At 68.4% G+C, this 57,145-nt stretch carries 51 protein-coding genes and 2 tRNA genes (1 of these 53 cut by a window edge); 13 read left to right on the forward strand and 40 right to left on the reverse strand.

What is annotated here, in order from left to right:
- Nucleotides 1-498: 498 nt before the first annotated feature.
- The 5 genes from C5B99_RS00165 to C5B99_RS00185 form a co-directional block, all read right to left on the reverse strand.
- The gene (locus C5B99_RS00165; protein ID WP_104239758.1) at nt 499-1,365 is read right to left on the reverse strand and encodes a Cof-type HAD-IIB family hydrolase; all 867 of its coding nucleotides are present in this window, start codon (nt 1,363-1,365) and stop codon (nt 499-501) included.
- Between the two features lie 237 nt (nt 1,366-1,602).
- A tRNA-Met gene (locus C5B99_RS00170) sits at nt 1,603-1,676 on the reverse strand.
- A gap of 35 nt (nt 1,677-1,711) precedes the next feature.
- Nucleotides 1,712-1,783: transfer RNA gene (locus C5B99_RS00175), tRNA-Thr, on the reverse strand.
- A gap of 96 nt (nt 1,784-1,879) precedes the next feature.
- Complete coding sequence (locus tag C5B99_RS00180) at nt 1,880-3,139, reverse strand: M23 family metallopeptidase (RefSeq protein WP_146080600.1); 1,260 nt, start codon at nt 3,137-3,139, stop codon at nt 1,880-1,882.
- A 270-nt stretch (nt 3,140-3,409) separates the two neighbouring features.
- Nucleotides 3,410-4,273: an inositol monophosphatase family protein gene (locus tag C5B99_RS00185; RefSeq protein WP_258062978.1), complete on the reverse strand. Its 864-nt coding sequence runs from the start codon at nt 4,271-4,273 to the stop codon at nt 3,410-3,412.
- 127 nt (nt 4,274-4,400) lie between these two features.
- On the opposite strand from C5B99_RS00185, the gene C5B99_RS00190 reads away from it, so the two are divergent.
- The 3 genes from C5B99_RS00190 to C5B99_RS00200 are packed head-to-tail and all read left to right on the forward strand — an operon-like array spanning nt 4,401 to nt 8,193.
- Complete coding sequence (locus tag C5B99_RS00190; protein ID WP_104239761.1) at nt 4,401-5,186, forward strand: DeoR/GlpR family DNA-binding transcription regulator; 786 nt, start codon at nt 4,401-4,403, stop codon at nt 5,184-5,186.
- On the forward strand, nt 5,183-6,160 hold the full coding sequence (locus C5B99_RS00195; RefSeq protein ID WP_104239762.1) for a 1-phosphofructokinase family hexose kinase: 978 nt from the start codon (nt 5,183-5,185) through the stop codon (nt 6,158-6,160). The genes C5B99_RS00190 and C5B99_RS00195 overlap by 4 nt, the downstream gene beginning before the upstream one ends.
- On the forward strand, nt 6,157-8,193 hold the full coding sequence (locus C5B99_RS00200; RefSeq protein ID WP_104239763.1) for a fructose-specific PTS transporter subunit EIIC: 2,037 nt from the start codon (nt 6,157-6,159) through the stop codon (nt 8,191-8,193). The genes C5B99_RS00195 and C5B99_RS00200 overlap by 4 nt, the downstream gene beginning before the upstream one ends.
- 200 nt (nt 8,194-8,393) lie before the next feature.
- On the opposite strand, the gene nhaA is transcribed toward C5B99_RS00200, so the two are convergent.
- From nhaA to C5B99_RS00245, 9 genes are all read right to left on the reverse strand, one after another.
- The gene (nhaA, locus tag C5B99_RS00205; protein ID WP_104239764.1) at nt 8,394-9,719 is read right to left on the reverse strand and encodes a Na+/H+ antiporter NhaA; all 1,326 of its coding nucleotides are present in this window, start codon (nt 9,717-9,719) and stop codon (nt 8,394-8,396) included.
- Nucleotides 9,720-9,937: 218 nt separating this feature from the next.
- Nucleotides 9,938-12,973, reverse strand: coding sequence for an aminotransferase (locus tag C5B99_RS00210; protein WP_104239765.1), 3,036 nt, complete (start codon nt 12,971-12,973; stop codon nt 9,938-9,940).
- 93 nt (nt 12,974-13,066) lie between these two features.
- Entirely contained in the window at nt 13,067-13,684 is a 618-nt protein-coding gene (locus C5B99_RS00215; protein WP_104299900.1) for a TetR/AcrR family transcriptional regulator, read from the reverse strand.
- Between the two features lie 214 nt (nt 13,685-13,898).
- The gene (locus C5B99_RS00220; RefSeq protein WP_104239767.1) at nt 13,899-14,153 is read right to left on the reverse strand and encodes a holin; all 255 of its coding nucleotides are present in this window, start codon (nt 14,151-14,153) and stop codon (nt 13,899-13,901) included.
- A 54-nt stretch (nt 14,154-14,207) separates the two neighbouring features.
- The gene (locus C5B99_RS00225; protein WP_104239768.1) at nt 14,208-14,525 is read right to left on the reverse strand and encodes a hypothetical protein; all 318 of its coding nucleotides are present in this window, start codon (nt 14,523-14,525) and stop codon (nt 14,208-14,210) included.
- On the reverse strand, nt 14,522-15,322 hold the full coding sequence (locus C5B99_RS00230; protein WP_104239769.1) for an N-acetylmuramoyl-L-alanine amidase: 801 nt from the start codon (nt 15,320-15,322) through the stop codon (nt 14,522-14,524). The genes C5B99_RS00225 and C5B99_RS00230 overlap by 4 nt, the downstream gene beginning before the upstream one ends.
- A gap of 99 nt (nt 15,323-15,421) precedes the next feature.
- Entirely contained in the window at nt 15,422-16,216 is a 795-nt protein-coding gene (locus C5B99_RS00235) for an N-acetylmuramoyl-L-alanine amidase (RefSeq protein WP_104239770.1), read from the reverse strand.
- Between the two features lie 52 nt (nt 16,217-16,268).
- Nucleotides 16,269-16,970 (reverse strand): hypothetical protein, encoded by a 702-nt coding sequence (locus C5B99_RS00240; protein ID WP_104239771.1) that lies wholly within the window; start codon nt 16,968-16,970, stop codon nt 16,269-16,271.
- A gap of 221 nt (nt 16,971-17,191) precedes the next feature.
- A complete protein-coding gene (locus C5B99_RS00245; RefSeq protein WP_146081902.1) occupies nt 17,192-17,467 on the reverse strand; it encodes a helix-turn-helix domain-containing protein in 276 nt (91 codons plus the stop codon).
- A 95-nt stretch (nt 17,468-17,562) separates the two neighbouring features.
- Here C5B99_RS00245 and C5B99_RS00250 point away from each other — a divergent pair, with 95 nt between their 5' ends.
- The gene (locus C5B99_RS00250; RefSeq protein ID WP_104239773.1) at nt 17,563-17,958 is read left to right on the forward strand and encodes a helix-turn-helix domain-containing protein; all 396 of its coding nucleotides are present in this window, start codon (nt 17,563-17,565) and stop codon (nt 17,956-17,958) included.
- 29 nt (nt 17,959-17,987) lie between these two features.
- Nucleotides 17,988-18,404, forward strand: coding sequence for an ImmA/IrrE family metallo-endopeptidase (locus C5B99_RS00255; RefSeq protein WP_104239774.1), 417 nt, complete (start codon nt 17,988-17,990; stop codon nt 18,402-18,404).
- A gap of 126 nt (nt 18,405-18,530) precedes the next feature.
- On the opposite strand, the gene C5B99_RS00260 is transcribed toward C5B99_RS00255, so the two are convergent.
- The 4 genes from C5B99_RS00260 to C5B99_RS00275 all read right to left on the reverse strand — a co-directional run bounded on the left by C5B99_RS00260 (nt 18,531) and on the right by C5B99_RS00275 (nt 23,689).
- Nucleotides 18,531-20,111, reverse strand: a complete 1,581-nt coding sequence (locus C5B99_RS00260; protein WP_104239775.1) for a GMC oxidoreductase — start codon at nt 20,109-20,111, stop codon at nt 18,531-18,533.
- Between the two features lie 49 nt (nt 20,112-20,160).
- Nucleotides 20,161-21,663, reverse strand: coding sequence for an MFS transporter (locus C5B99_RS00265; RefSeq protein ID WP_104239776.1), 1,503 nt, complete (start codon nt 21,661-21,663; stop codon nt 20,161-20,163).
- A 161-nt stretch (nt 21,664-21,824) separates the two neighbouring features.
- Nucleotides 21,825-22,655: a hypothetical protein gene (locus tag C5B99_RS00270; RefSeq protein WP_146081903.1), complete on the reverse strand. Its 831-nt coding sequence runs from the start codon at nt 22,653-22,655 to the stop codon at nt 21,825-21,827.
- A complete protein-coding gene (locus tag C5B99_RS00275; RefSeq protein ID WP_104239778.1) occupies nt 22,652-23,689 on the reverse strand; it encodes a Gfo/Idh/MocA family protein in 1,038 nt (345 codons plus the stop codon). Before C5B99_RS00275 ends, C5B99_RS00270 begins: the two co-directional genes overlap by 4 nt.
- A 111-nt stretch (nt 23,690-23,800) precedes the next feature.
- Here C5B99_RS00275 and C5B99_RS00280 point away from each other — a divergent pair, with 111 nt between their 5' ends.
- From C5B99_RS00280 to C5B99_RS00290, 3 genes are all read left to right on the forward strand, one after another.
- On the forward strand, nt 23,801-25,078 hold the full coding sequence (locus tag C5B99_RS00280) for an ROK family protein (RefSeq protein ID WP_104239779.1): 1,278 nt from the start codon (nt 23,801-23,803) through the stop codon (nt 25,076-25,078).
- A 159-nt stretch (nt 25,079-25,237) separates the two neighbouring features.
- Complete coding sequence (locus C5B99_RS00285) at nt 25,238-25,639, forward strand: hypothetical protein (RefSeq protein ID WP_104239780.1); 402 nt, start codon at nt 25,238-25,240, stop codon at nt 25,637-25,639.
- On the forward strand, nt 25,636-26,652 hold the full coding sequence (locus tag C5B99_RS00290; RefSeq protein WP_104239781.1) for a TIM barrel protein: 1,017 nt from the start codon (nt 25,636-25,638) through the stop codon (nt 26,650-26,652). Before C5B99_RS00285 ends, C5B99_RS00290 begins: the two co-directional genes overlap by 4 nt.
- 93 nt (nt 26,653-26,745) lie before the next feature.
- Here C5B99_RS00290 and C5B99_RS00295 read toward each other — a convergent pair whose 3' ends face one another.
- From C5B99_RS00295 to C5B99_RS00355, 13 genes are all read right to left on the reverse strand, one after another.
- Nucleotides 26,746-27,756 (reverse strand): sugar phosphate isomerase/epimerase, encoded by a 1,011-nt coding sequence (locus tag C5B99_RS00295; RefSeq protein ID WP_104239782.1) that lies wholly within the window; start codon nt 27,754-27,756, stop codon nt 26,746-26,748.
- Between the two features lie 66 nt (nt 27,757-27,822).
- A complete protein-coding gene (locus tag C5B99_RS00300; RefSeq protein WP_104239783.1) occupies nt 27,823-28,977 on the reverse strand; it encodes a Gfo/Idh/MocA family protein in 1,155 nt (384 codons plus the stop codon).
- Nucleotides 28,974-29,372 carry a DUF6379 domain-containing protein gene (locus C5B99_RS00305; RefSeq protein ID WP_104239784.1) on the reverse strand — a complete coding sequence of 133 codons (399 nt, stop codon included), beginning with the start codon at nt 29,370-29,372 and terminating at the stop codon, nt 28,974-28,976. Before C5B99_RS00305 ends, C5B99_RS00300 begins: the two co-directional genes overlap by 4 nt.
- Nucleotides 29,373-29,389: 17 nt before the next feature.
- Nucleotides 29,390-30,433: a sugar phosphate isomerase/epimerase gene (locus C5B99_RS00310; RefSeq protein ID WP_104239785.1), complete on the reverse strand. Its 1,044-nt coding sequence runs from the start codon at nt 30,431-30,433 to the stop codon at nt 29,390-29,392.
- 25 nt (nt 30,434-30,458) lie between these two features.
- Nucleotides 30,459-31,562 carry a sugar phosphate isomerase/epimerase gene (locus C5B99_RS00315; protein WP_104239786.1) on the reverse strand — a complete coding sequence of 368 codons (1,104 nt, stop codon included), beginning with the start codon at nt 31,560-31,562 and terminating at the stop codon, nt 30,459-30,461.
- A complete protein-coding gene (locus C5B99_RS00320) occupies nt 31,559-31,954 on the reverse strand; it encodes a DUF6379 domain-containing protein (RefSeq protein ID WP_104239787.1) in 396 nt (131 codons plus the stop codon). The genes C5B99_RS00315 and C5B99_RS00320 overlap by 4 nt, the downstream gene beginning before the upstream one ends.
- Before the next feature lie 30 nt (nt 31,955-31,984).
- Nucleotides 31,985-33,571: a GMC oxidoreductase gene (locus C5B99_RS00325; protein WP_104239788.1), complete on the reverse strand. Its 1,587-nt coding sequence runs from the start codon at nt 33,569-33,571 to the stop codon at nt 31,985-31,987.
- Nucleotides 33,568-34,362 (reverse strand): TIM barrel protein, encoded by a 795-nt coding sequence (locus tag C5B99_RS00330; RefSeq protein ID WP_104239789.1) that lies wholly within the window; start codon nt 34,360-34,362, stop codon nt 33,568-33,570. Before C5B99_RS00330 ends, C5B99_RS00325 begins: the two co-directional genes overlap by 4 nt.
- Nucleotides 34,363-34,434: 72 nt before the next feature.
- A complete protein-coding gene (locus C5B99_RS00335; RefSeq protein WP_104239790.1) occupies nt 34,435-35,736 on the reverse strand; it encodes a DUF6379 domain-containing protein in 1,302 nt (433 codons plus the stop codon).
- Nucleotides 35,737-36,952: 1,216 nt separating this feature from the next.
- Nucleotides 36,953-38,455 carry a DUF6379 domain-containing protein gene (locus C5B99_RS00340; protein ID WP_104239791.1) on the reverse strand — a complete coding sequence of 501 codons (1,503 nt, stop codon included), beginning with the start codon at nt 38,453-38,455 and terminating at the stop codon, nt 36,953-36,955.
- 15 nt (nt 38,456-38,470) lie between these two features.
- Nucleotides 38,471-39,307: a carbohydrate ABC transporter permease gene (locus C5B99_RS00345; RefSeq protein WP_104239792.1), complete on the reverse strand. Its 837-nt coding sequence runs from the start codon at nt 39,305-39,307 to the stop codon at nt 38,471-38,473.
- A gap of 1 nt (nt 39,308) precedes the next feature.
- The gene (locus C5B99_RS00350) at nt 39,309-40,283 is read right to left on the reverse strand and encodes a carbohydrate ABC transporter permease (RefSeq protein WP_104239793.1); all 975 of its coding nucleotides are present in this window, start codon (nt 40,281-40,283) and stop codon (nt 39,309-39,311) included.
- 51 nt (nt 40,284-40,334) lie between these two features.
- Nucleotides 40,335-41,627 (reverse strand): ABC transporter substrate-binding protein, encoded by a 1,293-nt coding sequence (locus tag C5B99_RS00355; RefSeq protein WP_104239794.1) that lies wholly within the window; start codon nt 41,625-41,627, stop codon nt 40,335-40,337.
- Nucleotides 41,628-41,819: 192 nt separating this feature from the next.
- Between C5B99_RS00355 and C5B99_RS00360 the strand changes: the two genes are divergently transcribed.
- Nucleotides 41,820-42,758, forward strand: a complete 939-nt coding sequence (locus tag C5B99_RS00360; protein WP_104239795.1) for a LysR family transcriptional regulator — start codon at nt 41,820-41,822, stop codon at nt 42,756-42,758.
- 777 nt (nt 42,759-43,535) lie between these two features.
- Here C5B99_RS00360 and C5B99_RS00365 read toward each other — a convergent pair.
- The 9 genes from C5B99_RS00365 to C5B99_RS00405 all read right to left on the reverse strand — a co-directional run bounded on the left by C5B99_RS00365 (nt 43,536) and on the right by C5B99_RS00405 (nt 52,745).
- Complete coding sequence (locus C5B99_RS00365; protein WP_104239951.1) at nt 43,536-44,732, reverse strand: acetyl-CoA C-acetyltransferase; 1,197 nt, start codon at nt 44,730-44,732, stop codon at nt 43,536-43,538.
- Between the two features lie 113 nt (nt 44,733-44,845).
- The gene (locus C5B99_RS00370; RefSeq protein WP_258062979.1) at nt 44,846-45,868 is read right to left on the reverse strand and encodes a fumarylacetoacetate hydrolase family protein; all 1,023 of its coding nucleotides are present in this window, start codon (nt 45,866-45,868) and stop codon (nt 44,846-44,848) included.
- Nucleotides 45,865-46,926, reverse strand: coding sequence for an amidohydrolase family protein (locus tag C5B99_RS00375; RefSeq protein ID WP_104239797.1), 1,062 nt, complete (start codon nt 46,924-46,926; stop codon nt 45,865-45,867). Before C5B99_RS00375 ends, C5B99_RS00370 begins: the two co-directional genes overlap by 4 nt.
- Entirely contained in the window at nt 46,923-48,056 is a 1,134-nt protein-coding gene (locus tag C5B99_RS00380; RefSeq protein ID WP_104239798.1) for an FAD-dependent oxidoreductase, read from the reverse strand. The genes C5B99_RS00375 and C5B99_RS00380 overlap by 4 nt, the downstream gene beginning before the upstream one ends.
- Before the next feature lie 88 nt (nt 48,057-48,144).
- Complete coding sequence (locus C5B99_RS00385) at nt 48,145-49,221, reverse strand: cyclase family protein (RefSeq protein WP_104239799.1); 1,077 nt, start codon at nt 49,219-49,221, stop codon at nt 48,145-48,147.
- Nucleotides 49,218-50,207 (reverse strand): fumarylacetoacetate hydrolase family protein, encoded by a 990-nt coding sequence (locus C5B99_RS00390; protein WP_258062980.1) that lies wholly within the window; start codon nt 50,205-50,207, stop codon nt 49,218-49,220. The genes C5B99_RS00385 and C5B99_RS00390 overlap by 4 nt, the downstream gene beginning before the upstream one ends.
- Before the next feature lie 64 nt (nt 50,208-50,271).
- Nucleotides 50,272-51,051, reverse strand: coding sequence for a hypothetical protein (locus C5B99_RS00395; protein ID WP_104239801.1), 780 nt, complete (start codon nt 51,049-51,051; stop codon nt 50,272-50,274).
- An 89-nt stretch (nt 51,052-51,140) separates the two neighbouring features.
- Nucleotides 51,141-51,491: a hypothetical protein gene (locus C5B99_RS00400; RefSeq protein ID WP_104239802.1), complete on the reverse strand. Its 351-nt coding sequence runs from the start codon at nt 51,489-51,491 to the stop codon at nt 51,141-51,143.
- A 567-nt stretch (nt 51,492-52,058) separates the two neighbouring features.
- Complete coding sequence (locus C5B99_RS00405; protein ID WP_104239952.1) at nt 52,059-52,745, reverse strand: GntR family transcriptional regulator; 687 nt, start codon at nt 52,743-52,745, stop codon at nt 52,059-52,061.
- Between the two features lie 256 nt (nt 52,746-53,001).
- Between C5B99_RS00405 and C5B99_RS00410 the strand changes: the two genes are divergently transcribed.
- The 4 genes from C5B99_RS00410 to C5B99_RS18925 form a co-directional block, all read left to right on the forward strand.
- Nucleotides 53,002-54,387 carry an APC family permease gene (locus tag C5B99_RS00410; RefSeq protein WP_104239803.1) on the forward strand — a complete coding sequence of 462 codons (1,386 nt, stop codon included), beginning with the start codon at nt 53,002-53,004 and terminating at the stop codon, nt 54,385-54,387.
- A gap of 62 nt (nt 54,388-54,449) precedes the next feature.
- A complete protein-coding gene (locus tag C5B99_RS00415; RefSeq protein WP_104239804.1) occupies nt 54,450-55,520 on the forward strand; it encodes an amidohydrolase family protein in 1,071 nt (356 codons plus the stop codon).
- Nucleotides 55,517-56,803, forward strand: a complete 1,287-nt coding sequence (locus tag C5B99_RS19750) for an MFS transporter (protein ID WP_308471569.1) — start codon at nt 55,517-55,519, stop codon at nt 56,801-56,803. The genes C5B99_RS00415 and C5B99_RS19750 overlap by 4 nt, the downstream gene beginning before the upstream one ends.
- 306 nt (nt 56,804-57,109) lie before the next feature.
- Nucleotides 57,110-57,145 carry the beginning of a hypothetical protein gene (locus C5B99_RS18925; protein WP_146081904.1) on the forward strand. The gene runs 1,029 nt beyond the window's last position, so only the first 36 of its 1,065 coding nucleotides appear in the window; it begins with the start codon at nt 57,110-57,112; the stop codon falls past the right edge of the window.

Below are 57,145 nucleotides of genomic sequence, written 5' to 3' on the forward strand. Positions count from 1 at the left end.
ACAAGTTTGAAACTGACAAAAAACAAAACAACACCAAACCCGAAAGTTCAGTACTGACTTGTATTGTCCAAATATGTTTCCAAAAGGAATCCTTACCCCTCCAAAGGAAGAGGCACGGGATCAAATTGGCATTTGACATAGTGCACGCTGTTGAGTTCTCAAGAATCGGACGCTTCTCGTTTCCGGCCTATTCGACCATCTCCCGAGAGCAACCTCTCTAACCTACATCAGGTTTGGAACCTTGTCAACTTGGGCTGTGCGAGATTCGCAATTGCCACTGGACATTCCAGTTCCTGATGTTCAGTTTCGTTGTGCTCCTTCAAGCCGATTTCCCGGCCGCTCGGAAGCAACCTGTGTAACTTACCCTCGCGCCGATCCTGGAGTCAAACCAGGCCACACCCCGGGCGTGTCGCGCACCACACGAGTCACGGGCTCGGCCGTTGAGTGCCGAGCAGGAACGCCGAGCCAGCAGACGATGCCCGCATGACGGAGAGCGAGTCAGCCCCGAGAAGACGCATCCGCCCTCACGAGACCGTGGCGCGCAAATGCGTCGAAGATGCCGTTCTCCAGCACCGTTGACGTGACTTCATCCGCGAGCTCCTGCAGCTCAGGAGCAGCGTTGCCCATCGCGACTCCGACGCCGCACACCTCGAACATCTCGACGTCGTTCCAGCTGTCGCCGATGCCGATGGCATCAGCACGGTCGAGTCCGAGGTGCTCGAGCACCTTCTCGATTGCGGCGCCCTTCGTCGTTCCGCGCAACCCGATCTCGCCATCCGAACCACCAGGCAGGGGCATGCTCCCACGCACGATGTGGAACCGCTCGCCGAACTCCTGCCGCGCGCGCTCCACAGCACCGGCTTCCTCGGTGAAGAAGACGGCCTTCGCGATCTCGTCGAGCGGGGCATCCTCGATCGGCTCTGCAGAAAAGCCGGCCTGCGGCGACGTCTGCGGCTCCGGCTTGTCGGCACGGGCAGCCGCGAGGTGCTCCTGGATTGCACCTCGAGTACGGGCCGAGGCGTACACCCGCCGGTTGGTCTGCAGGAGGTAGTGGAGCTCGTGCTCCTCGAAGTGGGCGAGCAGCGCGTCGAGCTCTTCCCTCGGCATGGTCTCTCCGTGTACGAGCACGTCACCCACCATGGCGAACGCACCCCCGTTCGTCACGGCACCGTCGAAGCCGATCTCGAGAACCGACTCAGGGATGTGGCCCGCTGCTCGCCCCGTGCACAGGTAGACGAGATGGCCGGCGGCGCGAGCCTCCCGAATCGCTCGAACGGTGGAAGGCGCGATCCGGCGACCGTGGTCGAGGATCGTGCCGTCGACATCGAGGAAGGCGATCTTGGGAGTGGACGAGCGTTCTGGCATGTGACCTCACGATGATTCAGCGGAGCGGGGACTCGGCCACACAAGCCTATGCCGCCCGGAACGCAGAGGTTCCGGACGGAATGCCGAGGAGCGTGCCGGAACGCGGCGCACCATGTCGGAATGCGGAAGTGCGGTCTGAATGCAGGAAGGCAACGAGTGCAGAAAGGCACCGGGAATGCAGAAGACCCGGGAATGCAGAAGACCCGGCGGCCAGAAGGGCAACCGGGTCTTGATCTGTAGCTGGAGAGAGATTCGAACTCTCGACCTCACGATTATGAGTCGTGCGCTCTCACCAACTGAGCTACCCAGCCATGGGTGTCGAGGATGCTTTCGCACCCACGATCAGAGCCCCGAGTCGGGTTTGAACCGACGACCCCTTCCTTACCATGGAAGTGCTCTACCACTGAGCTATCGGGGCAAGATGCCAATCGAGCTTGTGGCTCGGAATGGCACCAGATGAGGATAGCACCTCACGGAACCCCGTGAGAACACCACCCCCGTGGTGTGCCGCGTGTTACGCGCCCGCGCTTTCGCCGGGCATCGTGACGACGGTGGAAACGTTGTTGAACTGCGTGAGGAACGCGATCGGGTCGATCTTGTTGCCGTCCGCCGTGTGCACCTCGAGGTGCAGGTGAGGGCCAGTCGATGCGCCCGTGTTCCCGACCTTGCCGAGCTCGTCGCCGACCTTGACGACGTCGCCGACCTTGACCCCGATGGAGCCGGTCAGCATGTGACCGTAGACGCTCTCGTAGCTCTGTCCGTTGATGACGTGCTGCACGATGACGTGCACGCCGAGGCCGCCGTTGTCGGTCGGGGTGACGCTCGTGACCGTGCCGCCGGCGATCGCGCCGATCGGCGTGCCCTGCGCAGGTGCGAAGTCGATGCCCATGTGGTTCGTGCTGCCGATGCCGCCGGGCGAGACGCGAGGACCGAAGTCGTCGGTGATGGCGACGCCGACCGGGAAGGGCCACTGGACCGTCGCGGACAGGTCGTTCTTGTAGGTGCCGCGGTCGACGAGGCTCATGAGGTTGGCCGCCGTGGCCGACCCCATGGTCGTGACGGCGTAGGCGTCTTCGCGCTCGACCGTGGTGGCTTCGCCGCCGGCGACCGTGAGGGTCTGGCCGGGGACCGAGGAGACGGCGTCGGCGAGCGCTGCTGAGCTGTCGCCTGCGACCTGGTCTTCCTGCGTGGAGGTGGCGTTCGCGGGCATCGTCGAGACGACGGCGATGGTTGCGGCGAAGCCGAGCGCCGTGACGCCAGCTGCACCGCGGAGGAGCGCGCCGCGCTTCTTGTGCGACTTCTCCGAGTTCTTGACGCGGACGAGTCCGCGACGGCCTGTCTTGCTGTCGACCTCGGGGCGGAGCGCCTCTTCGTTGCGAGCGAAGCTCAGCGGAACCTCGAGCACCGCGACCGAAGCCCGCTCGATGCGTGCCGTCGACTCGGTGTCATCCGAACGGATCTGGGCAACCTCGGCGATGCTCGGCGTGGAGATGGATGCCGGGGCCGGAGCGGGTGCGGAGACGACCGGAGCAGTCTCGGCCTGGCCGGCCGAGACGATCTTCGGCGCGAGCGCTGCCGTGATGACTGGGGCCGACGCGACGGGAGCCGTCGTGCGCTCCGCCTCACGCCGAGCGCGGCGCGAGCTGAAGGCCTCTGGAGTTGCCGCCGGTGCGATGGTCGCGAGCGATGCGAGACGCTCTGCTTCGCGGAGTTCTCGACGGGTCATGGGCGCCGGCAGAGCCTGCTCCTGGCCCGATGTGAGAAGGGAAGTCAACGATTCATATCCTTACCGCGGTTTATAACGAACTGGTAAATAGTAACGCGCAGGTCACGGAAACTTCAAGGTCTCCAGGGAATCCTACGCGGTCATGACCGACCGAGGCGACTGCACCCCGGGCCGCCTCGCCCGGAATCACGCGGGAGAGGGGCAGGACGGGACTCACCGGATCTCGTCCGAATTCACCCCGTACCCGGGCGAGCCGAGTTCCGTTTGGGCCGTTACCAACCACGCCGAGCCGTCAGGAGCCACGTGGGAGAGGGAGAGTTACTCGTCCGCCAGGACCGAGACGTAGCGCATGAGCTCCTGCTCCAGCCCCGGCCTCGCGGCGATGATCAGCCGACGCCCTTCGCGCCCAAGCCCCTCACCCACGACGACCGCTCCAGCCTCACGGGCGACCAGAGCAGCTCCGGCGTGATCCCAGGGGTTCAGCCCCGACTCGTAGTACGCATCCAGCCGGTTGATCGCGATGTTGCACAGATCGAGGGAGGCGGCCCCCACGCGGCGCAGATCGCGCACGCGCCCAGCCAGCGTCATCCACTGCTCCGCCTGCTGCACCCGGCGCTTGGCGGAGTAGCTGAACCCCGTGCCGACAAGCGCGAGCTCGAGAGGAGGGGCAGCATCCACATGCAGCCGCTCGCCGTTGCACCACGCACCCTGACCTCGCACGGCGGTGAAGGCTTCGCGCCCCTCAGGATTCACGACGGCCGCGGCGAGGGTCGTGAAGCTCGAGGGCTCCGACCCCGGGTCGCCGACGACCACGGCGACGCTCACCGCGTAGTTGGGGTAGCCGTATAAGTAGTTGACGGTGCCATCGATGGGGTCGACCACCCAGGTGAGCCCCGTCGTGCTCGCAGACGCGTCCGACTCCTCGCCGAAGAACCCGTCGCCGGGGCGCAGCCCCTCGAGACGACGACGGATGTGCGCCTCGGACTCCCTGTCGGAAGCGGTGACGATGTCGACCGACGACGACTTCGTGTCGGCGACGGCCACTCCCTCCCGACGGCGAGCAGCGACGAGCTCGGCGGCCTCCGTTGCCACCGTCACCGCGATGTCGAGGAGCCCTCGGAGCTCTTCGGGAGTGAACTGGTCGGCGTCGTGAACGGTCTGAGCATCGTCGAGTTCTGGCACGCCCTGGAGCGTAGCAATGCCTGCCTCCCGTCCCATTTCTGTGTTTACCTTTGCTTCTCTTGTTTTACGTCCGTTTGCCGCGTACGCTCTCCACCAGAACCAACACCCGGATCGCACAGGAGCATCCATGTACGCAACGGAGCGGCACGCGCTCATCCTCGAACGCATCACGCAGCACGGGAAAGTCGCCGTGCGAGAACTCGCGAGCGACCTCGACGTCACTCCCGAGACCATCCGCCGAGACCTCGACCAGCTCGAGCTCGAGAGCCTCGTCAGGCGAGTCCACGGCGGCGCCGTCGGCAACTCCCTCGGCAGCCTCGCCGAGACCGCAGTCGCCGAACGCCAGCCCCTCAACCACGACGCCAAGGTCCGCATCGGCGAAGCCGCAGAGCGGCTCATCCCCCGCGGATTCAACGGATCCATCCTCATCGATGCCGGAACGACGACCGCCGAGATCGCCGCCGCCCTCGTCCGACGCCCCGCCGACGAACTCGCCAAGCTGCAGGTCATCAGCAACTCGCTCCCCATCCTCGCGCTCCTCGCAGCACGCAGCGAACTCACCACGATCGCCATCGGCGGCCGCGTGCGAGGCCTCACCAGCGCTGCTGTCGGCCCCAGTGCCCTCACGCAACTCGCCGCGCTCCGCCCGGACCTCGCCTTCATCGGCACCAACGGCATCAGCGCCGAATTCGGGCTCAGCACCCCGGACCCCGACGAAGCAGCCGTGAAATCCGCCATGTGCCGGGGCGCCAGACGCGTCGTCGTCGCCGTCGACGCCTCCAAGTTCGACCAAGACGCCCTCACCCACATCGCAGCGCTCTCCAGCGTCGATGCACTGGTCACTGACCAGCCCCCGCGAACGGCACTCGCCGCCGCGCTCACCGAGAACGACGTGGAAGCAGTGCTCGCATGATCGTCACCGTCACCGCCAACCCGGCAATCGACAGAACCCTCGCCCTCCCCCACGAGCTCGCTCGTGGGGACGTCCAGCGCCTCACCGGAAGCGAATCGCAGGCAGGCGGCAAGGGCATCAACGTGTCCCGCGCGCTCCGCGCCTCCAAGCTCGACAACCTCGCCGTCTTCCCGGCCTCCGCCGACGACGACTTCACGAACCTCGTCGAAGCCGAAGGCCTGCGGATGCTGCCCGTGCCCATCGAAGGCAGAGTGCGCACCAACTTCGCCATCACCGAGAGCGACGGAACCACCACCAAGCTCAACGAGCCAGGGCCCCACCTCAGCGCAGACGAAGCAGACGCCCTCGTCGCAGCTGTCATCGCAGCATCCCGCGACGCCGAATGGCTTGTCCTCGCAGGCTCGCTGCCACGTGGCCTCGACTCCTCCTTCTACGCAGCCCTCATCGAGGCCGTCCGCGCAGAGCTCGGCGAGGCCGCACCAAGCGTCGCCGTCGACAGCTCCGACGCACCGCTCAAGGCGCTCCTCGCATCCGGCACCCGCGTGCAGCTCATCAAGCCGAACGCCTTCGAGCTCGCCGAGCTGAGCGGCATCGCCGACGGAGACGCCCTCGAAGCCGACCCGCAGCTCGCCGCCGACGCGGCAGGCTGGGCCCTCGAGAACGGAGCCGACGCCGTCCTCGCCACCCTCGGCGGGGCAGGCGCCATCTACCGCGACGCCACGACCAGCCTCTTCGCCGCCCCGCCACCCACTCGCGTGCGCAGCACCGTCGGAGCGGGCGACTCGTCGCTCGCCGGCTACCTGCTCGCGAGCGTCACCGGGGCACCCCCCGAACGCGCCCTCGCCCAAGCCGTCGCCCACGGAAGCGCCGCCGCTTCCCTGCCGGGCAGCGGAGTCCCCTCCCCAGAACAGACACGACCGGACCTCGTCCGCATCACCCACCTCACAAGCAGCACCAAGGAGAACGCATCATGACCACCTACATCACGCCAGGGCTCGTCGCCCTCGACGTCGACCTGGGTGCGGACAAGACCGATGTCATCCGCAACCTGGCCGAACGCGTCGTCTCGCAAGGCCGCGCGACCGACGCAGCAGCGCTCGCCGCCGACGCCCTCGCCCGCGAGGAGCAGGGCGCCACGGGCGTCCCCGGCGGTATCGCCATCCCCCACTGCCGCTCCGGCGCCGTCACCGAGGCCACCCTCGCCATGTCGCGCCTCACGCCAGGCGTCGACTTCGGCGCTCACGACGGCCCGAGCGACCTCGTCTTCTTCATCGCTGCCCCGGACGGCGCCCACGACGAGCACCTCCAGATGCTGTCCAAGCTCGCCCGCTCCCTCATGGTCCCCGAGTTCAACGACTCGCTGCGCGCCGCGACCACCCCGGAAGAGATCGTCGCGATCGTCGAGAAGGCTCTCGAGCCGGAGGAAGAGAAGCCAGCAGCGGCAGCCGCACAGGCAGCCCCCGCCGCGGGCGGCGCATCCACCGGCCCCGTCATCGTCGCCGTCACCTCCTGCGCCACCGGCATCGCCCACACCTTCATGTCCGCGGATGCGCTCACGGCGAAGGCCAAGGAGATGGGCATCGAGTTCTACGTCGAGCCGCAGGGTTCCTCGAAGGTCACGCCGCTCGACCCCGCCATCATCAAGCGCGCCGACGCCGTCATCTTCGCCAACGACGTCGACGTGCGCGACCGCGGCCGATTCGCCGGCAAGCCCGTCGTGCAGTCGCCCGTGAAGCGCGGCATCGACCACCCGGACGAGCTGCTCAACGAGGCCGTCGCCGCCGCCAACGACCCGAACGCGAAGCGCGTCCCCGCAGCGGATTCCAGCGAAGCCTCCCAGAACACCGCAAACGAGAGCGTCGGCGCCCGCATCAAGCGTTGGCTGCTGACCGGCGTCAGCTACATGATCCCGTTCGTCGCAGGTGGTGGCCTCCTCATCGCCCTCGGATTCCTCCTCGGCGGCTACGACATCGTCAGCGATGGCCGCAACACGGACATCATCCTGCAGAACTCCCTCTTCAACCTGCCCCCGGACGAGGCAACCCGCTCGGGCCTCCTCGTCTACCTCGGCGCCGTCGCATCCGCCATCGGGCAGGCCTCGATGGGCTTCCTCGTGCCAGCCCTCGCCGGCTACATCGCCTACGCCATCGCGGACCGGCCAGGTATCGCACCCGGATTCGTCGCCGGTGCCGTCGCAGGCATCATGGGCGCCGGCTTCATCGGCGGCATCGTCGGTGGCCTCATCGCAGGTGGCGCGGCCTACTGGATCGGCTCGTGGAACGTACCGCGATGGATGCGCGGCCTCATGCCCGTCGTCATCATCCCGCTCATCGCCTCCATCATCGCCTCCGGACTCATGGTCATCCTCCTCGGCGGCCCCATCGCAGCCCTCACCAACGGCCTCAACAGCTGGCTCACGGGCCTCACCGGCGCAAGCGCGGTCCTCCTCGGCATCATCCTCGGCACCATGATGTGCTTCGACCTCGGAGGCCCCGTCAACAAGGTCGCCTACGCATTCGCCGTCGCAGGCCTCGGTGCGGGTTCGTTCGACAACCAGGCACCGTGGATGATCATGGCAACCGTCATGGCAGCCGGTATGGTCCCGCCGCTCGCCATGGCACTCGCAACGTCCATCGCGCCCCGCCTCTTCTCCCCCGTGGAGAAGGAGAACGGTCGCGCGGCCTGGCTGCTCGGTGCCGCCTTCATCTCCGAAGGCGCCATCCCGTTCGCCGCAGCCGACCCGCTGCGCGTGATCCCTGCCAGCATGCTCGGCGGCGCGGCAACCGGCGCCATCACCATGGCCATGGGCGTCACCTCGCAGGCACCCCACGGCGGAATCTTCGTGTTCTTCGCCATCGGCAACCTGCTCTGGTTCGTCCTCGCCATCATCATCGGCATGGTCATCTCGGCACTCACCGTCGTCGCCCTCAAGAAGTGGGTGCGCAAGGCGCCGGTCGACGCCGACGTGCCGGCCGCCGCATCGCTCCAGGGCGAGATGGCGCACTAGTCCACGACCGCCGGGTGCGGAGGCCAACGCCTCCGCGCCCGGCCCGCACGACTTCTCGGGATGGGTTTCTCGCTTCGGGATGGGTAGCTTCCCATCCCGAAGCGCGAAACCCATCCCGAGAGTCGTTGGTCACGAGGCCGGGCCCGCATCCACTGTCACGTGGATGAGGGCCCGGCCTGTCTCTGCTCGGAGCTCGGCGGTCAGCTCTCCCTGGTGTGCGGTTGCGCGTCACGCCCGTCGACCTGCGCGTCGATGGCGGACTCGTCGGCTTCGCTTCCAATCGGCGTCCGGTCGATGTCGGGGATTCCGTCCTCGTTCATGTCGTCGTTGCGAGCGCGCTTCGCGTCGTGGCGGAGGGTGATCGCGGCCAGCACCGCCGCGAGGAGGCTGCCGCCGAGCACCGCGAGCTTCGCAGCCGCCGTGTGCTCCGAGTCGGGGAACGACAGCTCGGCGATGAGCAGGGAGACCGTGAAGCCGATGCCGGTGAGGAAGCCCACTGGGAGAAGATCCCGCACGCCGATCGCGTCGGGGAGGCGGAGCGGTGTGAGCTTCACGACGAGTGCGGTCATGCCGAGCACGCCGATGAGCTTTCCGAGCACGAGCGCCGCTGCGATCGCCACGAACACGGGCTGGGAGAGCACCGCCCCGAGCCCATCTCCATCCACGATGTTCACTCCGGCGGCGAAGAAGGCGAAGACGGGCAGTGCGAAGCCCGAGGAGAACGGGCCGATCTTGTCGCCGAACCGGTGCGTGCGCGAATCGGCTTCACCGTGGATCTTCTTGGACGGTACGCAGAAGCCGAGGAGCACTCCCGCGATGGTCGCGTGCACGCCTGCCTCGTGCATGAGCACCCAGGCGACGAGGGCGATCGGCAGCAGCAGCCACCAGGAAGGCCGCTTGGAGCGGACGACCAGCAGGAAGACGGCGACGGCGACGAGCGATCCGAGCAGCGCGAGCAGGTTGATGCCCGTCGTGTAGAAGATGGCGATGATGACGATCGCAAGCAGGTCGTCGACGACGGCGAGCGTCAACAGGAAGGTGCGCACTCCGCGTGGAAGCCCTCGCCCGAAGATGGCGAGGACTCCGAGCGCGAAGGCGATGTCCGTCGCCGTCGGGATCGCCCAGCCGTGGAGCGCCGAGGTGTCACCGAGGACGGACACCGCGATCACGTAGAAGATGGCCGGCATCGCCATTCCCGCGACAGCGCCGAGAACGGGGACAGCTGCTTCCTTCGGCTTGCGGAGACTGCCCGAGACGAACTCGTGCTTCAGCTCCACGCCCACGGTGAAGAAGAAGACCGCGAGCAGGCCGTCGGCCGCCCAGGTGGCGAGCGACAGGTCGAGGTGGATGGCGGCGGGCCCGATCGTGATCGCGCTGAGCGCCTCGTAGCCGCCGCGCCACGGCGAGTTGGCCCAGATGAGGGCGATTGCAGCGGCGAAGAGGAGAAGCGCTCCCCCAGTGGTCTCGCGCATGATCCACGCGTTCAGTCGCGCGAAGCCTGTCGGTCGTGTGGCAGGTGCAGTCATGGTTCTCCTGACGTCTGAGACCGGCCGGCGAATCCCGACTCGGCCGCCGACCAGACTTCCCGGCACACCGAGAGTAGATCCTACCGCCAAGCGCTGCCCGCCGAAGCGCCGCTCCGGAACACCTCGCCGGAATCGCTGCCAGCCGAAGTGCCGCTCCGAAGGCGGCGTGGAGGGCACTTCGGCGGGCAGTGATCGCCCTGGCGGGGCAGTCGCCGCGGCTAGAGGCCGCGCGTGAGGACCTCGTCGAGCGTCGCCACGAACCTGTCCGCGCTCTCCTTCGTGAAGCAGAGCGGGGGCTTCACCTTGAGCACGTTCCCGCGGTCGCCCGTTGGCTGCACGATGACGCCGAGCGCGAGCATCCGGTCGCAGAGCGCCTGCGTCTCGGACGTGGCGGGCTCGAGGGTCTCACGGTCGCGCACGAGCTCGATGCCCTGGTAGAGCCCCCGCCCGTGCAGCGCGCCGATGAGCGGCTGCCGTTCGGCGAGCGCCACCAGCTGCTCCCGGAGGTAGCCGCCGACCTCGTGCGCGTTCTCCTGCAGGCGGTCGTCGCGCATGATGTCGAGCACGGTCACGCCGAGCTTCGCGCTCAGCGTCGAACCGCCGGCCGACGAGAAGAAGGTGCCCTGGTCGGCGAGGGCCTGCGCGATCTCGGAGCGCGTGATGACGGCACCGAGCGGATGCCCGTTGCCCATGGCCTTCGCGACGGTCACGACGTCGGGAACGATCGGATCGCCGCCCGGCCCCGCGTGCTGCTCGAAGCCCCAGAACACGTCGCCCTGGCGTCCGTAGCCGACCTGGACCTCGTCGGCGATGACGGCGCCCCCGCCGGCGCGCACGGCGTCGTAGACCGCGGCGAGGTAGCCGGCGGGCACCTCGATGGCGCCGGCGTTGCCGTTGCGGGGCTCGGCGATGAACGTGCCGATGGGGGTGCCGGCCGCGGCGAGGCGCTCGATCTCGGCGATCGCGTCGGCCGCATAGCGCTCGCCGGCGTCCGCTCCGCGGTGGGTGCCGCGGTACGCGTTCGGGGCGTCGAAGGCGTGCACCCAGGGGGCGCGGAGCTCGGCGGCGAGGGGGTTGTCGGAGGTGGAAGTCGAGACCGCATCCGAAGCGTAGGACCAGCCGTGGTACGACTCCTCGACGCAGGCCACGTCGTCGCGGCCCGTGTAGGCCTTCGTCAGCCGCAGCGCGAGGTCGACGGCCTCGGTGCCGCTGTTGACGAGCAGCACGGTGTCGAAGCTGTCCGGGAGCGTCTCGAGGAGGCGCTCGCTGAACTCGGCGACCGACGCGTAGTTGAACCGCGAGTTGGTGTTGAGCATGCGCCACTGCTGTGCCACCGTGTCGGCGAGCACGGGGTGCCCGTGACCGAGCGCCGTCACGTTGTTGACCATGTCGAGGTAGTGGCGACCGTCGGTGTCGATGAGCATCTCGCGCCAGCCGCGCTCGATCTGCGGCGGATGCGCGTAGTAGTGGCCCTGCAGCGGCGCGTAGGCGTCGAGTCGCGCGCGGAGCGTCTCCCCGGCCCCGGCCCCGGCCCCGGCTGCGCCGACGCTGCTCGGAGCGAGCCCGATGAGCTCGCTCGGGTCGCCGAGGACGGCGAGCCAGGCCGGGAACTCTTCGGCCGTCACGAAGCGTGGCAGGGGCGCGGCGGCGGCATCCAGTGCGGAGACCTCGCCGACCTGGAGCGTGACCTGCGCCCAGCCCGCGATCTCGGCGAACGGCTCGCCGGGCTCGACTCGAGTGGGCGCGGCGGCGCTCTCGCCGTCCAGCGTTCGCGCTTCCGTGAGACCTCGGGCCCCCACGATGACGATGGTGCGCGCGCCGTCGGAGATGGTGACGTGGCCCTCGGCCGCGGAGACGATCCCGCTGAAGGGCGCCGTGAGCGCGAGGTCGCTCGCGCTGTACAGCTCCACCCCGGCCGCGACGTTGACGGGCGCATCGTGGGAGACGCCGAGCGAGCGCGTGAGGCGGGCTTCCCCGAAGCGGGTCGCTGCGACTCCGCCGCTGCGGGCGGCGAGCAGGAGCAGCTGCGCTTCCGCCTCGGCCCCTTCTTCACCGAGCCAGGAGCCGTCGCGCAGCGCCGTGCTCGTGTGGTCGAGGGTGATGACGCGCGCGCGGCGGGCGAGGTCCGCGTCGAGGAGCGCGGCGCCGCCGTCAGGCGAGGAGATGGGGCCGGCTGCGGCCTCGCGGCCGAGGGCGCGGCGGATGGCGGCCGTCGCGACCCGCGCATCCAGGGCCGCAGGGACGGCGAAGATCGTCCATTCCCGTTCGAGGGCCGCCTCGGCGTAGTCGTTGCCCTCGTCGATGGAGACCTGCTGCAGCCCGCTGACGACGAGCGTCGCTCCGCGGAGCACGATGAGCGGCCAGAGCGCGTCGATCTCGGCGTCGGTGAGGGGCACGACCGCGTCGAACGCGCGGATGAGCGGCAGCACAGCGAGTGGTCGCGCGGGGTCGTGGTGGAACACGGCCGTGCAGGCCACGGCCAGCTCGGCGACGCGCCATCCGGTGCCGACATCGCCGAAGTCGATGATGCCGGAGAGCTCGGGGCGGCCGAGCGCGCCGGAGGTCGCGACGAGGTTGTCGTCGGTGAGGTCTCCGTGGATGGCCTGCACTGGCAGGTGGCCCTTCAGCGGAGCCAGCGCCGCGGCGGTCGCCTCGAGCGCGGCGAGGACAAGCGCCTGCCGCTCAGGGTCGGTCACGTGGCCGATGAGCTCGTCGACCAGCCGCTCGCCGACGCGAAGGTCCCACTGGAGCTCGCGCTCGAGGCCGGGATGCTCGAAACCGTCGAGCGCCTGGACGACCTGGCCGACGAGCGTGCCCATGGCTCGGATGGTCGCCGCCGAGAAGTGCTCGAAATCGATGAGCGGCGTGCCGTCGACGAAGGTCAGCAGGCGGATGCTGTGGGGCGCGCCGTCGACGTCGGCCGTCTCGATGTCGAGGCCGGCGAGGCTGGCGACGGGGGCTGGCGACGGGTGGCCCGCGGCGTGCATGCGCCGCATAGCCTCGTTCTGCGCCTCGATCTCGTCGCGGCGCACCGCCCGGTTGCTGACCTTGAAGAGCGCCCGACGGCCGGCGGGCTGCGCGGGCGAGGCTGGCTCGGTGAAGAGGAAGTTGCGGTCCTGCTGACTGCCGAGCTCGCGCACCTCACCGGAGACCCCGTAGAGCTCAGCTGCGAGGCGCCGAACCTCGTCGATGGCGATGTTCGGGCGCGGCAGGCCCTCAGAGAACGATGAAGGACCTACGTGGGATTCGAGCATGGCTACTCCTCTTCGAGTCGGCGACCGGCGAGCGGTCAGATCAGTGCAGTGCGAGTGGATGGATGCGGGCGCCGCCGCGCGTGACGGAGGTCTTCACCGCGCCAGGCCGCGCACGAGTGCGGCGAGCCCGAGCTCGAAGGCCGGGCCGGCGACGGGGTCGTCGAGCCCCTCCTTGGTCACGCGCGCGACGGCGGAGGCGAAGGCGGGCACCTCGGTCTCCTGACCGCTCGGGTCGAAGAGCACGCTCGGGCCAGACATGTCGAGCACCGAGCCGAGGATGAACGACTCGTAGGCCGTGAGCATCCGCACGATCTCCTCCTCGGGCCAGCCCGCGGCGAGCGCGCCCTTCGTGAAGCTCTCGTGCACGCGGAGTATCGCGGGAGAGCGCACCTGCGACGACATGAGAAGGGGAATGCTGCGCGGATGCGCGGCGAACGCGTCGCGGTAGGAGTGCGCCCAGACGAGGACGGCGTCCTCCCACGGCAGCCGGTCGAACGCCTCGCCGTCGATGCGGCCGCAGATGCGCGTGCGCACCTCCTCGATGAGCTCGAGGCGCGAGCCGATGTGGTTGTAGAGCGACGAGGGGGCGACGCCGAAGTGCGACGCGATGCGGCGCATGCTCACTGCCTCGGAGCCTTCCCGGTCGATGAGGCGCACGGCAGCGTCGACGATGCCGTCTCTCGTCAGGATGCTCGTTGTGGGTCGCCCCATGTCTCCGCCTTTCGCTGCGTCGAGGCTCAGCGGCCTGTTCCGGGGCCCGCTGCTGCCGCTCACGCCGAGAGCTCGCAGAACGGATTCGTTCCGCAGCCCGGATCCTGCGTTTTCCCACTCTAGCGCCATAAAACGAACGGTGTACGTTTATCTCCTGCCGGTTCCACGAGCGGACCACCCTCGCCGGCGGCGCGCGGAGCCCAGCATCCGTGAATCACGCAGCGCGGTCGTGACTCGCCGGGCCAACGCTCGTGTCGTCCGGGTTGTCCGAACCATCGCCCCGATAGAACAGGACGCTGGTCAGGACAGAGGCGACGAACATTCCTGCACTTATGGACGCGACCGCTGCCCAGTCAAGGCCGAGGAACGATTCCCCGAGGACCCCAGCGGCGAACAACGCTTGGATGATCGTCTTCAGCGCGCGTTCTCCGGCGTAGTCCAGGAAATTGATGGACCAGTATTTCAACATGATGTTCCCTTTAGATCTTTGAGATGTTGCGGCCCCGGCAGAGGTGGCCTCGGCTCACTTCGGCAGGTGAGACGGCCACACCGGAGGGGGCGGCTCCTTGCCGTCCCAAATGTGGGCGCGCAGCTCATGGGCGTGCGTGCGGTACCCGTCCACGTAGGTATCGAGCCTGTTGAGGCGCTCGACATCGGATGCACGGATGGCGGCCTGCTGCTCGCGGTAGCTGGCGAGCTCTTCCTGAAGTTGGTCGACGAGGTCCTGGGCGTCCGCCCTGCGCGCTGACCGCCCGGCCGTCGCATGTCCGAAGATGGCACCGACCGCAGTGAAGCCCGCCGCTATGGCGATAGCAGCCTCTGGCCCAACCCAGCCGATCATCTGATGCCTCGGATCTGCGCCGCGAGCTCGAGCAGTTCGCGCTCGCCGCTCAGCGCACTGTCGTCGGCATTGCCTGCGTTGATCTCCTGCCACATCGCGAAGAACTCAGCGAATCCCAACCTCACGATCGGGCGGCCGGTCAGCTTGACGATGCCGGATACGGCCTCGGGGCTCCCCGTCCACCTCACGAAGTTCGCGGTGACGATGTACTGGCGCCCGAGTTCGGGCACTTCTGCTATCCACATTTCCTTGTCCTGTTCTGCGTTGCCTCTGCCCCCTTCGCTCTCACTTGCTCCGCCCGCGGCGTAGATCTTCGCGAGCTCCACAACTCGATCGAGGTCGATACCTCCGGGGCAGACAGTCGCGTAGGAGCCGCCGTGCCTCTGGAAGACTTCTCGATGGCCGAGCACAGCGACACGATCGATGGGGAAGCCGAAACGCTGCGCGCAGTCCGCGACCAGCGATGCCAACGACGTGTAGCTCGCCTCAGAGATCGGCCAGCCACTCGCGTCCCCCGTGCGTTCGTTGCACACCTCCACGGTGATTGCCCTGGCATCCCACTCAGGGCTCGCCAGCGACCACGCGCGGAATTCTTCGGGCACGACGCCAACGATCTGCTGATCTTTGATCACGTAGTTCGAGCTCACTTCGCGCGATCTGGTCCCCATCATGCTGAGCACAGCGGAAAGTGACTCGGTTGCAGCGTGGTGCACGACGAACCGGTCGACCTGCACGCGTCTGGGGCCGAGCTGATCGGCGTGCGGTGAGCTATTCGTGGTGAGTTCTGAGAAGGTCATTGAACGCTCTCGATCGTTGGGCTCTGCCCAGTGACGCGGGCGAAGGCCCGTGGGGGCCGGGGCGATTGCGGCGCCCCGGCCCCCACGAGTTCCGTCGAACTACTCAGCGGTGCCGAGCTCGCGGTAGACGGAGAACATCCACGCGAGGTTGTCCTTGTGGACGGTCTCGATCGCGTCCTGCCCTGGGATGATCCCGAGGATGTTGAGCGAGTTGAGAGCTGCGGGGCTCGGAACGTGCCAGTAACCTCCCGCGATCGGGTTGACCGCGTAGATAGCACCGGTCTGCTCGTTCTTCAGGAGCCGGAACCCCGTGATCTTCTTGATCGCGGCCACATCGGCCTTGAGCTTGTTCTGTTCTGCGTCGGTCAGTGCCATGAGGAATCCTCCGTTGTTGTTCTGCTGGATGCCGATCGCCAGGTTGACGAGTCGGTCGAGGTTGATGCCACCGGGGCACGCGGTGGCGTACGAGGCGCCGTGGCGCGTGTACACCTCCTTGTGCCCGATGACGGTGTTGCGGTTGATGGGGAACCCGTACCTGGTCGCGCAGTCGGCGATCAGTCGTGCGAGTGATTGATACGAGGCCTCCGAGATCGGCCAGCCGGATGCGTCCCCGGTTGCCGAGTTGCAGGTCTCGACGGTGATCGAGCGCCCATCCCACTCGTCGCTGCCGAGCGACCAGGCCCGGTGCTCCTCGGGGACGACACCGACGATCTGGGCGTCCTTCACGACGTAGTTCGCGCTGACCTGTCGCGAGCCGGACGACATCATCGCGAGCACGTTGGCGAGCGATGAGTCGGCCGCATGGTGCACGACGAAGTGGTCGACGGCCCGCGAGCGGGCGTTGAACTGGTTGCCGTTGCCGGAGGTCGAGGTCGTGAGCTTCGAGAAGGTCATACGCGACGCTCCTCTCTCTTCCGCGAGCAGTGCGCCCGCTGGTAGCTGCGGGTCACTCGGGGGTGCCGAGTTCGCGGTAGACGGAGAACATCCAGGCGAGGTTGTCCTTGTGGACCGTCTCGATCGCGTCCGCCCCGGGGATGATCCCGAGCATGTTCAGCGAGCTGAGGGCGGCGGGACTCGGGATGTGCCAGTAGCCTCCCGCGATCGGATTGACCGCGTAGGTCTCCCCGGTCTGCTCGTTGCGCAGGAGTCGGAACCCGGTGATCTTCTTGATCGCGACCACGTCGGACTTGAGCTTGTTCTGTTCGGCATCGGTAAGTGCCATGAGGAATCCCCCTTCTTCGGGAATGTTGACGAGAGGCGGGCCGACGATTGCGGCATGCCATGATTCGGATGCGATGGTCTGGCCGAGTCCGGCGAGGCGCATGTACTCGGAGCGGACGGCCATGTTGTTGGTGTCCCAGTCGACGGCTTCGCCGCGACCGTGTGGTGAAGTGCCGGGGTACGCCGCTTCCGGCGTCTCCCCGCGGTTCATGCGGCCCCACTGGAACCACTGGTTTGAGCCGCCCGTCGAGGTCTTGGACTCGACGAGGACGTATTGGTCAGCTGGGACACCGACGGGGCGGTAGCCCTCGGTGATCTTGAGGGTGAACCCCCTCGAGCGGACCTGTGCTGCGACCCAGCGGACTCGGCGTGCGAGATCTCTGGTGAACAGGTGCCCCTCGACACTGACGAGGGTGGAAATATCCATTGATGCCTCCTTTGGGCATGGGAATAGACGGGTATGCCGATCAGCCCGTTCGGTCGATCGACGGGACGGGCACGAGTGCCCGGAATCAGTTCGCAGAATGCGAACGGATGCACGCGAGAGGTGACGCTTCACCCTGCTCTGCGTGGACGTGATCCATGAGGATCAGTGCAACGGCGGTGACTCGCACACCGCTGGGGCTCTCCGCGTCGCTGGTGCTCGAGCTACCCGGTGGGGCTTCGGCCGGCGCCGCTGTGGTGCGGAGTCAGCATCGGACTGACCGGGTCGTCATCGGTCATGAACTGACTGGGCGAGATGCCGAGTGCTTCCGCGAGGAGCAGGAGCTCTCGAAGACCGAAGTGGGCGCCGAACGCGAGTTTCCTGTTGATGGTCGAGTACGGGATCCCAACCTGCTCGGCCACGAATCTCCTGGATCGACCGGTCTGGTCGATCGCCTTCTTGACTCTCACTGCACACCCCCTCGGTCCGTCGTTGCTCATATGAACAATCTACATACTCAAACGAACATGCGCAAGCTGCAGGTGTTATCGGATCGAGCATTGCTGTTGCTGATTCGGGGACATAGACTGCCCTTATGAACATGCAGCAGCGAGCGGAGACGTTCACGACCTATGTGGGACTCGCGCTCAAGGGCGCCATCGTCGAGCGAGGAATGAGCGCAACTCACGTTGCGACCACCATGAAGCGCTCCCCTGCGGCCTTCAGCCGGTGGCTCAACGGCCACGTGGCCATTCCCCTCGCGGTGCTCTACGAAGCGAGCGAGATCGTCGGCGTCGACCCAGCGCAACTCGTCGAGAACGCCCACCGACGACTCACCGCAGCCATGGGCGCCCCTACAGCCACAGTCACCCCCCTGGCCGAGGCGTCTGCGCGGCGCACGAAACGCGCGGGCAGCGAACCCGTCTCAGCACAGCCATTCGCGGCGCACAGCACCGACATCGGCGGAGACCTCGACGACGACCTGGTCTGAATGTCGGTGGCCCGTCGCACGATGGACACATGACCAACTGGGAGCCATTCGAGTGCGCACGTGATCTGGGAATCAGCGTTCAGTTCTGCCGTGAGCTCGGTGGGGACCTCGGGCGCTGGTACCCGAAGCAGACCACGATCCTGATCCTCGACTCACTGCCGTTCTTCATCGAGCGCTCTGTTCTCGCGCACGAGATCGCTCACGCCGTGCTCGGCCACGACTCCTCGACCCCGAAGGCAGAACGGCAGGCGGACCGGTGGGCGGCTCGGAGACTCATCAGCATCGAGGACTTCCGGGCCGTCGCCGCTCAGTCGCCTGATCCGGGGCAGTGGTGCGTCGATCTGCAGGTCACCCCGCGACTCCTCGTCACCGCAGCAGATCTCTACTCTTCGCGACGCCACGCTCGCCACGACGCCGCCACCGGCGAGGCCGAGCTCGCTGGCTAGGCCGCGAGCCGGCCCTGCCTCCAGAGGAGCATCCGCTCCCAACGAAAATGGGCTTCTCGGTTCGGGATGAGGAAGAACCCATCCGGAACCGAGAAGCCCATTCCGAGCCTCTCCTGGAGTTTCGCGCTACGCCAGTTCTTCCGCGAGCTTCCTGGCTCCGCGGACCGCGATGGCGACGCTCATGAGGGTGGGGTTCATGGTCGTCGCGGTGGGGATGAGGGCGTTGCCGCCGACGTAGAGGTTGTCGATGCCCCAGATGCGCGAGTACGGGTCGGCGACGGTGGTGCCGTCGTCGTTCGCGCCGGCGCGCATCGTGCCCTGGTAGTGGAGGCTCGAGCCGTTGGGGAGGAGGCGCGGCTCTGCGATGAACGTGCCGAGCGCCTCCCCGGCACGGCGCAGGTGCGCCTCGCCGTCGGCGATCTCCGCCTTCTCGACGTCGGTGAGCGCGTACTCGACGGTCATGTTGGGGAAGCCGCGGTAGTCGAGCTCGTCGTCGTGGAACGTGATGCCGTCTTCGACGCGCGGATGCTTGCGCATGCCGTACCCCATGTTGACGTAGCCCCAGCGGTTGCCGGCGTGGGGGTGCGCGGGGTCGAGCGGGAACGGCGGGTTCTCGGCGTACATGACCTGCAGGGAGAAGGGGTGGTCTGGCTCGGAGAAGGGGATGCGGTTGACGGCGCCCACGGGGTCGGCCGGGTTGAGGGCTCGGCGGGCGAGCTCCTCCTCGAGGTCGGCGTCGGTGGCGAAGCGGCTCATGCCGGCGGGGTCGAGGGCGACGGTCGAGATGACGACGGGGTGCTCGGTGAGGTAGCGGCCGAGGGCGGCGGGGCGGATGCCGGAGGCCCAGAGGAGCTGCGGGGAGCGGAACGCGTCGGCCGCGACGACGACGGCATCTGCGGGGAAGAAGCTCGTCTCTCCGGTGCGGAGGTCTTCGACGGTGACGCCCGTGACGCGGGCGTCTGCCCCGTCGCCGTCACGCTCGACGCGGCGCACGAGGTGGAGGTCGCGCAGCTCGAAGCGCTCGGCGAGGGGGTTACCCGCTTCGACGAGCGGTCCGAAGACGACGTCGGCGCCGGCCCAGCGGACGGTACCGTCGGGCTGCGCGTCTCCCGCGACGGGGAGCGTGCCCGGGCCGAAGCCATCCGGCAGCTCGGCGGCGAACTCCTCGGAGAGGATCGAGCGGATGGCACCGCCGACGCCGGAGTCGGCGAACGCGGCGGACTGCACGTGCAGCAGCCGCTCTGCGTTCGCGAGCAGATCATCCCACTCGTCGCTCTCGATGAAGTCGACGCGTTCGCTGAACTCGGGGGCCGGCGTCGCGCAGGTCCAGTGCGCGCCCATGCCGCCGACGTTGGTCGACGCGGCAGCCGCCGGGAACGTGTCCGTGTGGGCCGCCCCCTCGCCGCCGAAGTCGAGGAGGTGCGTGCCCTGGCGGGCCGTGAACATGCCCTCCACAACGGCCGATCTCGGAATGCCGAGCGAGTCACGGAAGTCGCCGGCCTGCGGCCCCTGCGACCGCTCGCGGGCGCGCTCCTTCTCGTCGGGGTCGGCGATGTTGCGCACGCTCTCGCCCGGGATGTCGGTGAGCTGCGGGCCCGCCTCGAACATGGTGACGCGCACGTCCGGGTTCTGCTCGAGGAGGGTCCGCGCGTAGGCGGCCCCGATGGGTCCGCTGCCGACGATCGCGACGACTGGTTTGGTGGTCATGTGCTTCCTCCTTGGAAGGGCGGCTGGTGAGTGGATGCGGCGGACGCGGTCAGGCGCGCGACGCCGGGATGTTCTGCGCTTCGACGACGGGGATGCTCCCCGTCTCGTTGGACAGGCGACCGGGCGGCAGCAGCAGCGCCGCGACGAAGCCGATGGCGTAGGCGATCGAGAGGCCGATGAAGATGGGCGCGAACACGTCGCGGTAGATCTCTGCGACGGTCGACTGGAAGGCGGGGTCGCTCGCGTGCACGAGCTGCGGGGTGAGGCTGGCGGCGTCGAAGCCGATGGGGAGCAGCGCCGCGACACCGGCACCGATGACGCCGCCGATGATGGCGGTCGTCACGGTGGAGCCGACCTGGCGGACAATGTTGACGCTCGCGGTGACGGCACCCGTCGCGTTCTTGGGGGCGGCGCTCTGCACGACGGCGACGATGAGGCTCATGAAGGAGCCCGTGCCGAGGCCGACGCCGAACATGACGACCATGGGCGCCCAGAGCGGAAGCCCGACGGGGAGCGTGGCCATGATGAGCAGGCCCACGGCGCCGAGGGCGGTGCCGACGATCGGGTAGACGCGGTAGCGACCCGATCGGCTGGCGAGGAAGCCCGTGAGGAGGTTGCTCACGAGCATCCCCATAACGGTCGCGATGGGCACGAGCCCGGAGACGGTCGCCGTGGTGCTGTACGCCATCTGCACGTATGTGGGCAGGTAGGCGGTGATGGAGAAGAGGCCGACGCCGATGATGGCGGAGAGTGCCGTACCGGCCGCGACGGTGCGGTTCTTGAAGATGTGCAGGGGCACGACCGGGTTCTCGGCGTGCACCTCCGCCCAGAAGAAGAGCGCGAACGATGCCAGGGCGACACCGAACGCCGAGAGCGCCGAAGTGAGGAGCTCGGCGTCGGAGACCCAGCTCACGCCGAGCACGAGCGCGACGAGCGCGATCGTGAAGGCGAGCGAGCCGAGCACGTCGAAGCGCGGGGCAGACGTGCGGGGGATGCTCGGGATCGCGACGAGCGCGAAGATCAGCGCGGCGACGCCGACGGGGAGGTTCACCCAGAACACCCACTGCCAGCCCCAGTTGTCGGCGATGAGACCGCCGAGCAACGGGCCGATGAGGATGGCGACGGGGAACGCCGCTCCGATGATGGCCATGTACTTGGGCCGGGCCCTCGGGCTCGTGACCTGGGCGATGATCGTCTGCGACATCAGCTGCAGGCCCGCCGAGCTCATCCCCTGGAAGACGCGGGCGACGATGAGCAGGCCCATGTTCGGCGCGAAGCCGCAGGCGAGCGAGGCAAGCAGGAAGAGCACGAGGGAGGTCAGGAACACCGCTCGGGGGCCGACGATGTCGCCGAGCTTGCCGAGCACGGGCAGGAGCACGGTGCTGGCGAGGGTGTAGCTGACGACGACCCAGCCCATCTGCTCGAGTGCGCCGAGGTCGCCGGCGATGGTCGCGAGCGACGTCGACACGACCGTGTGGTCGAGCGCGCCCAGGAAGGAGACGGTGAGGAGGGAAGCAACAAGAAGGCGGAGTCTCGCCGGTGAGAGTGGCATAAAAGGGCCCGAACGATCGGACGATCTACGCGACATGGTGTGCCTCCGGTCGCTGCGTCGCGGCCGGTGACGGGTTCGTGGAACCCCTGCGTCCAGGTCAGCCTACCGAGGCTTATGTCTAAAATCAACTAAAGAGTGCGCAGGAGCGGCAATTGCGGGCGTCACGCCGACGAGCACCCGCGTTCGATCTGCCAACTCAGCTCGAGATCCTCGAGCAGGGGCGACAGCTCGTCGGGCCAGTCGGATGCACGCGGCGCCTCGATGGCACACCGCAGCTCCAGACGGGCACGGCCCTCGAACCCCTGCCGAACAACTCGCTCCCCCTCCGCGGAGCGACTCGTGATGCGTGCGACCCCGGCCCCGGGATCGATGGCGGCCTCGACCTCGACCGCGCCGAACGCCGAGACCCGCAGCCACGGCACCCCCGCGGCCGGGACCCAGGAGAAGAGGACGGGGATGCCGTCGTGCGATTCGAGCAGAAGGGACACGGTCGGGGCACTCTCGTTCTCTGGATGCGCGACTCCCAGCCTGAGCTCGCCCCCACCGGTCAGCACACGCGCCCAGCCGAGCGCGTCCCGCAGCACCCCGCTCGAGGATGGACCGCCGGCCTCGACCGTGACGAGGACAGCCTCCGCCCCGGGCGGGGCCACGAACGCCCGAGCCGCTTCCACGAGATCCCTCGGGAGGAAGCGCCGCGCGGCCAGAACAGGCGCGGCACCTGCTGGCAGTCGATCGCGGCGACCGACGTCGGCCACGACGGCCTCATCGAGGACTACGCCTCGGGCGCCGTCGGCCAGCGCCGCCTCGACCGCGGACAGCCAGCCCCCGGAACCGCGAGCGTCGATCACGACGACCGCGCCGGTCGCAGTCGAGGAGAGCTGCGCACTCAGCGGCAGCTCGGCAACCGCGACGCGATAGGGCGCGAGCCGGTCACCGTCCGCCCCTCGCGCGCCCGGCGCACTCGACACCAGGACCGGAATTCGAAGACTCACGACGAAGCTCCCTCGATGTGGGCGGCAACTGCCTCGGCGAGCACGATGGCGTAGCGCGTGTCCTCGAGCTGCTCCTCGTACTCGAGCGGCGCCTCCCCCGAGAGCAGCTCGGCAAGCGCCAGCCATTCCGCCTCGTAGCCGTCGAGGTGCGACCTCGGGGGCACCATGACGCCACCCTCCGACCCGCGAACGACGACACTCGCCGCGCCGTCGTGCACAAACGCCGGCGGGAAGTCGACGTCGACGCGCGACTCCCCCGCCGAGACCGTGAGGCGCCAGCGAGCATCCGCCCCTTCTGCGCGCATGACGGCACCGAGCTGCACCCGGGCGCGACCAGCCCGGTACCCGACTGCGTAGCCGAGCGGTGCGACGAAGCGAGCGAAGTCGACGCCATCGAATCCCGGCACGAGGTCGCGGATGGCGGGCAGGTCATGCACCGCGAGGCCGGAGACGAGCTGCCGCACGATGCCGGCCTGCACGTGTGCGGGCAGTCCAGATGGGGGATGACGCACGGGAGACTCGACACCCTCGGCGAACTCGGTGACGAGCCGGTGGTACCGCCCGTTCGGCGGGAGCGACAGCGTGACCCGCACGCTGTCGACGGGAGCCCGCAGCTCGCCGATGAGTCGTCGCGCCTGCACCCAGCCGGGGTCATAGAGGTGGTTGGTGCCGATGAGCAGCGCCACCCCCCGCTCCCGGCAGTCGACGACAAGCGATTCCGCCTCGGCAACGGACGTCGCGAGCGGCTTCTCGCACAGAATGCCCGCGACCCCCGCATCGAGCGCGGCCCGCACGTGGCTCGCGTGGTCGGCGGGTGGGGAGCAGATCAAGGCGAGCTGCACCCGCTCGTCCTGGAACACCTCGCCGATGCCGGAGCTGCTGCGCGCGCCGATGCGCCGAGCGAGCTCCTCCGCACGGCCGCTCCCGGAGTCCGCGATGTGCACGACCCGGAACAGTTCGGGGAAACGCGCGAGCGTGGGGAGGTGGAGCGCGGAGACGCCCGGCCCGGCCCCGATGACGCCGACTGACCACATGCGACCACTTCCTTGTGCGCTTTTGTGTGTTTGATACGAAAGTTTGCTGTGCACGAACGTATCTGGGCATTCTCTGCGGCGCAAGGTCGACATATTGGGTACAGTTCGGCCATGAGAGAGTCAACGTTGCGCTTCGGTGCCCAGACCGATGAGGTCACGAGCCTTCTCCGAGTCGTCAACCTCGTGCGCATGGGCGAGGCACTGACCCGCCCGCAGATCGGCACCGTCACCGGCCTCGGCCGCGGCGTCGTCACCCAGCGCGTCGAGCAGGCCATCAGTATGGGCTACCTCGAAGAGGGCGATGTCGGCCCTTCCTCGGGAGGGCGGGCGCCACGCACGCTGCGCTTCCGCGGAGAGAACGGACTCATCGTCGTCTGCGCCCTCGGCGCGCTGCACATCCACGTCGGCCTCGCACAGCTCGAAGGCGATGTCATCGCACAGGCGCACCTCGACTGGGAGATCTCGCGCGGACCAGCCGCGACCCTCGACGCAGCTCTCGGGCTCGTCGAAGAACTCCTCGCCGCAGACACGAAGAGCCGAGGCAGCGAGCTCCCCGTCTGGGGCATCGCAGTCGGTGTCCCTGGCCCCGTCGACTTCGAGTCCGGCAGGCCCGTTGCACCACCCATCATGCCCGGGTGGAACGGCTTCGACATCCGCCGCCGCTTCGAGCAGCGCTTCGACGCGCCCGTCTGGGTGGACAACGACGCCAACCTGCTTGCGCTCAACGAACGCACCAACCGCCAGGTCCCGTCGGTCGATCTCATCTACGTCAAGGTCGGCTCGGGAATCGGCGCCGGCCTCGTCTCGCGGGGGCGCATCCACCGTGGCGCGAACGGCGCGGCGGGAGACATCGGGCACGTGAAGGTGTTCGGGTCGACCTCGCAGTGCCGTTGCGGGAAGATCGGCTGCCTCGAGGCGGAGGCTGGCGGATGGGCCCTCGTTCGGGATGCCCAACTCGCGATCGAAGCCGGTGACGACGGGCTCCTCGCGCGACGCTCGAAGGAGGGCGAGGAGCTCAACCCGGAGCTCATCGCACTGTGCGCCGAAGACGGCGACGCGCTGGCGATCCAGCTCGCGCAGCGCTCGGCGAAGATCATCGGCGAGTCGATCTCCGCGCTCGTCAACATGTTCAACCCGAAGGTCATCGTCGTCGGCGGCGCCCTCGCCTCGGCCGGCGAGATCTTCCTCGCCGAGGTCCGGCAGCGCGTCTACGAGCACTCGCTCCCACTCGCGACCCGCGACCTCAACATCGTGGTCTCAGCGAACGACGTCCGCGAGCCACTGCGCGGGGGTGCCGCGATGGTGCGCGAGCAGCTCTTCGAGGAGACGTTCACGCGCTGGTTCGCGGACGGGCGCCCCACGATCGCAGGGCTCGCCCTCGGTCGCTGACACCAGCGCGCCACTGCGAGCACACCTGGTACCTCTGTTACTTCTTCCGATTTTCGACATAAGCCTGTAGGTTAACTCCTAAAGCTGGTATCGGCCGTCACAAAGGAGTGTCATGCCCAGAATCGACCCGCGCAGCCCCGACCGCCGGGGAGCACGCCCGTGAGCCTCGCGATCCTGCTCGACGACGCCCTCCGCAGCGATGGCGATGGCTTCTCGCTGCGAGTCTCCCTGCCCTGGATCCGCTCCCTCCCCCTCGCCAGCCTCCACGAGCTGCGCGTCACGATCGACGGACAGAGCGCACCGCTCCCCGAGCTGGCGCCCAGCCCCACGTGGTGGTTCGTGCAGGACCGCATCGTCGTGCACTCGAACGTGCGGCTCGAGCCCGGCCAGCACGAGGTGCTCGTGGGCTTCAAGCTCCTCATCCCCAATATGGGCGCAGGACCGAACCAGCCGCTCATCCTGCCCTTCGCCGCCGCCCGGCGCCTGGAACTGGACGCGCCGCTGGCACCGCCGCGCGCATCCCGCGACCTGCCACTCGAAGCCGTCGGGAGCCCCGCGTGAGCGCGCAGCTGCCCGAGGGATGGACGCTCGCCGCCTCGGCGTTCAACTGGTCGCCCGAGCTCATGATCGCCGACCGGACCTCCCCCGAGATCGCGGCCTCCATCGGGGCATCCGGCGTCGCGAACGTCATCGAGCTCGAGGCAGCCCAGACGTGGCGCACATTCCCTGATCCGTCGGATGCGGAGACCTCCAGCATCCGCTCCGCCCTCGACGCCACGGGCACCTCGGTGAGCATCGTCGGCGCGAGCCTCGACGACTGGCTCACGGCCACCACACGCCGCTCCGAGGACGAGCGCTACGCGTTCCTGCTCTCCCAGCTTCGGGCAGCCGAGCGGCTCGGCGCGGAGGGCATCCGACTTCCGCTGGGACAGGCGGGCCCCGCCCTCCTCGAGCGCCTCCTCCCCCGCCTGCACGAGCACGGCCTCACGCTCTACGAGGAGCTGCAGGGCCAGCAGTCGCTCGACAAGCCGCAGAACGCGGCGGCCGTCGAGGCCGTCGCAGCGATCGACGACACGAGCATCCGCCTGCTCCTCGACATCAGCATGCTCATGCCATCGCTGCCGCCCAGCTACCTCGCGAGGCTGCGCGCGGGCGGGGTGGATGCGTCGCTCGTGGACGCGCTCGAGCACGACTGGCGGAACCCGGCGACGCTCGACGCCGTCCAGGCCGCGCTTCGCGGCGGGACCGTACCGCGGCCGGTGCACACCCTGTTCATGAACCTCGTCATCCGCTTCGGGCGTTCGGACGCGCGCGAGCTGCGCGAGATCCTGCCCCTCGTCGGCGGCGTGCACCTGAAGTTCTGGGACCTCGACGACACCGGCGGCCGCATCTCGAACCCCATCCGCGAGATCTCCGCCGAGCTTGCCACCGTCGGATTCACGGGCACGCTCTGCAGCGAGTGGGGCGGCCACGAGTGGATCGACTCGCTCACGCCGGAGCAGGCGACCCGCGCCCACCTGGCCCTCGCCCGCGAGGCCATCTCGGAAGGCGCCTCCACGCCGGTGACTGCCTGAACTGCCCTGCCCGCGCAGAGAAGTGCGGCAGATGCAGGCTCCCGTTCCGGGGAGCATGCACCTGCCGCACTCTTGTGGCCGGGCAGGGGCTGCTTAGTCCTGCTTCGTGGAGAACGCCGAGTCGAACGCCGCCTCCGACGGACGATACGTGGACAGCTTGCGCACGAACCCCAACGCCTCCGGAGCCCCCACGAGACGGTCCATACCCGCGTCCTCCCACTCCACCGACAGCGGGCCCTCGTAGCCGATCGCGTTCAGCATGCGGAAGCAGTCCTCCCACGGCACGTCCCCGTGCCCGGTCGAGATGAAGTCCCACCCACGCCGCGGATCCGCCCACGGCAGGTGCGAGGACAACCGCCCGTTGCGGCCGTTGCTGAGGCGCTTCTTCGTGTCCTTGCAATGCACGTGATAGATCCGGTCCTGGAAGTCCCACAAGAACCCCACCGGGTCGATGTCCTGCCACACCATGTGCGAGGGATCCCAGTTCAGGCCGAACGACTCCCGATGCCCGATCGCCTCCAACGCACGCTTCGTGGTCCAGTAGTCATACGCGATCTCGGACGGGTGCACCTCGTGCGCGAACCGGACCCCGACCTCCTCGAACACATCCAGGATCGGGTTCCACCGGTCCGTGAAGTCCTGATACCCCGCATCCACCATCGCCTCCGTGGCAGGAGGGAACATCGCCACGTACTTCCAAATCGACGAGCCCGTGAAACCCGTGACCGTCTTCACACCCAGCGCCGCAGCCAGGCGGGCCGTGTTCTTCAGCTCCTCCGCCGCCCGCTGCCGCACGCCCTCCGGCTCCCCGTCGCCCCACACCCGGTCGGAGACGATGTCCCGGTGCCGCTGATCGATCGGGTCGTCGCACACCACCTGCCCCTTGAGATGGTTCGAGATCGTCCACACCTTGAGACCATTGCGCTCGAGAACGTCGAGCTTGCCCTGGACGTACTCGGCGTCATCCCACCGCCACGGATCGAGGTGATCACCCCAGCAGGCGATCTCCAAGCCGTCGTAGCCCCACTCCCCCGCGAGGCGAGCAACCTCCTCGAACGGCAGATCGGCCCACTGACCGGTGAACAACGTGACAGGACGAGACATGCTTCTCCTCTTAATTAACGTTCTCGAATGCTGAACTAACGTTCTCGAATGCTTGGGCCGCGCTGCTCAGACAGCGACGGCGGAGCGGGTCTCGACCCACGCGCTCTCCGCTGCCGAGCTGCGCTCGACGGCGTCGAGCACACGCTGCACGCTGAGCCCCTCTTCGAAGCTCGAGTGCAGCGGGGTGCCGTCTGCGATGGCGGTGACGAGGTCGACGACCTGGTGAGTGAAGCCGTGCTCGTAGCCGAGCATGTGACCGGCCGGCCACCAGGCTGAGACGTACGGATGCTCGGGCTCGGTCACGAGGACCTGCGCGAATCCCTGCGCCCGGCTGTCCGCCGTGCGGTCGTAGTACTGCAGCGAGTTGAGGTCCTCGAAGTTCCAGGCGAGGGCGCCGAACTCGCCGGAGACCTCGATGGCGAGCGCGTTCTTGCGGCCCGTGGCGAAGCGGCTCGCGTCGAACGAGGCGAGCGCCCCGCCCGAGAGCCGTCCGGTGAAGATCGCGATGTCGTCGACGGTCACCGCCCCAGTGCCAGAGCCGTCGGCGAGCGGACGCTCGGCGATGATCGTGTCGATCGTGCCGGAGACCCGGTCGACGCTCTGGCCCGTGACGAACTGCGTGAGGTCGATGGCGTGCGCCCCGATGTCGCCGAGCGCGCCCGAACCCGCGAGTTCCTTCTGCAGGCGCCACGAGAGCGGTGCATCCGGGTCGACCAGCCAGTCCTGCTGGTAGGACGCACGCACCCGGTGGATGCGCCCGATCCTGCCCTCGGCGATGAGGTCGCGGAGCAGTGTCACGGCCGGCACGCGGCGGTAGGTGAAGCCGACCATCGACCTCACGCCGCGCTCTGCTGCGCGCGCAGCCGCATCCGCCATCGCCTCGCCCTCGGCGACCGTGTTGGAGAGCGGCTTCTCGACGATGACGTGCTTGCCCGCCTCGAGCGCCGCGATGGCGATCTCGGCGTGCGAGTCACCCGGCGTGACGATGTCGACGATGTCGATGTCGTCTCGCCCGATGACCTCACGCCAGTCGGTGGCCGACTCCTGCCAGCCCCACTGCTTCGCGGCCTCCGCGACCGCGTTGCCGTTGCGCCCGACCACAACCGCCATCTCGACCTCGGCTGGCAGGCCGAAGACGCGAGGCGCCTGCCGCCAGCCGACCGAGTGAGCGGCCCCCATGAAGCCGTAGCCGATCATGGCCACGCGCAACGGCCGGGTCATGCGAGGACCACTTCGCGCTCGACGGGGACGCGGTTGGTGACATAGCGGCCCGGCGCGATCTGCATGTAGAGGAGTCGCATCGTGAGCACGACCTCGACCGTGAGCTTGTCGCCGGCGGCGGGCACCTCATCCAGTTGGATGACGATGTCGGGCCGGTCGGAGAGGAACCAGAGGGTCTCCGACTGCTCGGGCAGCTCGTCGATCGCGTACGAGCGCCCGGCGAGGTCGAAGCGCAGCCTGTCCTTCGGGACGGACACCCCGTTCACGTTGACCTCGACATTGTCGACGGCCGACAGCCACAGGCTGCGGTACCAGGGGATCTGCACGGAGACGCTGATGCCGTCCTCGCGCCGGGTGACGTCCTTCTCGGCGAAGAGCGAATTGTGTGTTGCCATGTTTCTGTTCCCTAGCCTCAGGCGACCGTGAGGCTGTTCGCCTCGGCCGCTGTCTCTTCGATGGCACGGCGCATGAGCGCGTGCTGCTGACGCACCTGCTCGACCGGGTCGCTCTCGCCGAGGTCGGCGAACGCGTGGCCCTCCCACTCGCTGGAGAGGTAGCCCTGGTAGCCGCCCTTGACGAACTGGCGCACGATGCGCGCCGTGTCCATGGCCGGCTCCTGGCCGTGCTCATCGATGTCGTAGAACTTCGCGTGCACGTGGAACATCTGCGGCATGATGTCGAGCCACTCCTCCGGCTCGACGAGGCCGTGCATGTTGAACGCGAGGCGCGTGAACGGGCCGAGGCGGGCGAAGTCGAACTTCTCGGCCGTGAGGAAGTCCTCGAAGGCCTGGTTGCGCACGTGCATCGGCTGCGGGCGGCGCCAGATCTCGTCCATGACGGGGAAGTACTCCTCCGGCATGCCCATGCTGCTCAGGGTGCGCAGCAGCCGCGGCGAGAGGCTGTGCATCGTCGAGCTGAAGTCGGCGGTGAAGCCGAGGCGGTCGCTGCCGAGGTCCTCGTACATCTCGCGGATCGCGTGGATCTGCGGGGCGTTCGGGCCGGAGGGGGCGTGGATCTCGTAACCGAGACGCTGGTCGTACTTCTCTGCGAGCGGCAGGAGCCGCGCGAGCAGCTCCTTGCCTGCTGAGCGGATGACGACGGTGCGGAACCCGAAGTCGTTCGCCGTTGCGAGCTGGCGGGCGAAGAACTCGTACTCCTCATCCGGCGTCATGTCGCGGTCCTTGCGGCGCCCCATATCGAGGTTCGTGCCGACGGCGCTGGGCTCCAGCTCGTAGCGCTCGAGGGTGTCGCGCCAGAACTTCACGAACTCGTGGTCGGTGTCCGGGTAGGTGCGCAGCAGCTGCGCGATGTTGAACTCGACGCCGGTGCCCAGGCCCTCCTTGTGCACGGCCTCGACGAGCGTCTCCGGCGTGTAGAGGCCGGCCGCGAACTCCGAGGTGAGCGAGTAGAGGGTGATGCCGAGCTTGATGCCCGTTCCTGCGATTCCATCTGTCATGGTGTTCTCCTTCTGGTCGCGGCGGTCAGCTGCGTACGGGCAGTGCATGGTGGGCGGCGAGGATGCGCCGCGCCTCAGCGGGGTCGGTGATCATGCGCGAGCCCGCATCCGCTGCCGCGGAGCGCTGGACGGCGTGCTCGGCGCGGATGATGTCGAACGGGCTCTGCCAGTGGTTCCAGTGCCAGCCCTCGTACTCGCTCGAGACGGCACCGGAGTAGCCCTGCTCGACGAGCAGCGCGATGAGCTCGCGGACGGGAACCGAGGGCTCCTCCCCGTGCTCGTCGATGCCGAAGAACTTGCCGTGCACGTGCTTGACCCACGGCATGATCTCGAGCCAGTCCTCGACCCGGGCCGGGCCGAAGAGGCCGGTGCCGTTGATGGCGAAGTCGATGCCGAAGTCGGGGCGCCCGTGCTTCGCGGCGAGGCCGATGAAGGAGCCGAAGCGCTTGCCGTGCACGCCCTGGTCTGCTGGCGGACCCTCCGCGTAGTAGCCATCCCACAGCTCGACGAGCTCGGCGAGCAGCTCCTCCGAGGCGCCGCGGCGGCGGTAGGCCTCGACGGCGGACGGGGCGAACGCCTTGGTGGTGGCGCCCCAGTCGGCGGTGAAGCCGAGGTACGGGGACCCGACCTGCTCGAAGCGGTCGCGGAGCGCGAGGATGCGGGGGTGCGAGGCGTACTGGTCGGCGTGCACCTCGAGGGCCAGCGTCACGCCGTGCTTCTCGGCGATCGGCGCGAGCTGCTCCATCGAGTCCGGCGTGATGGAGATCTGCACGCGGGCCACGGGGAAGCCGAGCTTGGCGGCCGCCTCGATCTGCCGCGTCATGTACTCGACGAGCTCGTCCTGCGAAAGCAGGCGGTCGCGGTGGATGCCGATGTCGGCGTTGACCGCGAGCGAGGTGCGCACGAGGTCGAGCTCCTCGACGAGGTCCGAGAACCAGCCGGCGAACTCGTCGGTGATATTCGGGAAGCCGCGGATGCTCGAGAAGCCGATGAGCTCGAGTCCGGGCCCGAAGCCCTCGGCCGCGACCTTGCGGATGAGCCCTTCGAGGTCGTACTCGCGCCCGTGGAACGCGCGGGTGAAGCTGTAGAGGGTGACCCCCTGGATGGGGGTGCCGAGCTCGCTGCTCATGCGGAGACCGCCTTCATCGTCTTGGAGTTGTGTTCTTCGATGCGGAGCACCCCGTGGTCGGTGATGATGTACGGGATGTAGAGCTTCAGGTCGACGTCGACCGTGTGGTCTCCGTCTCCCGCCGTGATGGGGATGTCGCCTTCGACGACAACCGAGTCGGTCGGGAACCACCACTCGCTCGTGTCGCCGGCGAGCTCATCCGGTGCGTAGGTCCTGCCGTTCATGGTCCAGCGCAGCGACTCGAGTGGGGCGGCGATGCCGTCGACCGAGAGGCCGAACTCGGAGATGCAGGATGCGGGCAGCGAGCGGTACCAGGGCAGGCGCACCTCCACCGAGGTGCGTGTGCCGTTCGTCTTGAGCGTGTCCTGCTCGATGATCCGATCAGGAATCATGGTGGCCTCCTAGCCAGTTGTCAGTCATGGTCAGTGCTCGGTCGTCTGCGACGCGAGCGCTGGTGCGGTGGTGAGCCTCGCCGCGACGTCGCGGGCGCCCTTCACGGCGAGCGCGACGCTCGTGAGGGTGGGGTTGCAGGCGGTCGAGGTCGGGATGACGCCGTTGCCGGCGACGTAGAGCCCCGGCACGCCCCAGACCTCGCTCGTCGGCGAGCAGACGCTCTCGCCGTCGTCGGTCTCGCCCATGCGGGTTGTGCCCTGGTAGTGCAGGGATGCGCCGAAGGGGAGGCGGATGACGCGCTCGTCGAGGGGTTCGCCGACGGCGTCGCCGAGCACGCGCAGCTCGGCCTCCGCCGCATCCATCACCGCTCGGTCCTTGTCGGTGGCGGTGTAGTGGATGCGCACGGCGGGCATCCCGTAGCTGTCGAGGTGCCCTTCGGTGAAGAGCACGCGGTCGTCGCGCTGCAGCTCCTTCGCGCAGAACATGCCGAGCCCCACGATGGAGCCGGGGATGACGGCGTCGTCGACCGCGACCGGCACGGGGGACGCGTCGAGCTGCATGACCTGCCCGTGGAACGGCTTCGCGTCGGTGTACGGCACCCAGCTGACGCCACTCGTCTCGCTGATGGCGCCAGCGGCCTTGTCCTGCACCGTGTCCGCAGATACCTCCGGCGCTTCGATGCCCGTGATCCGGGCGGCGAAGACGACCTGCGACTGGTCGTTGAGGTAGCGGCCGAGCGCATCGGGTCGGATCCCGGAGGCCCACAGGACCTGCGGGGTGCGGAGCGCGTCGGCGGCCACGACGACCACTCCGGCCGCGACCACGCTGAGCTGCGCTGCGCCGGCCTCGCTGAGGTCGCGCACCTCGACTCCCGCGACCGCGCCGTCGTCGCCGAGCACGGTCCGGGTGACGAGGGACTCATCGAAGAGCTCGAAGTTGGGGTTCTCGCGTGTCACGCCGCCGAGGACGACGTCGGAGCCCGACCAGACGAGGCGCCCGTCGTCACGGCGCCGCACGGCGAGCGGCATCCGCTGCACGCGGGCGGCAGGCTCGCGGCCCCCGTCGACCACCGGCGAGAGCCGGTCGCGGATGAGCTGGCTGAAGGGGGCGCCCTCGAACGCGTCGGTCGTGACGCCGAGCAGGCGCTCGGCCTCGCCGAGGAGTTCGTCGAGCTCGCCCGTCGCGTCGAGGAAGCCGATGCGCTCGCTCTCGCCCGGGCGCGGGCAGGCGCCCGTCCAGTGTGCGGACATGCCGCCCACGTTGCTCGACATGGCCGCGACGGGCATCCCGTCGCCGCCGTCGACCGAGAAGTCGCCGTCGGGGAGGATGTACGTGCCCGGGCGCGACTGTCGCTTCCCCTGCGCGAGGGCGACGGGACTGTTGAGCTTGGAGGCCGCTTCACCCGGCCCCTCGGAGCGCCGCTGGGCGGAGCTCCGAGCTTCGAGGTCCTCGATGTTCTTGACGTGCGCGCCCGGCGGGTTCGAGACGGTCGGCCCGACCTCGAACATCGCGATGCGCAGCTCGGGTGCCGTCTCGCTCAGGATGCGCGCGTAGCTCGCGCCGGCTGGTCCGCTGCCGACGATGGCGACGTCGACGCGCTCCGGGTAGCGGCTCATGCCGACGCCGCGGCTTCCTTCACGAAGGCCACCGATGCAGCCGACTCCGTGGTCGGGTAGTACTCGAGGCCGATGGGGCCGTCGTAGCCGGATGCGCGCAGCACGGAGAACTTCTCGGCCCAGTCGAGCGAGCCGCTGCCGGGCTCGCCGCGGCCCGGCGCATCCGCCAGCTGCACGTACTTGACGATGTCTCCGGCGTTGGCGAGCTCGGCCGCCATGTCCTCGCCCTCGACGGCAGAGTGGTAGATGTCGTAGAGCACGCCGAAGTTCGGGGAGTCGACGCCGCGGGCGACGTAGACAGCCTCCGAGGTGCGGTCGAGGAGCGAGCCGGGGTGGTCGACGCGGACGTTGACCGGCTCGAGCACCAGCGTGATGCCGGAGCCCTCGATCTGGGTGATCGCCTTCTCGTAGATGGCGATGAGCTCGTCGAGCTGCGTCTGGCGCTTCGAGCCGCCGAAGCCCGTGCCGCTGCCGACGACGATGCGAGGGCAGCCGAGGTCCTGCGCGATGGCGACGCCCTCGTCCAGGCACTGGTAGAAGAAGGAGTGGTCCTTCGGCGGGATCATGAACTGCGTGCGCGGCTCGGCGAGCTGCGCCGTGAGCTGCGTGCCCGTCTCCTCCAGAGCCGCCTTGAGCGCGGGGAGGTCCTTGGGCTTGGCGGGTGCATCCTTGCCCGTCGGCCCCCACATCTCGACGGCGTCGAAGCCGGCAGCCGAGGCGGCGCGGACTCGGTCGTGGTAGTCGCCGGCTTCGGTGAAGAGGAGTTCGATGTTCGGTGCGAGCTGGTACATGGCTGGTCCTTTGCGGGGTTCGAAGAGTGAGGGGTCGACGCGTGGAGGTCGAAGCCCGAGGCGGGCGATGCGCTAGAGGCGGTCGGCGAGCTGACGGATGAGGGAGTGCTGGCGGCGGACCTGCTCGATGGAGCGCCACGGTTCGCGCTCGCCCTCGTATTCGCTCGAGAGGTAGCCCGTGTACCCGGCGTCCTTGAGGGCCTTGAGCACCGGCTCCCAGGGGATCTGCTGGTCCTCGAGGCGCTCGTCGATGTCGTGGAACTTGGCCTGGATGAACACGACGTGCTCGATGATCCCGGCGATGTCGGCCGGGTCGACGCCGATGCCGTCGAGGAAGTCGGGGCGCTTGCCCGGCAGCTCGCCCGGACGCAGCGGGATCGGCCGGTCCTGGAAGATGCCGGTGTCGAGGAGCAGCCCGAAGTGCTTCGTGCCGGTGCGCGTGATGAGCGCGATGTAGTCATCCACGACCTCGTGCTTGATGGGCGTCGGCGAGTGGATCTCCGGGCAGATGATGACGTCGAGTTCCTCGGCGAGGGGAAGGCTCAGCTCGACGGCTTCCGTCCAGCTGTGGTGCGGCACGAGGTCGCTCGTGACGACCCCGATCTTCGGGCGCACGAACCTGAAGCCGAGCCGCTTGGCGAGGCGCAGGTCGCGCTGCAGGATCTCGGCGCCCTCCGCCGCGGTGAGGTCGCGCGCCTGCGCTCCGCTCGAGAAGAGCCGCGTGTCGATCCAGGAGCCGTAGTTCGTCGGCTCGAGCGAGTACTTGTCGAGCAGCGCGAACCACTCGTCGACCCAGTCGTCGCTCGGGTTGGGGTAGTTGGGGATGTGCCCCTCGCCGAGGATCTCGACGCCGGTGGCGCCGAGGTCGGCGATCGAGCGCAGCGCGGTCTCGAGGTCCATGACGGTGCCGTAGTCGCCCATGTAGCTGTAAAGGGAGACGCCATACGCGAACTGGGCGCCTTCTGCCTCGGGCGTGAGGGTGACGTGCTTCGTCACCTGGTAGCGGCTCGGCTGGTGCTCGAGCGGGATGTACGACATCCGCAGGCGCAGGTCGACCGAGAGCTCGTGCACGCCGTCCGGCAGGCCGCCCTCGAGGGGGACGGTGACGGTGGCGGGTTCGTCGAGCTGCCAGCGCACATCCTTCGACACCCACAGCTCCTCGAGCGTGTACGTGCTCCCCTGGAGCGTCCAGAGCGGGACGGTCGGGTCCACGTCGACGACGCCGGGGATCTGAACGCCGACCCCGTCGATGAGCGAGGCCGCCATGCCGCGGTACGACGGCATGCGGAGCTGGAATTGGAACCCGGTGACCGTGTCGCCCTCGCGCACGTTGCGGAAGCCGACGGACTGGATGAGGTCTCTCTCGAGAAGCATCGTTGCTCACTCTCTGTGTCTGTGCGTCCACTCTACGCACTTATGTCGGTTTCAGTCATAAGAAAGACTGATGTGCGCCTTAGGTGCTGCGGATGCGGGCGGACCGGCCGTAAGAGCGGCGCCCGAGCATCCGGAATCCGCCGCTGCACGGCCGCCGCACGGCCGCCCTCGCCTCAGTCGGTCCGCACACCTGGGGCTTGTGCACCTGCGGGCGCCCTTTCGCCTGCGCAACCCCCAGGTCTACGCAGAACCCCGCCCACGCACGCGCCTCCCCACGCCCGCGCGCCCACAGACCCGGGCCATGCGCACCTTCGGGAGCCCCACAGCCTGTGCAACCCCCAGGTCTGCGCAGAACCCCGCCCGCGCGCCCGCAGACCTGGGCCCTGCGCACCTTCGGGAGCCCCACAGCCTGCACAACCCCCAGGTCTACGCAGATCCCTGCCCGCGCGCCCACGCGCCCAGCAGACCTGGGCCACGCGCACCTCCGGGAGCGCCACAGCCTCCACAACCCCCAGGTCTACGCAGAACCCCGTCCACGCGCCCACAGACCTGGGCCCTGCGCACCTTCGGGAGCCCCACAGCCTGCACAACCCCCAGGTCTGCGCAGAACCCCATCCACGCGCCCACAGACCTGGGCCCTGCGCACCTTCGGGAGCCCCACAGCCTGCACAACGCCCAGGTCTACGCAGATCCCTGCCCGCGCGCCCACGCGCCCAGCAGACCTGGGCCACGCGCACCTCCGGGAGCGCCACAGCCTGCACAACCCCCAGGTCTACGCAGATCCCTGCCCGCGCGCCCACGCGCCCAGCAGACCTGGGCCACGCGCACCTCCGGGAGCGCCCCACAGCCTGCACAACCCTCAGGTCTCCGCAGAACCCCGCCCACGCGCGCGCCTCCCCGCGCCCACACGCCCACAGACCTGGGCCTTGCGCACTTACTGGAGCCCCACAGCCTGCGCAACCCCCAGGTCTCCGCAGATCCCTGCCCGCGCGCCCACGCGCCCACAGACCTGGGCCTTGCGCACCTACTGGCGCCCCACAGCCTGCACAACGCCCAGGTCTGCGCGACGCCCGAGACCACACATACCTGCACCTCCACCCACTCCCCGCGCCTCCGCCCACTCCCTCCAAGCGCAGATGTGGGGGTTGCGCATGTGAATCAACGGATTCACGTGCGCAACCCCCACGTCTGCTCAGCTCAGAGCGCGGCTGGCGGCTCAGGCCAGCGCCTGCACCTCCCGCATGCTGCGGCGGATGAGCGCGTGCTGGCGCTGCACGAGCACAAGCGGGTCGACCTCGCCGAGGTCAGCGAAGGCGTGGCCCTCCCACTCGCTCGACATGTAGCCGGAGAAGCCGCCGCGCACGAACTCCTCGGTGATCGCGCGGTAGTCGATCGCCGGCTCGTCGCCGTGCTCGTCGATGTCGTAGAACTTGGCGTGCACGTGCAGGATCTGCGGCATGATGTCCGACCACTCGCGCACATCCACGCGGCCCTGCATGTTGAAGGACAGGTGCGCGAGCGAGCCGAGGATGCCCGGGTTGATGCCCCGCCCCTCGAGGTACGCGATGAACGCCTGCTGGCGCTCGCGCATGGGCACATCGGTGCGCCAGATCTCCTGGAGCTTCTCCACCGCGGCGTCGTCGAGGCCGCGCTTCTTCACCGAACGCAGCAGCGTCGGTGCCATGCTGTGCATCGTCGACGAGAAGTCGGCGACGAAGCCGAGCAGCGGGGAGTCGAACTCCTCGAAGACCTCGCGCACCTTCACGATGGGCTCGGCGTTCGGCCCGAGCGGCGCGTGGATCTCGTAGCCGAGCTTGAGGTTCAGGCGCTCCGCGATGGGCAGGATGCGCCGCAGCAGCTCCGGCTTCGCGCTCTGGATGCGCACGAGCGGGAAGTCGAGCTTCTTCGCCGACTGCAGCAGCGTCTCGGTGAACTCGAACTCCTCGTCGAGGCTCATGTCGCGCGACCGGTTGCGGCCCATGTCGAGGTTCGCGCCGAACGAGCTGGCGTCGAAGCCGTACTTGTCGAACGCGCTGCGCCACTTCGCGACGAACTCGTCGGAGACGTGCGGGTACGTGGGCACCATCTGGGAGGCGACGATCTCGATGCCGGGCCCGATGCCGAGCTCGGCGACGCGCGCTAGGAGGGAGTCGAAATCGTACCAGCCGGCCGCGAACTCGGCCGTTGCCGAGTAGAGGGTGAGGCCGAGCTTGAAGGGGTCGCTGTCGCGGGGCTCGGCGAACTCGCCGAGTGCATCCGCCGCCGACGCCTCGAAGTACGGGGTGGTCGCAGCCTCGACGGCCTCGCTCGCGACGAGCGTGCGGGTCACGTCGACGTGGTTCGGGACGTAGAGGCCCGGCTCGATCTCGCTACCCGGCTTGATCTGCATGTACGGCAGTCGCAGGTCGGCGACGAGGCGGACCTCGTGCTCGCTGCCGTCCGCGATCGGCTCGTCGAGTTCGACGACGAGCCGCGGGCGGTCCTGCAGGAACCACAGCACCTCCGACTGCTCGGCGATGTCGTCGAGGCGGTAGCTCTCGCCACGGTGCTCGAGGCGCAGCTTCGAGGCGTCGATCGCGGCGCCGTCGATCTCGAGCGCGAGGCCCGTGACCGAGGAGAGCCACACGCTGCGGTACCAGGGCAGCTGCAGGCTGAGCGCTGCGCCATCCGGGTGGGGGAAGAGGCTCTGCTCGCTGAGCAGGGTGTCTTGCGTTGCCATGTGGGGTCTCGATTCCTAGTGCTTGAGTCCGCCTGCGAAGCCCTGCATGAACTGCTTCTGGGCGACGAGGTAGAAGATGAGGATCGGCACCATCGAGATGATGACGATGGAGAAGATCTGGTTCCACTGCGAGACGAGCGCGCCGACGTAGTAGTACATCGCCACGGGCAACGTCTGGAAGTCGGAGCCGCCGAGGAAGATGAGCGACGTGAAGAAGTCGTTCCACACGATGAGGCCGGCGAGGATCGCGACCGTTCCGGTGGCCGGCGCCATGAGGGGCAGGATGATCTGGAAGAACACCTGCGTGGGGCTCGCCCCGTCGAGGGCCGCAGCCTCCTCATAGTCGGTGCCGAGTCCGCGGAAGAAGTTGGCGTACAGGAAGATCGCGAGCGGGAGGAGCATCCCCGTGTAGAGCACGATCATGCCCCACAGCGAACCGGTCAGGCCGAGCGCGCGGGCCCCCATGTAGAGGGGAACAGTGCCGAGCTGCGTGGGCAGGATGATCGCGATGAGGAAGATGTAGTACGACACCTGGGTCCAGCGGCGGGTGCTGCGCGTGATGACGTAGCCCGCGAGCGCCCCGAGGATCACCATGCAGAGGATCGTGCCGCCCGTGATGATGATGCTGTTGAGCAGGCCGATGAGCACGTTCGACTGCCCCGTCGCCGTCATGACGTTGGCGAAGTTCTCGACCGTCCACGTTGCGGGGAGCTCGGTGGCAGAGGTTGAGAAGACCTCCTGGTCGCTCTTGAACGCTGTGATGACGAGGAAGTAGAACGGCAGCAGGAACACGATGGCGACGAGCCAGACCGCGACTTCCCTGATCAGCGTGAACTTGGTGTACCTGAACATGTCAGCGTCCCTTCTCGGGGCGTTCGGCCGTGAGCTTCTGCTGGAGGACGGCGAAGATGAGGATGATGACGGTGAGGATGAGCGCGAGCGCCGCTCCGTAGCCGAAGTTGCCGAGCGAGAAGGTCTGCTTGTAGACCTCCGTCGCGAGCGTCTCCGTGGCGCCTGCCGGCCCTCCGCCCGTGAGGGCCATGACCTGGTCGAAGATGCGCAGCCCGTTGACGAGTCCGAGCGTCGTCGCGATGGCGACGGCCGAGCGGATCGAGGGGAGCGTGATGTACCAGAAGCGCTGGAGCATGCTGGCGCCGTCGATGGCGGCGGCCTCTTCGATCTCGACGGGCACACTGGCGAGGCCGGCGATGTAGATGACCATCGTGAAGCCCGTGTTCTGCCAGACGATGACGATGAGGACCGCCCAGATCGACCACTGCGGGTCTGCCAGCCAGGCCTTCTGGTATTCGGCGAAGCCGAGCATCCCGAGGAACGCGTTGAGCGGGCCGTTGAACTCGAAGATGAACTTCCAGATGTAGGCGACCGCGAGCGGGCTGAGCACCACCGGCATGAAGAACAGGGTGCGGAGGATGTAGCGCGTCTTGAGCCCGCGGTTGAGTGCGAGGGCCAGGATGAGGCCGGCGATGTTGGTGAGGATGACCGAGCCGAACGCGAGGAACAGCGTGTTGCCGACGGCGCCGATCTTGCTCGGGTCGGCGAAGATATCGGCGAAGTTGTCGAACCCGACGAACGTGAACGAGCCGATGCCAGACCAGTTCGTGAACGCGAAGAAGCCTCCGGCGGCCGTCGCGGCGTAGTGGATGAACGCCACGAGCACGAGGCCGGGCAGCACCCACCACCAGTGACCGAATTGGAGAAGGGGACGCCCCTTGCGGGGGAGGGCGGCTTTCTTGCCACCCTCCCCCGTGGGCGACTGGTCTTCAGCAGCTGACTCGGTCTTGCCGTCGCTGTGCAGTGTCGCAGTCATGAACTGGCTCCTTTGCTACGTGTGGATGCGGTGGGTGCCTGACCTTGAAGGTCAGCTGTCCCAGGCCGCATCCATTGCCGAGAGGACGCCGTCGACCGTGGTCTGACCGGTGAAGAGGCCCTGGACGCCCTTCTGCAGCTCGTCGTAGACGGCCTGGTTCGGCCAGAGGCTGTTCGGCAGCGGCGTGTAGGAGCCGTCGGTGAGGACCTGCTCGACGCTGGCGTACGCGGAGCCTTCGAATTCGTAGTTCTCGATGCCGGAGACGGGGAGCGCGCCGGACACGTCGGAGAAGAGCTTCGCGCCCTCATCGCCCGCGACCCAGTCGAGGAACGCCTGGGCGGCCTCCTGCTTGTCGCTCGCCGCGTTGATGGAGAGCGAGTAGTTGGAGCTGGCGAGCACGTACGGCTTGCCGCCGTCAGCGGACGGGAAGGGCTCGATGGAGAAGTCGAGGTCCGGGTTGGCCTCGGCCAGCTCGTTGGCGGAGGAGCCGGGGAGGAAGCCGCCGAGCGAGGTGCCCTGCGTGATGTTGTTCGTGATGACGTCGAAGCCAGCACCCTCGGCACCAGGCTGGAAGCAGCCCGCATCCTTGAGGTCGATGATCGTCTCGAGCGTGTCCTTCCAGCCCTGCGAGTCGGCGAAGGTGACGTCGCCGGCTTCGCGCTGCTCGTTCCAGTCAGGGGTCTCCGCGTAGACGCGGGTGGCCGAGATCGACATGGCGGTCATGCCCGTGTTGGGGCCTGCGGCTCCGGCGATGACGATCATCGACTTGCCCTGCGAGGTGAGGTCGCCGCACTTGCCGATGAGCTCGGCCGTGTCGGCGGGGTAGCTGGTCACGCCAGCGGCCTCCGCCGAGGAGTTGCTGTAGACGAAGCCTGCGACGGTGAAGTCGACGGGCTGCGCGAGCACCTGGTCCTCGTAGGTGTAGAGCGCCTCGCTGCCGTCGGGGATGACACCGGATGCGGTCTCGCCGAGGGGTGCGAGGAAGCCCGCCTCGCCGAGGCTGAGGACCGCCTGGCCCTGGCCCGATCCGGGGGCCGTCTGGATGACGTCCGGGGCATTGCCTGCCTGGAGCTGCGTGCGCAGCGTCTCGCCGTAGCGGTCGTTCGGCTGCGGGTTGAGCGTGATCGTCACGTCGGGGTTGGCTTCCATGTACGCGTTCGCGAGCGCCTCGTACGGGTTCTCGAGGTTGTTCGAGGTTGCGTAGGTGAGGGAGAACTCGGTGGCGCCGCCGCCTGCGGTGTCGCCGCCGCCGCCGCTTGCGCAACCGGAGAGAGCGAGGACACCGGCAACCGGGAGGGCGAGTGCTGCGCTGAGGCGCATCCGCTGGTTACGGGAGTGAGACATTTTTTGCCTTTCTTGACAGCGTTGTCGAAGATCCTCCGGCCGTACCGGAGCTGGGTTCAGTCTGGCAGGCTTGTGCGCAAAACACACATAAGTAGTTGCGATGCTCCGCATAACTCACGGCCCGGAACCCGCCGAGCGCATCACCGAGACGGATATGCTGGCGCCACACCCCCGATCCGGAGGCACAACGACGTGACCACAGAAACACCGCTCTCCAGGCTCGACCTCAACCTGCTCGTCTCACTCGACGCCCTCCTCACGGAACGCAGCGTCACCAGAGCGGCAGAGCGACTGCACCTCAGCCAACCCGCGCTCAGCGCATCCCTCGGTCGTCTTCGCACGCACTTCAACGACAAAATCCTCGCCCGCACCGGCAACACGTACGAGTTGACGCCCCTCGCCGTGCGCCTCAGCGAGCTCACCGCCACAGCCCTCGACTCGGCCAGGCGCGTCTTCGACAGCCAAGCCGAATGGAACCCGACGCAGTCGACCCGCGAGTTCACGGTGCTCGGCTCCGACTACGGCTTCGCGACCATCGGCGCCGCCGTCTCCAAGCTCGCCGCCGAGACCGCCCCGGGCGTGCGCTTCCGGTTCCGGATGCACAACCCCTCCATCGTCGAGGACGCCATCGCGCAGCTCCGCTCGGTCGACGCAATGATGATCCCCCACGGCTTCCTCAGCGACCTCCCATACAACGACCTCTTCACCGACGAGTGGCGCATCATCTGCACCGACGACAACCCGCACGTCGGCGAGCAGATCACGATGGAGAACATCGCCGAGCTGCCGTGGGTGTTCAACTACCTCTCCCGGTCGGCGTTCACCTCGGCGAGCAGGCAGATCCGCGAACTCGGCATCGAGCCGACCGTGGCCGCCGTCGTCGAGGGCTTCCACGTGCTCCCCCACTTCGTCGAAGGCACCAACCGGCTCGCCCTCATGCAGAAGCGGCTCACCGACGTGCTCATCCCGAGCGAGGGATTCCGCGTGCTCGAGCCACCCTTCGACGCGACCCCCATCTCGGCCGCCCTCTGGTGGCACCCCACCCACAACAGCGACCCAGAGCACGCGTGGATGCGCCGCCTCTTCGCGCAAGCCGGCGAGGCCATGCAGGCGGAGGTCGGCGCGGCGTAGGCGGCAGGCCGGCGCGGCGCTTCCTCGAATCCACTGGTTTCGGGATGGGTTTCACGCTTGCAGATCGCTTGCAAGCCATCCCCAAGCGCGAAACCCATCCCGAGATTCGCTCGCCAACGTCAACACCGCGCGGAAACTCCTCGGGATGGGATCCTCACCTCGGCGCAAAAGGCCACCCGCACGAAGCGCCAAACCCATCCCGAGAATCGCTCAGCCACTCCGCCAGCACCCGCCCGCGATCTCGAGATGGCTTCCACGCACGCAGACGGCTTGCAAGCCATCCCGAAGCGCGAAACCCATCCCGAGATTCGCTCAGCCATTCCGCCAGCACCCGCCCCCCTGTCTCGGGATGGCTTCCACGCACGCAGATGACTTGCAAGCCATCCCCAAGCGCGAAACCCATCCCGAGATTCGCTCGCCAACGTCAACACCGCGCGAAAACTCCTCGGGATGGGATCCTCACCTCGGCGCAAGAAGGCCACCCGCACGAAGCGCCAAATCCATCCCGAGACTTGCTCAGCCATTCCGCCAGCACCCGCCCGCAATTTCGGGATGGCTTCCACGCACGCAGATGGCTTGCAAGCCATCCCGAAGCGCCAAAGCCATCCCGAAACAGGAGTAGTCAGCGGATCGGCGGAAACGCGGGGCAACGGGGCACCCCATCAGTGCGCCGCGGACCAGCGGACCAGCGTCAGTTGGGCTGCCGCCAGCGGATCGGCGGATCAGCGGATCAGCGGATCAGCGGATCGGCGGATCGGCGGATCGGCGGATCAGCGCTTACCGGGTCAGGATGAGGGCGTCGCCCTGGCCGCCTCCGCCGCAGAGGGCGACAGCCGCGGTTCCGCCGCCTCGGCGGGAGAGCTCGTGCACGGCGTGCACGACGACTCGGGCACCGGATGCTCCGATCGGGTGGCCGAGGGCGATCGCGCCGCCGTGCGGGTTGACCACCTCGTCGGACACACCGAGCTCGGCCTGCGACTGGACGACAACCGCGGCGAAGGCCTCGTTGATCTCGATGTGATCCAGCGAGGAAGCGGCGATCCCCTGCTTCTCGCAGGCGCGGGCGATGGCGCGGGACGGCTGCGACTGCAGCGACGCGTCGGGGCCGGCGACCTGGCCGGCGGCACCGACCACGGCGAGCACGTCGTAGCCGTGCGCGTCCGCGAAGGCGCGGCTCGTGAGCACAACCGCCGAAGCACCGTCGGAGATGGGTGAGGCGTTGCCAGCCGTGATGGTGCCATCCGCCGTGAAGGCCGCGCGGAGCCCGGCAAGCGACTCAGCAGTGGTCGAGGGGCGGATGCCCTCATCGCGCGTCACTCGCACGGGCTCGCCGCGGCGCACCGGCACGTCGACGGCGACGATCTCGGCGTCGAAGAGGCCAGCATCCACGGCCGCGGCGGCACGCTGATGGGAGCGCGCGGCGACGGCGTCCTGCGCCTCGCGCGTGATGCCGAGGCTCGTGTTGTGCTGCTCGGTGAGCAAGCCCATGCTCAGGCCGGAGGCCGCATCCGTCAGCCCGTCGTGGGCCATGTGGTCGAGCGCCTCGACAGAGCCGTAGGCCCAGCCCTTGCGGGAACCGGCGAGGAGGTGCGGCGCCTGGCTCATCGACTCCATACCGGCCGCGACGACGAGCTGCGCGTCGCCCGTCTTCAGCAGGCGAGCGGCGTCGATGACTGCCGTCAGGCCCGAGAGGCACACCTTGTTGATGGAAGCGACGTGCGCCGAGGCCGGGATGCCCGCGGCGAGCGCCGCCTGACGTCCAGCGTTCTGCCCGACGCCGGCGGACAGCACGTGCCCGATGAGGACGGCGTCGACCTGCGAGGCGTCGATGCTGGCCTGCGCGAGCGCGCCGCTGATCGCGGCGGCACCGAGCTGCGGAGCGGTCAGCGTCGAGAGCTGCCCATTGAGCTTGCCCTGCGGGGTGCGCGCGGCGGCGACGATGACGATGTCACTCGGACTCGGGACGCTCGCCATTCCACCAGCGGAAGGACCGCCCGCGATGTCGACGGAGCCGCCGGCTTCGCCGCCGATCGCACCGCTCCGGAGCGAGCCGCCTGCGTCAAATCCGTCGTCTCGGTTCGTGCTGCTCATGCGCTGACGCGTCCTCTCGTTCGTGCCCGCGACGCCGCCCGGGCGCGGGGAACCGGCACGGCTTCCACGGCCGCGCCGATGACATTGCTGACTTCGCCGATGCGCTCGACGCGCAGCTCGACGACGTCGCCCTCGGCGAGCGGGGGCGGTGTGAGGGAGCCCGCGCGGCCCCACAGCTCGGCGAGGCACCCGCCGTTGCCGGCGGTGCCGGAGCCGAGCACATCGCCCGGCACGACCCGTGAATTGCGGGACGCGTAGACCAGAAGCTGAGGGAAGGACCAGCCCATGTTCGAGAGCAGGTCGCTGCCGATCAGCTCGCCGTTGACCAGCACCTGCAGCTCGAGTTCGAGGAAGCCGTCGGCGTCGTGCGCGTCCGAGAGCTCGTCTGCGGTGACGATCCACGGGCCGAGCGTCGCGGCGAAGTCCTTGCCCTTGCAGGGACCGAGGCGCACCTTCATCTCGCGCGACTGGATGTCCCTGGCCGACCAGTCGTTGAAGACGCTGTAGCCGAAGACGTGCCCGGCGGCGCTGGCCTCGTCGAGGTTCGCCCCGTCGCTGACGTCGACCGCGCCCACGATGACGGCCACCTCGAGCTCGAAGTCGAGCCGCTCGGTCACGGGCGGGCGGATGCTCGCCCCGCTGCCCACGAGCGAGTGCGGGTTCGTGAAGTAGAAGGTTGGCGCGTCGTACCACTCGGCGACGACTCCCGAGTCGCCGTCGATGGACTTCACGACGCCTTCGACGTGCTCCTCGAACGCCACGAAGTCGCGCACGCTCGGCGCCTCGATGGGCGCGAGCAGTTCGACGTCGGACACCGACGGCGCGAGGCCGAGCGAGCCATCCGCCCAGGCCCGCTCGATGAGCGAGGTCGCGGCCGCGTTGGCGCGCTCGAGCCCGAGCCGGGTCGCCCCGAGCACGGTGAGCCCATCGGCGAAGGCGAGCAGCCGGTCACCGCCCTCGTGCGCGACGACAACCCCGTCGTGTGCGCTGCCGTCGTGCATCCACCTGGCGTATCTCACCGGGCCGCCTCCACGGAGTTCCACAGGCGAGGCAGTCGCGCGGCGTTGCCGAATAGGACCTGCGCCTCGTCGTCGACGCCGAGCTCCGCGTCATGCACGCGCTCGACGGGGTTCTCGACGCCCATGTCGAAGGGGTAGTCGGAGCCGAGGAGCACCCGGTCGGCACCGACGGCGGCGACGAGGTTCCGCAGCGCGTCGGGCGTGTGCACGAGCGAGTCGAAGCTCAGCTGCCGCAGGTACGTGGACGGCGCGCGCAGGCACGTGCGCGCTTCGGGCCGCACCTCCCAGGCGTGGTCGGAGCGGCCGATGAACGTCGGCAGGTAGCCGCCGCCGTGGGCCGCGATGAGCACGAGGTTCGGGAAGCGATCGAGCACGCCACCGAAGATGAGGTGCGAGATCGCGGCCGCGTTCTCGGCGGGCTGGCCCACGGTGTTGGAGAGGTAGAAGCGGTCGAGGCGCTCGTCGAGGCTGCACCCGAACGGGTGCAGGAACACGATGGCCTCGAGCTCCTCGGCGCGGCGCCAGAAGTCGTCGAGGCGCGCGTCGCTCAGCTCGACATCGCCCGCGAACGACGATAGCTCGACGCCGGCCAGGCCGTTGGCGAGCACGGCATCCTCGAGTAGCTCGACGAGGCGGTGCGGATGCTGGAGCGGCACGAGGCCGAGCCCGCGGAGGCGGTCGGGAGCACCGGCGACGTGCGCGGCGATGGCCGCGTTGGCCTCCTTCGCCGCCCAGACGGCGAGCTCTTCGCCCGCCCACGGGTAGTAGTGGCTCGGCGAGGGGGACACGAGCTGCATGTCCACGCCCTGCACATCCATGACCGCGAGGCGCTCTTCGAGCGAGATGAGCTTCGGGAAGCGCGACTTGATCATGGCGCCGGAGGCGGCGAGGCTCTCTGGCCCGTTGCGCTTGGCTTCGAGCTCGCCGGCGGCGGCGAAGCCCTCCGGGTCGCGTCCCTGAACGGCGCCCTGGAGCGCGGGGAGGAGGAGGTGCGCGTGCACGTCGACGATCTGGCCGGCAGCGCCGGAAGCACGGCCGGGAACGCTCGCGGCGGTCATGCCGGCACCGCCACGAGCTGCGCGACGCCGCCCATGAGGGCGGGCACGTTGCCGTCGCGTTTGCCGTCGAGCTGCCACTGGCCGAGGGTCGTGGACGCCTCGACGACGTGGGCCGCGCGAGGGAGGCGGCGGGCGTGGAAGTCGTCCCAGAACGGCTGGTCGAGCTGCTCGCGCTCGAGCAGCATCGTCGCGAGCACGAGCCCGTCCTCGGCGGCCTGGGCCGCGCCCTGCGCGATCGTGGGAGGGCAGCTGTGGGCGGCGTCGCCGATGACGACGACGCGGCCGCGGTTCCATGCGTCCGGCACGACGTGCGAGGTGAAGAGCGTGTAGTGCACGCGGGCCGACTCGGTGAGCGAGTCCCGGATCTCCTGCCACGGTCCGCCGTAGCTGCCGGCGAGGTCGCGCATGATCTCGACGCTCTCGGCGGGCGTGAGGCCACTGCGGTCCTGGGCCTTCTCGACGAGGTACGCGTAGATGCTGTTCTCGCCGGTCGGGCAGTAGCCGGCGATGAAGCAGCGGCCGCCGTAGTAGAGGTCGGTGTGGGTGACCTCGGCGGGGCGGGCCACGAAGGCGCGCCAGATGCCCATGCCGGTGCGCTCGGGCTTCGTCTCGATGCCGACGAGCGATCGGGTCGGCGAGTTGAGGCCGTCGGCGCCGATGACGAGGTCGACGCGCGACGTGTCGCCTGCATCCGTCGTGAGGGTCACGCCGTCGGCGTCCTGCTCGAGGCCCGTGACCGTGGTGCCGTAGTGGATGCGCGCACCGACTTCATGGGCGCGCTCGGCGAGGATCTTGGCCAGGTCCGGGCGGTACATGCCGGCCGTCGCGGGGTACTCGGGGCCGCCCGTGCGGGTCTCGGTGAGACTCGCGATGACCGTGCCGGCCGGGTCGGGGGCGCGCATGCTGACGTCGTCGAACGAGTAGGACTGCTCCTGGATGCGTTCCCAGACGCCGACCTGGTCGAAGACGCGCAGGGCGTTGCCCTGCAGGGTGATGCCGGAGCCGAGGGCCGTGATCTCGGACTTCGCCTCGTACACGTCGACCTCGACGCCGCCGTCGGCGAGGATGATCGCGGAGACCATGCCCGCGACTCCGCCTCCGACGATGGCGACCTTGGAAACTGCACTCATGATGGTCCTGCTTTCTGCGTCTGCGTTGACGATGAAGGTGTCTGGGTCAGCGGCGGCGGGGCTGCCTCTGAGGTGGACGAGTGGGTGCTCAGCGGATGGCGATCGGGTTGACGGGCGAGCCGACGGCCCCCGTGATGGGCAGCGGCGGTGCGACGAGCAGGAACTCGTAGACGCCGTCGGCCTGGCACGCGGATGCGAGGGCTTCGAGGTCCCACATCTCGCCGATGGTGAGTCCCATGTTGGGGATGACCACCTGGTGGAGGGGCTGGAAGGCCTCGTCGAACTCGTTGGGGCGCACCTCGAAGCCCCACGTGTCGGTTGCGATGGCCGCGATCTCGGAGCGGTGCAGCCAGCCGGCCGTCGTGAACGACAGCCCGGCGCTCGGCCCGCCGGCGTAGCCGTTCCAGCCTTCGCGTTGCGCGCGGGCGTAGCGGCCCGTGCGCACGAGCACGATGTCGCCGCGGCCGACCGCCGCCGTGGCGCCCTGCGCGTGGATGCACGCTTCGAGGTCAGCGGTCGTGATCGCGTAGCCGTCCTCGAGCTCCCCGCTGTCACGTAGGTGCCTGCCGAGGTCGAGGAGCACGCCGCGGCTCACGATCTCGGCCGCGGTGTGCTCGATGCCCGTCACGAGGTCGCCCTCGCTCGTCACGACCTCGCCCGAGCGGCGGCCGTTCCACGCGTAGCCGTGGTCGAAGATGTGGCCGAGGCCGTCCCACTGGGTCGAGCACTGCAGCGGCATGGCGATGACGTCGTCGGCCCCGCCGAGACCGTGCGGGAACCCCTGGTTCGCGAGCTGCGCATCCGTGCCCGTGTCGAGCATCGTGTGCACGGGGTTCGTACGGCGCCGCCACCCCATCTGAGGGCCGTTCATGTCGAAGGGCTGCGAGAGCGAGAAGCTGCGGCCCGCGCGCACGAGCTTCGCCGCTTCGGCGCGCTTGGCGTCGTCGATGAAGTTGAGCGTGCCGATGCGGTCGTCGTCGCCCCAACGGCCCCAGTTGCGGTAGGCCTGCGCCGCGCGTGCGACTTCGGTGGTGGGGTCGGTGCGGTCGAGCTCGGCAGGGTTCGCGGTTGGAGCTCCCGTGACTTCAGGGGCTCCCCCAGCGTTGGCGGTGCCCCTGGTGTCGCCGGTGTCCGTGTTGTCGGCGGTGTCGGTGAGGGAGGTCACGAGGAGACCGCTTCTGCGCGCACCCGCGTCGTCTGCGTCCCGAGACCCTCGATGACGCTCACCATGACGTCGCCATCACGGAGGAGGCGGCCGTGCACGATGCCGTTGCCGGCCGGGCTGCCGGTGAGGAGCAGGTCTCCGGGGAGGAGCGGCATGGTCTCGGATGCGGCCGAGATGAGCGCGGGGATGTCGAAGAGGAGGTCGTCGCTGACGGCGTCCTGCATGGTGTCGCCGTTGAGCGTGAGCTTCAGCGTGAGCGAGTGCGGGTCGGTCACGAACTGCGCTGGCACGAGGAAGGGTCCCGTCGGGAGGAAGCCCGGCGCGTTCTTGCCTCGGTACCAATCCGTGCCGATCTCCTTCATGTCCTTCCGGAAGATGAGGTCGCGCGTCGAGATGTCGTTGACGATCGTGTACCCGGCGACGTGGCCGAGGGCATTTTCGCGGGAGACGCGGTGTGCACGCTTGCCGATGACCACGGCGAGCTCCAGCTCCCAGTCGTGCTGGTCGCTGTAGCCGGGCAGCTCGAGCTCGGCGTCGACACCGGCGACGGCCGTGGGGAGGCCGATGAAGAAGTACGGCTCGCCGTCCCTGGCGCGTGCATCCATCATCTCGGCCGCCCACTCGCGCAGCTCCTCGATGGGGCGCGGGTCGTTCTTCGCCCGGCCGGCAGCGACGAGGTCGATGACGTGCGTGCGGTAGTTGGCGCCCGTCTGCAGCACCTGGCGTGGCTCGACGGGCGCTTCGAGAGTGACGTCGTCGAGGGCGAGCCAGTCGGCGCCATCGCGTGCTGCTGCGAGCTGCGCGAGGCGGTCCCACGAGGCGGGCGCTTCAGCGAGGAAGTCGTTGAGGGAGTCTGCGCCGAGCTCCTCGCTGCTCAGCGGGCGGATGCGGCCAGCCGCGACGAGTCCGAGCTGCGGCTTCCCCTCCCCCACACTGAAGCGGGCAAGAGCGAAGTCGGCGGTCAGGCCTTCGGACGACGATGTCACGGTTGGTCTCCAATTCACGACGCTTCGGTGCGTTCGTGACATAAGTCAACCGTGTCCGGCGCCATCAGCCAAGCGGGGATCCGTTATCCAGGGCATCAGGGCTGGTGATGGGGCAGCTCACGCTCTCGATCCAGGGGCGAACGTCGACGATCCCCTCCGGCAACAGGGCTCTGGCGGATGCGAAACCGTCTGGCAGCTGGGTCACCAGAGCGTGTGCGTAGCGTTCGCCTCGGTCGGTCGTTCCCTCCCCGATCTTCAGAAGATGATCATCCGGCACCGAGTCGACGAGGGCTCGCGCGTCTTCGAGCTGCGCCTCATTCCACCGACTGGGGAAGACGACGACGGGGCCCGCCGGCCCCTGCGCCACAAGCGCCTCGACTCGCTCCGGCTCGGGTGAGGAGAGGACGTAGACCCGACCGTGCTCGGCCAGGGCTATGTGAGTCATGGCGAGCACAGACGGATGCTTCCCCAACGTGGCGGCGAATGCCTCGAAGTCTGGATGCTCCGTGTGTGTGGGCACGTAAGCCTCCCGGACCCGCTGTGCAAGGACTCGGAGGGAGGCCACGGCCGGATCGACGGCAGCGTTCTTATTCCAGCGGGAAACCAGCAGGGCTTCTCCGTCCCAAGAGCCCTCTACTTCCACACTCCCCTCAAAGAGGGACAGCCCGACCCTCGCCGCCTCGTCGAGCCGGAGCGGCAGGAGACGCTCATCCCAGACGAACACCTCCGATGGACGAAACGGAGTCAGATACGACGCTGCGCGCACCGGGTCGACCACGAGCCACCCACGCGCACGGAACCTGCCGCCAGTCGCCAGCCCTGCGGACGCGCTCATGTCAGCCATACCGATCCACGCTAGCTCGGGAATCCGCCCCGAACGCCGTCTCGCGTTGAACTTCGAAACAGGATTCGACGACTCGTCAATCTGTGACCTTAGACATCAGCCTGCGCTCGTCGATCAAGCGCCGCCGCACGAACACGTGCCGGATGCCCGATTGAGATGAGGATCTTTCGAGCCGGAGACTCCCCGGCCAGCAGGGGGCTGTCCCTATATCCCCAAATATTCCGGATGGAACCGACGAGCACGCTCACGGTCACCAGAATCGGAATCACCAACGGCACATCAAGACCCAAATTGTCGTAGAGGAACCCGAACGAGATATTGGCAGCAATGAAACCGACTGTCGAGAGTCGTTCTTCTACATTCACCATCAGACCAAGCCCAACGGCGGCAAGGAGTACGCCGATGTAGGCGGCGGCATTACTCGAGAGAAAATCGATCACCCTTGAGATTCCTTTCTGAAAGCTTCGACTCGAACCTCGTGAATTGGACCCGAACTGGCAACGAGGCTTCAGAATGGATGTAGGCGACGGAAACGCCACGAGCCCGGCCGTGACCACGCTCGCCGAGGCAGCCCACGACTGAAGCCACGTCCGCTACACGACTTGTGGGCACCTCGGGAACAAGAGCCGAGACGAGGGCACCTCCGACCCGTCGCGACAGGAATCCGCGAGGGGTGAAAGCCGTATTCCAATGCAACATTCTCCCTAATTTCGTCGCCGCCGCGGAACGCAGCGAAGAGCAACTTAGCAGACAAAATCACCTCAGAAACCTCCCGACTCAATTGAGGAACACGTCTGGCACAGCCGCAGCCGAACTCACGCAAGTCCTATATCCCCTATTTCGAGAGATTCTGACTTATTTCACGTGCGATTGGTGGGTAGAGGGTAGGGGGACGAGCCCGCACGGAATCGTGCACCACCTCGTCACCAGACGCCTCGCACTCGGACGCGCACGTCCGCTGACGCCTGGCAACCGAGCAGGTGCCCGAAGCTCGAGCCTCGAGCCCGCTAGGCAGGCAGGACCGGCGCGGCGAGCAGCGGCAGGGTCTCCGCCCGACTGCGCTCGACGTGTGCGAGCGCGAGCGCGGCCGCTCGTTCGACTTGGCCGCGCACGATCGCGTCGCAGAGGTCGCGATGCTCACGGTGGACGTCGTCGTCGTCGCGTTCGCTGGCGATGTGGAAGAGCCGCTTGACTCGCCCCTGCACGGGGAGGAGCAGGTCCCGAAGGAGACGACTGCCCGCGAGCGCGACGACGGCATCGTGGAAGTCAGAGGTGGCGTCGGCGATCCTCGACTCATCCGAGGAGTCGACGGCAGCGTCTGCGGCTGCAAGGGCCACCATGAGCCCCTCCCCCGACTCCCCGTCGGCGCATCGTGCGGCGGCGAGGCGCGCGGCGAGCACCTCGAGGGACGCGCGGACGTCGAACAGCTCGATCACGTCGGCGAGCTCCATGGGGGCCACCACGGCACCGCGACGCGGCAGCGTGCGAATGTACCCCTCGGCCTCGAGCCTGGGCAGCGCCTCTCGGATCGGGATGCGCGAGACGCCGAGGGCCTCGGCGACCTCGCGCTCACGCACCCGACTGCCCGTGGGGAATCGGCCGTCGATGATGCGATCGCGCACCCACTCGTACACCCGCTCGCCATGAGAGACCGAGGCCCCCGAGGGCTCCTCCGTCACGTTCGGACTCGTCATCGCCACGAACACCCCTCCTCGATCCACTGACTGGCTACGTTACGCACCCCACAGAGGCGGGGATGCTCGTGCATCCGCGGCCAGTCCGACGAGTACCACATCTTCACGTTTTTAGTATGCCAAAACTTAAAACAAGGCCCTCAGGATGCACGAAACGAATGGAAACAACTTCCCGTTCTCCAAGTTTTGGCATACCATCGCTCGTGTTCGGGTTCAGCCCGACATCGGTGCATCCCCCACGCAAAGGAGCCTGAGCATGACCGATACCGTCACACCAGTCGAGGAAGCGCGGCCGCGCACCCTCAAGCGCGCCCTCGGGCTGCCCGCCCTCATCGGGTACGGACTCGCCTCCATGGGCGTGCTCTCGGTCGTCTCCGTCTACGGCCCGGCCACCGAGCTCAGCGACGGGCACCTCCCCGCCGCGTACGTCGCGGCGATCATCATCATGCTGTTCACTGCCCACAGCTACGGACGCATGGCCGCGCACGTGCCGATCACGGGTGGCGCCTACGCCTACGTGACGCGCGGCTTCGGACCTGCGGTCGGCTTCGTCACCGGCTGGGTGATGCTGCTCGACTACCTGTTCCTGCCGATGGTGAACTTCCTGCTCTTCGGCCTGTACTTCAACAGCCTGTTCGCTGCGGTGCCGGCCTGGGTCGGCACGCTCGTGTGCATCCTGATCGTCGCCCTGTTCAGCATCATCGGCGTCAAGTGGTTCAAGCGCATGAACTTCGTCGTGATCATCGCGTCGGTGCTCGTGATCGTCGTCTTCCTCGTCCTGGCGGTGCTCAATGCCCCAGATCTGACCCTGGCGTCGGTGACGGGTCCGCTCTCGATCGGCGAAGGCGGGCTCGCGCCGATCCTCGCGGCGGCGGCGATCGTGGCGTTCGCCTTCCTCGGATTCGATGGGGTCTCGACGCTTGCCGAGGAGACGCACGACCCACGCCGCAAGGTGCCGAAGGGCATCGTGCTCGCGACGCTGTTCGCGGGCCTCGGCTACCTGGCCTTCTCGATCGCCGGCAGCCTCATCGCCCCCGACTGGACCCAGCTCGACAACCTCGACGCTGCCGGCACGGAGCTCATGCAGCAGGCGGGCGGTGACGTGCTGATGGTCGTGTTCGTGATCGTGAACACCGTCGGCATCGTGCTCTGCGGCACGGCGGCGCAGATGAGCGTGAGCCGGGTGCTGTTCGCGATGGGCCGTGACGGCATCCTGCCCCCGGTGCTCGCGAAGCTGCACCGACGCTTCCGCACCCCATACGTTGCCGCCATCGTCGTCTCCGTCATCGCCCTGGTCGCGCTCTTCGTCACGCTTGACCAGGCCGTCTACATGATCAACTTCGGCGCACTCGTGGCGTTTGCCATGGTGAATCTCGCCACCGCCAAGGTGCTCTTCTTCGACCTCCGCCTGCGCAGCGGATGGGGGATGCTGCGGCACCTCATCATGCCGATCATCGGGTTCGTCTCCGTCGCCTGGCTGTGGACCTCGCTGGCCCCGTTCACCTTCGTGCTGGGCACGGCGTGGCTCCTCATCGGCGTCATGGTGTACCTCGTTCGCCGCAAGCGCCGGGGTGGACCCCTTGCGCTCCGGCTCGACGGCTCATCGACGGAGGCCATGCCCACGATCCCCTACCAGCAGTGACCCGGCCGCCAGCAGGCCAGGGCAGTCCGGGAGCTCACGACCATCCCGGGGAAAGCAGCACCATGACCGATTCCACGCCCACGCAGACGCTGCGCACGCCCGGGCTCGTCGACGCGCACATCCATCCAGACAAGACCTCGTGGGGTCGGCCCTGGCAGTCGCGTCGAGGAGCGGCCACGCTCGCCGAGCTGATCGAGAACGACCGCGCGACGCAGACGGCCTCCGACACGAGCGTCGAGGAGCGCGCGTTCAGCCTGTTCTCGCAAGCGCTCGCGAACGGCACGTTCGGGATGCGCGCCCACGTCGACGTCTCCTCGGAGCTGGGCATCGGGAACGTGGAAGGGGTTCGTGCCGCGGCCGAGCGCCTCGCCGGCGACCTGACCGTGCAGATCGTCGCGTTCCCCCAGTTCGGGCTCCTCTCGAACCCGGGCACCCTGGAGGCGATGGCGGCATCGCTGCAGTCGGGCGCGGACCTCGTCGGGGGCATCGACCCCTCGGGGCTGGAAGGCGACCTGCACGGGCATCTCGACGCGATCTTCGGGCTCGCCGATCGCGCCGGACGCGAGCTGGACATCCACCTGCACGACGGCGGCGAGGAGGGCCTGGCGCAGATCCGGGAGATCGCGCGGCGCACGATCGCCGGCGGCCGGCAGGGCGGCGTGACCGTCGGCCACGCCTTCGCGCTCTGCGATCCCACACTCGCGTCGCTCGGCGAGACACTCGATCTCGTCGCCGAGGCGGGCCTCTGGATCGCGGTGTGCGCGCTCGGCCCCGACCCGGTGCCCGACCTCGACCGCTTCGAGGCCCACGGCGTGCGGGCGGTTGCCGGCTCCGATGGGGTTCGGGATGCGTGGAGCCCGTTCGGCACGGGCAGCATGGTCGACCGCGCCCACCTCCTCGCCTACCGAACCGGTGCGATGACCGACGGAGAGCTGGAGCGGGCGTTCCGCATCGCCTCCATCTCGGGCGGCGAGATGATGGGCCTCGCGAGCGTCTCGGAGTGGGACGAGCGCAGTGGCACCCGACTTGAGTTCGCTGCCGAGAATCTGGCTCAGCTCGTTGTCGACCGACCGGCTCCCCTTCGCGTCATCCGCGACGGCCGGGTCCTCCACGACGGCCAGGGGCTGCGGTGAACGCTCAGCACCGACAGGGCGTCGCGGCCGGCATCCTCGTCATCGCCGTCGGGCTGAGCGTCAGGTTCCCGATCACGAACACCTCCGCGCTGCTCGATGAGATCGGGACCGGCTACTCGCTCTCGCCGTCGGCGCTCGCCGTCCTCAGCTCGATTCCGGTGCTCCTCTTCGCGCTCGCCGCGCCCCTCGCCCCGCTGATCGTCGGCCGGCTCGGACTGCCCAGATCGATCGCGCTGCTCCTCGCGGTGCTCGCGGGCGCGACCCTGCTGCGACCACTCGGACCCGCGCCGCTGTTCGTGTCGACCGTCCTCATCGGCGCCTCCATCGCGATCCTCGGCATCCTCGCCCCGCAGATCATCCGGAGCGCGCTCGCCACGTGCGGCGGGTTCTGGACGGGCGTCTACACGGCATCGTTCGGCGTCAGCGCCGCGACCGGCGCAGCATTCTCGGTGCCGCTGTTCCACGCCCTGGGCGATGAGGTCGGGCCGGCGCTCGCAGCGTGGGGAGTCCCCCTCCTCATCGCTCTCGCGTTCGCCCTCGCCTTCGGTCGCCGCATCGAGACCCGCGGCGCTGGGCCACGGCCGGCGGCGGCTGGCGAGCGCCAGCCGATCCTGCGCGCTCGCGGGCTCTGGCCGGTGACGGGGTTCTTCGCCTGCCAGGCGCTCCTCTACTTCTCCATGACCGCGTGGCTCCCCACGATCGCGATGGACCGCGGGGCCACCCCCGCCGCGGCCGGACTGCTGCTCGCGTGGATGAGCGTCGCCGGGCTCCCGGCGGCCCTGTTCGCACCGATGCTCGCATCACGAGCCGTCTGGCGTACGCCGATGCTCGTCGTCACCGCACTGCTCGGCGCCGCGAGCCTGCTGGGCCTCGCGATCGCACCCCTCGCGGCGATGACCGTGGTCGTCGCGGTGCTCGGCGTCGCCTTGAGCTCGGCGTTCGGGATCTCCGTCGCGCTCATCGTGCTCACGGCACCGAGCGGCGCATCCACTGCCGCATTCTCGGCCGTGGTGCAGGGCATCGGCTACGGGGCCGCGGCGGCCGGCCCCCTGCTTTCCGGCCTGCTTGCCGGAGCGGGCACCGGCTGGCCGGTCATCATCGTCGGCCTCGCTGCCGTCGCGCTGCTCGAGCTCGGGTTCGGCGTCGCGAGCTCCCGGGCGTCCCTGGCCGTGCAGCGCACGGGCGAGCTGTCCGCCTCAACTGATCGCGCGGGCGATCGGGAGGCCGACGCCGTGCGAGGTGAGGCCGCCGTCGATCGCGAGCTCGGCGCCCGTCACGAATGAGGTCTCGGGCGAGAGCAGGCTCGCGATCACGTCGGCGACCTCGCCCGGCGATCCCGTCCGGCGGAGCGGTGTCAGCTCGACGTCATCGAAAGGTCCTCACCCCACTTCCTCGCCTACCGCGAGTGGTCACACATCAAGCAACGTCCCTGAGCAGTACAACTAGAACACGAAGCGTGCCCCCTGTTGATCGCGTCTCGTGGCATGGCACAAATGAATTGAACGTCGTCGCGCCCATTCTACGCGGCAGACTTGGAGCCATGGCATGTAGTCATGAAGGATCTAATCCCAGCAAGGACGGACATACCAATGCCACCGGTGCTCGCGTTTCGAAGCGCTCCTGAG

Origin of the sequence: Pseudoclavibacter sp. Z016, assembly GCF_002931215.1 — a bacterium.
Classification (GTDB): Bacteria; Actinomycetota; Actinomycetes; order Actinomycetales; family Microbacteriaceae; genus Pseudoclavibacter.

Bases quoted from the DNA above. Each gene is read 5' to 3' on its own strand.
- C5B99_RS00165 (WP_104239758.1), bottom strand. From the start codon at position 1,365: ATGCCAGAACGCTCGTCCACTCCCAAGATCGCCTTCCTCGATGTCGAC.
- C5B99_RS00190 (WP_104239761.1), top strand. From the start codon at position 4,401: ATGTACGCAACGGAGCGGCACGCGCTCATCCTCGAACGCATCACGCAG.
- C5B99_RS00195 (WP_104239762.1), top strand. From the start codon at position 5,183: ATGATCGTCACCGTCACCGCCAACCCGGCAATCGACAGAACCCTCGCC.
- C5B99_RS00200 (WP_104239763.1), top strand. From the start codon at position 6,157: ATGACCACCTACATCACGCCAGGGCTCGTCGCCCTCGACGTCGACCTG.
- nhaA (WP_104239764.1), bottom strand. From the start codon at position 9,719: ATGACTGCACCTGCCACACGACCGACAGGCTTCGCGCGACTGAACGCG.
- C5B99_RS00210 (WP_104239765.1), bottom strand. From the start codon at position 12,973: ATGCTCGAATCCCACGTAGGTCCTTCATCGTTCTCTGAGGGCCTGCCG.
- C5B99_RS00215 (WP_104299900.1), bottom strand. From the start codon at position 13,684: ATGGGGCGACCCACAACGAGCATCCTGACGAGAGACGGCATCGTCGAC.
- C5B99_RS00220 (WP_104239767.1), bottom strand. From the start codon at position 14,153: ATGTTGAAATACTGGTCCATCAATTTCCTGGACTACGCCGGAGAACGC.
- C5B99_RS00225 (WP_104239768.1), bottom strand. From the start codon at position 14,525: ATGATCGGCTGGGTTGGGCCAGAGGCTGCTATCGCCATAGCGGCGGGC.
- C5B99_RS00230 (WP_104239769.1), bottom strand. From the start codon at position 15,322: ATGACCTTCTCAGAACTCACCACGAATAGCTCACCGCACGCCGATCAG.
- C5B99_RS00235 (WP_104239770.1), bottom strand. From the start codon at position 16,216: ATGACCTTCTCGAAGCTCACGACCTCGACCTCCGGCAACGGCAACCAG.
- C5B99_RS00240 (WP_104239771.1), bottom strand. From the start codon at position 16,970: ATGGATATTTCCACCCTCGTCAGTGTCGAGGGGCACCTGTTCACCAGA.
- C5B99_RS00245 (WP_146081902.1), bottom strand. From the start codon at position 17,467: ATGAGCAACGACGGACCGAGGGGGTGTGCAGTGAGAGTCAAGAAGGCG.
- C5B99_RS00250 (WP_104239773.1), top strand. From the start codon at position 17,563: ATGAACATGCAGCAGCGAGCGGAGACGTTCACGACCTATGTGGGACTC.
- C5B99_RS00255 (WP_104239774.1), top strand. From the start codon at position 17,988: ATGACCAACTGGGAGCCATTCGAGTGCGCACGTGATCTGGGAATCAGC.
- C5B99_RS00260 (WP_104239775.1), bottom strand. From the start codon at position 20,111: ATGACCACCAAACCAGTCGTCGCGATCGTCGGCAGCGGACCCATCGGG.
- C5B99_RS00265 (WP_104239776.1), bottom strand. From the start codon at position 21,663: ATGCCACTCTCACCGGCGAGACTCCGCCTTCTTGTTGCTTCCCTCCTC.
- C5B99_RS00275 (WP_104239778.1), bottom strand. From the start codon at position 23,689: ATGTGGTCAGTCGGCGTCATCGGGGCCGGGCCGGGCGTCTCCGCGCTC.
- C5B99_RS00280 (WP_104239779.1), top strand. From the start codon at position 23,801: ATGAGAGAGTCAACGTTGCGCTTCGGTGCCCAGACCGATGAGGTCACG.
- C5B99_RS00295 (WP_104239782.1), bottom strand. From the start codon at position 27,756: ATGTCTCGTCCTGTCACGTTGTTCACCGGTCAGTGGGCCGATCTGCCG.
- C5B99_RS00300 (WP_104239783.1), bottom strand. From the start codon at position 28,977: ATGACCCGGCCGTTGCGCGTGGCCATGATCGGCTACGGCTTCATGGGG.
- C5B99_RS00305 (WP_104239784.1), bottom strand. From the start codon at position 29,372: ATGGCAACACACAATTCGCTCTTCGCCGAGAAGGACGTCACCCGGCGC.
- C5B99_RS00310 (WP_104239785.1), bottom strand. From the start codon at position 30,433: ATGACAGATGGAATCGCAGGAACGGGCATCAAGCTCGGCATCACCCTC.
- C5B99_RS00315 (WP_104239786.1), bottom strand. From the start codon at position 31,562: ATGAGCAGCGAGCTCGGCACCCCCATCCAGGGGGTCACCCTCTACAGC.
- C5B99_RS00320 (WP_104239787.1), bottom strand. From the start codon at position 31,954: ATGATTCCTGATCGGATCATCGAGCAGGACACGCTCAAGACGAACGGC.
- C5B99_RS00325 (WP_104239788.1), bottom strand. From the start codon at position 33,571: ATGAGCCGCTACCCGGAGCGCGTCGACGTCGCCATCGTCGGCAGCGGA.
- C5B99_RS00330 (WP_104239789.1), bottom strand. From the start codon at position 34,362: ATGTACCAGCTCGCACCGAACATCGAACTCCTCTTCACCGAAGCCGGC.
- C5B99_RS00335 (WP_104239790.1), bottom strand. From the start codon at position 35,736: ATGCTTCTCGAGAGAGACCTCATCCAGTCCGTCGGCTTCCGCAACGTG.
- C5B99_RS00340 (WP_104239791.1), bottom strand. From the start codon at position 38,455: ATGGCAACGCAAGACACCCTGCTCAGCGAGCAGAGCCTCTTCCCCCAC.
- C5B99_RS00345 (WP_104239792.1), bottom strand. From the start codon at position 39,307: ATGTTCAGGTACACCAAGTTCACGCTGATCAGGGAAGTCGCGGTCTGG.
- C5B99_RS00350 (WP_104239793.1), bottom strand. From the start codon at position 40,283: ATGACTGCGACACTGCACAGCGACGGCAAGACCGAGTCAGCTGCTGAA.
- C5B99_RS00355 (WP_104239794.1), bottom strand. From the start codon at position 41,627: ATGTCTCACTCCCGTAACCAGCGGATGCGCCTCAGCGCAGCACTCGCC.
- C5B99_RS00365 (WP_104239951.1), bottom strand. From the start codon at position 44,732: ATGGCGAGCGTCCCGAGTCCGAGTGACATCGTCATCGTCGCCGCCGCG.
- C5B99_RS00375 (WP_104239797.1), bottom strand. From the start codon at position 46,926: ATGACCGCCGCGAGCGTTCCCGGCCGTGCTTCCGGCGCTGCCGGCCAG.
- C5B99_RS00380 (WP_104239798.1), bottom strand. From the start codon at position 48,056: ATGAGTGCAGTTTCCAAGGTCGCCATCGTCGGAGGCGGAGTCGCGGGC.
- C5B99_RS00395 (WP_104239801.1), bottom strand. From the start codon at position 51,051: ATGGCTGACATGAGCGCGTCCGCAGGGCTGGCGACTGGCGGCAGGTTC.
- C5B99_RS00405 (WP_104239952.1), bottom strand. From the start codon at position 52,745: ATGACGAGTCCGAACGTGACGGAGGAGCCCTCGGGGGCCTCGGTCTCT.
- C5B99_RS00410 (WP_104239803.1), top strand. From the start codon at position 53,002: ATGACCGATACCGTCACACCAGTCGAGGAAGCGCGGCCGCGCACCCTC.
- C5B99_RS00415 (WP_104239804.1), top strand. From the start codon at position 54,450: ATGACCGATTCCACGCCCACGCAGACGCTGCGCACGCCCGGGCTCGTC.